This is a genomic window from Pseudomonas sp. Mb7, from assembly GCF_054790525.1.
In genome coordinates, this window is record NZ_CP186501.1 from 5,946,122 (window position 1) to 6,000,208 (window position 54,087).

Here is a 54,087-nt window from a genome sequence, read left to right on the forward strand (position 1 = left end):
CCGCCCAGACCGATGAAGACCTTGGCGCGACCCTCAGCCATTGCGTGGATCGCTTCAACCACGTTGTGGCCGTTGTGGCGCGGCACCTTGAACTGGAAGCGTCGCTCCAGCGAATCGAGGAACGCCACCGGCGGACGCTCGTTGATGCCCATTGTGCGGTCGCCTTGCACGTTACTGTGGCCGCGCACCGGGCACAGGCCGGCGCCCGGTTTGCCGATGTTGCCGCGCAGCAGCATCAGGTTGGCGATTTCCTGAATCGTCGGCACCGAGTGGCGATGCTGAGTGATGCCCATCGCCCAGCACATGATTACGTTCTTGCCCTTGGCGTACATACGCGCGGCTTGCTCGATTTCGACGAGGGTCAGGCCGGATTGCTCGACGATCTGTTCCCACGGCGTATCGTCAACGACACCGAGGTACTCCAGCACATTGGCGCTGTGGGCGTTGAGGAAGTCGTGATCGAACACAGCAGGCTCGCCAGCCTTCTGCGCATCGCGCTCCCACTGCAGAAGGAACTTGGCCATGCCGCGCAGCAGCGCCATGTCGCCACCGAGGGCCGGACGGAAATACGCGGTGTTGGTTGGCTTGTCGCCGTTGGTGAGCATTTCGATCGGGTGTTGCGGGTGCTGGAAGCGCTCCAGGCCACGCTCTTTCAATGGGTTGATGCACACCACTTGCGCGCCGCGTTTCACTGCCTCACGCAAGGGTTCGAGCATGCGCGGGTGGTTGGTGCCCGGGTTCTGGCCCCAAACGAAAATCGCATCGGCGTGTTCGAAGTCATCGAAGGTCACGGTGCCTTTGCCGACGCCGACGCTCTGCGCCAGGGCAACACCGCTGGCCTCGTGGCACATGTTCGAGCAGTCCGGGAAGTTGTTGGTACCGTAAGCGCGCACAAACAGTTGATACAGATACGCCGCTTCGTTGCTGGCGCGACCCGAGGTGTAGAACTCGGCCAGATCCGGACTCGGCAGGCTTTGCAGGTGCTTGGCGATCAGCGTGTAGGCGTCGTCCCAACTGATCGGTTTGTAGCGATCGGTTTCGGCGTCATAAACCATCGGCTCGGTCAGGCGGCCCTGATACTCCAGCCAGTAGTCGCTCTGCTCCAGCAACGAAGTAACGCTGTGTTTGGCGAAGAACTTGGCATCCACGCGACGCTTGGTCGCTTCCCAGTTCACCGCTTTCGCGCCGTTTTCGCAGAACTTGACCATGCCGCTTTCCGGCGAGTCGCCCCAGGCGCAACCGGGGCAGTCGAAGCCGCCGTTCTGGTTGGTCTTGAGCATCATGCGCAGGTTTTTCAGGGCGTTGTCGCTGGTCAACCAGGCCTGGGCCACACTGATCAGGGCACCCCAGCCACCGGCGGCACCTTTGTAAGGCTTGTAGCGCGGGACAGGTTTCTGGTCGGCTTGATGATGTTGGCTCACGCTTGATTCTCCATCGCGGGGCTGTACACCCGCGGCGCACTTTTCTGCGGCAGGTGGATGAGATTGAGGTTGTGTCGACGGGCCCATTGCACGGCAAGGCCGGTGGGTGCGGAAAGGCTGACCAGGGTCTGGATGCCGGCGCGCAAAACTTTCTGGATCAATTCGAGACTGCAACGGCTGGTAACAATCGCCAGTCCGCCATCTGTGGATATCTTCTGGCGGATCAGTCCGCCGATCAGCTTGTCGAGGGCGTTGTGCCGGCCGATGTCTTCGCGCCCGAGCAACAATTCGCCGCTGGCGTTCATGAACACCGCCGCATGCACCGCGCCGCAGTGCTGACCGAGCGGTTGAAACGCGCCGATGCGCTGACGCAGACCGTCGAGCCATTCGCTCGGTGGCAGCGGCGCGCCGGACAACACCTTGAGGTCGGGCAATGCCTGCTCCACCGCTTCAACACCGCACAACCCGCAACCGCTGGTGCCCGCCATTTGCCGGCGCTGTTGCTTGAGATTCCAGAACGCACGGTTGGCGATGGTCACTTGCGCGTATTGCGCAGACCCGGCGCCGGTCAGTTGCAGGTCATAGATGTCGGTGGCGTCCTCGATGATGCCGCTGCCGAGGCTAAAGCCGACGATGAAGTCTTCCAGGTCGGTCGGTGTCACCAGCATCACCGCCTGACTGATGCCGTTGTAGGCGATCGCCAACGCGACTTCCTCAGCCAGCGCAGTGCTGGCCGATTCCTCACGGGGTAAATCGCTGTAACTGTAGGTCTGGCTGGCGGCAGGCGCGGGCGTTTCAAGTGCAGGCGCCGCGCAGGCAGGGCGCTTGGCGTTCATGGCATCACCGACGGTTTGATCAACGTTAAGACTAGGCGCGGCAAGTTGTCGCGTCTAATCGCTAGTGTCGATCTATCGATAGAGGCCGTCGATCAAGGCACCGTTGGCGATTTCTGATACAGCGCGAAACAGGCCTCGGCTAACGCTGAACGCGGGGCGCCACGGCGCATGATCAGGCCCAGCGGGGCGAGGGTTTGAGCGTTTTCGATGGGTTGCAGGCGCAGGTGGTCGGTGAGTTTTTCCAGGCCGCCGTCGAGCGGCATGATCGCGCAGCAAAAGCCGCCGTGTACTGCTTGTAACAATTGATGCACGGCGTCGGTTTGCAGCAACGGTTGCGGAGTCAGGCCGCGGCTGTGGAAGTTGTGGTCGATGGACTGGCGAAAATGCATGCCGCTGGTGAGCATGCCCAGCGGCAGTTCGATCAGCGATTCCCAGCTCAGCGGAGCTTCACCGAAGGTAAAAGTGCGCTGGTCGTACAGCAGGCCCATGCGGGTTTCGTCGAATGCCAGTGATTCGAAACGTTCGTGATCCAGGCGGTCGAGATAAGAAACACCGATGTCGATTCGGTTGTTCGCCAGATGCTCGAGGATCTGCTCAGAACTCAGTGCCGACATTTCAAAGCGCAGATTCGGGTGGGCGCTGTGCAGGCGTTGCATCAACGGCAGCGGATCAAAACTCGACAGCGGCACCACGCCCAGCCTCAGCGTGCCGATCAGATTGCCGCGACACGCCGCCGCTTCCGCGTGCAAACCGTCATAAGCCGCCATCACCGAGCGCGCCCACGCCAGCACGCGCTCGCCCGGCGCGGTGAAACCTTCGAAACGCTGGCCACGGTTGACCAGTGGCAGGTCGAGTTCTTCTTCAAGACTGCGCAGGCGCATCGACAGCGTTGGCTGGGTGATATGGCAACGCGCGGCGGCCTGGCCGAAATGGCGGGTTTCGTCGAGGGCGATGAGGAATTTCAGCTGCTTGATGTCCATCTTCGCTCCAGGCGCTGGCAGGGGTGGCAGATTCTACCGCTTGCGCGGTGGCAGGGTCATTGGTCGGCTTGGAACCGGGTTTGTCTGCGGTGGTCTAGGCTTGGACGACTGAACCTTTATTCCATGGAGAGAACCACGATGAGCCTTTTTAGTTTTGTTAAAGAAGCCGGTGAGAAGTTGATCGATCTGCTGACCCCGGGCAACGCCAATGCCAGTGAGCAGTTGAAGGAACACATCAGCAAGGTCGGCCTGGGCAATCCGAATGTGCAGGCGACGGTGGACGGCGACAAAGTGACCGTCACCGGTGAAGTCGCGAGTCAGGAAGAGAAAGAGAAGATTCTGTTGGCGGTGGGTAACATTGCCGGGGTTGGCAGTGTTGATGATCAGATCACCGTGACTGGCCCAGTTGTCACTGCTGCACAATTTGTCGTGGTCAAGTCGGGTGACACCCTCAGCGCGATTTCTCTGCGTGTGTACGGGGATGCCAACAAGTATCAGAAAATTTTCGATGCCAACAAACCGATGCTCAAGGATGTGAACAAAATCTATCCGGGGCAGACACTGCGTATTCCTGAGTAAAACAACACCTTTGTAGGAGCAGCCGAAGGCTGCGATCTTTTGATTTTGATTTTTCCAAACAAGATCAAAAGATCGCAGCCTTCGGCAGCTCCTACAAAGATCAAAGTCCTGTAATCAAACTGCGATAATCCTCAACCGCCGCAAACTCCGCCGTGTCCTTCGGCCCCTTGCGGCTGTCCGGCTCTTTCACCGCCAACAAATGCACCACACCAAAATCCCGCGCACTGCGCAGAATCGGCAAGGTATCGTCGATGAACAGACTGCGCGCCGGATCAAAGCCGATGTCCGCCTGCAAGGCATCCCAGAACTGCGGATTCTCCTTGGGGAAACCGTAATCGTGGGAGCTGATCAACCGCTCGAAATACGGTGCCAATTCAATCCGCTCCAGCTTCAGCGACAGTGAATCGCGGTGCGCGTTGGTGATCATGATCACCCGCTTACCGGCGCGTTTGATCGCTTCCAGAAAGGTATCGGCATCTGGCCGCAAGGCAATCAGGTGCGCAGTTTCCAGCTTCAGTTCACGCACCGATAACTTCAGTTCGGTACTCCAGAAATCCAGGCAATACCACTGCAACTGGCCGGCATGGCGTTCGAACAGCGGCTGCAATTCCATTTCGGCCATGGCCCGGCTGACCCCGTGCAGTTCGGCGTAACGCTGGGGCAGGTGTTCCAGCCAGAAGTGATTGTCGAAGTGCAGATCCAGCAGCGTGCCGTCCATGTCCAGCAGAACGGTATCGATGTCGGACCACGGTAATGAAGGCATGGCAACGTCTCGAACGGTAGAAAGATATCCGACATAAACAATCGGGAAAGCCGCGTTATAGTAGCGCGTTCACGCCAAGGAGCTTTGCATGCGCCAGAAACCCACCGTACTTGCCCGCGAGATCGTCGCCACCAGCCGTCTGTTTTGCGTCGAAGAACTCAAGCTGCGCTTTTCCAACGGCGTGGAACGCACTTACGAACGTCTGGTTGGTAAAGGTGCGGGCTACGGCGCGGTGATGATCGTGGCGATGCTGGATGCCGAGCACGCGGTGTTGGTCGAAGAGTATTGTGGCGGCACCGACGAATACGAATTGTCCTTGCCCAAAGGTCTGATCGAACCGGGCGAGGATGTGTTGGCCGCAGCCGAGCGTGAGCTCAAGGAAGAGGCCGGTTTTGGCGCGCGGCAACTGGAACATCTGACCGAGCTGTCGCTGTCGCCCGGTTACATGAGCCAGAAGATTCAGGTGGTCCTGGCGACTGATTTGTACGAGGAACGTCTCGAAGGCGACGAGCCTGAGCCGATGCGTGTCGACAAAGTGAACCTGCGCGAACTGTCGTCGTTGGCGCTCAACCCTCAGTTTTCCGAAGGCCGTGCGTTGGCTGCACTGTATCTGACCCGCGATCTGCTGACCGAGCGCGGGTTCTTTCCAGCATGAGTGAGATATCGATGACGTTTCCCCACCCGTTGATGGCGCCGGTCGTTGAGCTGGCATTGCAGGCCGGCCAGGCGATTTTGCCATTCTGGCGCGCCGGCGTTGAGGTCACGGCCAAGTCCGATGACTCGCCCGTGACGGCGGCGGATCTGGCCGCGCATCACCTGATCCTCGCCGGGCTGACGGCGCTGGACCCGAGCATTCCAGTGTTGTCGGAAGAAGACGCCAACATCCCTCAGAGCGTGCGCGCCGGCTGGCAGCGCTGGTGGTTGGTCGACCCGTTGGACGGCACCAAGGAATTTATCAGCGGCAGCGAAGAGTTCACCGTCAACATTGCGCTGATCGAAAACGGCCGCGTGGTGTTCGGCGTGGTGTCGATGCCGACCAATGGTCGTTTCTACGTTGGCGGCGCAGGCCTCGGTGCCTGGCGTTGCGACAAGGGCGGCACGCCGGTTGCGATTCAGGTGCGCGATGTACCGGGGCCGGGCGAGGCGTTTACCGTGGTCGCCAGCCGTCGCCATTCGAGTCCCGAGCAGGAACGTTTGCTCGCCGGCTTGAGTGCGAGTCTGGGCGAGTTGCAACTGGCCAATATTGGCAGCTCGCTGAAATTCTGCCTGTTGGCTGAAGGCGCGGCGGATTGCTATCCGCGACTGGCGCCGACTTCGCAGTGGGACACGGCGGCGGCTCAAGGTGTGCTGGAAGGTGCAGGCGGTGAGGTGTTGGATCTGCGCGGGGAGGCGTTCTGTTACCCGGCGCGGGAATCGCTACTCAATGAGTTCTTTTTGGCATTGCCGGCCAAGGCGGCCTGGCGTTCCAGATTGTTGGAGTTGGCTCGCGGTTAAGTGGGCTGATCCGAAATCTCCCTCACCCCAGCCCTCTCCCCCAGGAGAGGGAGCTGATCGCGGGATATTTGAGAGTAGCGCCGACCTGGTCGAGCTTTGCTGAATCCACAATCGCTGCGGTCTTTCAGGTCGATGTATAACGCAAGACACCTCGGTCAGTTCCCTCTCCCTCGGGGAGAGGGTTAGGGTGAGGGGCTCTTGATCTTTACCGGTGCAAAACGTACTGCCCGGTAAATCTCACGGCATCCTCATCGCTACCCGCATTGACGATCCGCGTGTTCAACGTCAACCGCGCCCGCCCATAACGCCGATACATCGCCAGAAACCTCTTCCACTCCTTCGCATCAGGCGCCGGGCAAATCGCCGTAGCGTCCCCGGTGACCGGAAGCGGATAACTGATCTGCCCTTCCTGAATCACAATGTGCCCGTCGGTGATTCCTTCCTCTTTCAGACGCAAATGCAACCAGCCCCAACCGGCCAGCACCGCGCCGCAGTAAAGACTGCCGCCGAACATCGTGCTCTTGTGGTTGACGTTCGGGTCGAGTGGCAGATGCAGGCTCAGTTGCTGTTCATGCCAGTCGAGCACCTTAAGGCCCATGTCTCGGGTCAGCGGGATATCGTGATGCAGGACCGATTCCAGATAGCGACTGTCTGTACTCATTCGTTCTCGTCCCCATGGCTGCTATCGCCAAAGTTGAGGCCATGCTTGCGCAATTTGTCATGCAGGGTCTTGCGCGGAATGCCCAAGGCTTCGGCGAGGCTGCGCACCGAACTGTGGGAGCGCGCCAGTTCAGCAGCGATCAGCGATTTCTCGAAATTTTCCACCTGCTCGCTGAGCCCCCCATTGATGACTTCGACCGTGGTGCTGCCACCGCCCTCGACGTCAGCGTTATCCAGCGCCAGTTCCAGGCCGAGGGCGAAACGTTCGGCGGCATTCTGCAGTTCGCGTACGTTGCCCGGCCAGGTGTGGCGCAGCAGCAAGGCGCGTTGCGCCGGTTGCAGTTCATGGGGCGGCAAACCGTGGCGGGCGCTGGCTTCATCGGCGTAATGCTGGAACAGCACCAGCGCATCTTCACCGCGCTCACGCAGTGGCGGAATGCGCAGTGGCGCGACGTTGAGGCGGTAATACAAGTCGGCGCGGAAACGGCCCTGGTCAGCGGCCTGACGCAGGTCTTCCTTGGTCGCGGCGATGACGCGGATGTCCAGCGGGATCAGTTGATTGCCACCCAGACGCTCGACCACGCGCTCTTGCAGCATGCGCAGCAACTTCACCTGCACATCCATGCTCATGCTCTCGATTTCATCGAGAAACAATGTGCCGCCATTGGCGAATTCGAATTTGCCGATCCGCCGTTTTTGCGCGCCGGTAAACGCGCCGGGTTCGTGACCGAACAGTTCACTTTCCACCACCGACTCGGCAAGGGCGCCGGCGTTGATCGCGACGAACGGGCCGTTTCGGCGGCTGGATAAATCGTGCAAGGCGCGGGCGACCACTTCTTTACCGGCGCCGGTTTCGCCGAGGATCAGCACGTCAGCCTTGGTCGCGGCCAGCGCGCCGATCTGCTCGCGCAGGCGCAGCATTGGGGTCGAATGGCCGACCAGCCGCGCGCTCAGTTCATTGCGATCGCTGAGGGCCAGCCGCAGGCTACGGTTGTCCAGCACCAGTCGGCGCAAGGCCAGGGCGCGGCGCACGCTGTCGAGCAGCGCATCGCTGGCGAAAGGTTTTTCAAGAAAGTCATAAGCGCCGGCACGCATGGCCTGCACTGCCAGCGGCACATCGCCGTGGCCGGTGATCAGCAACACCGGTAGTTCGGGATCCTGCGCGTGCAGTTCGCTGAGCAATTCGAGACCGTCCATGCCCGGCATGCGGATATCGCTGACCACCACACCCGGCCAGTCACGCTCAAGCTGTGCGGCCAGGCCTTTGGCTTCGGACAGCGGCAGAATTTTCAGGCCGGCCAGATCCAGGGTTTGGCCGAGGGCCTGACGCAGGTGCGGATCGTCGTCGATCAACACCACCTGAATGCGATTGTCGATGGTCATGCACTTCGATCCTCGGACGGTTGCAGGCTGACCCCGGGCGCACCGGCGCGCAGCCGCAGGGTAATCAAGGCGCCACCTTGCTTGTGGTTGGCGAACGACAGTTCACCGCCGAAGGCGCGCATCAGCGTTTCACAAATGGCCAGCCCTAGGCCAAGGCCTTGAGTGCGGGTCTTGGTGGTGTAAAAGGGCTCGCTGGCGCGGCCGAGGGCTTCCATGCAAAAGCCCGGGCCGTTGTCGCGAATGTACAGATTGACGCCTTCGGCGGTGGATTCGGCACTCAGCCAGAGTTTGCGCGGCGGACCTTTCTCGGTGAGGGCGTCGAGGGCGTTGGCCAGCAGGTTGCCAAGCACCTGACGCAGGCGCGTTTCCCCTGCCTCGACCCACAGAGTCGCGGCTGGCAGATCGCGAATCAGTTCGACTTCCATGCTCCGCCGCCGTTTGGCCAGCAGCGCCAAGGCATCGTCGAGTGCCGGTTGCAGGGCAACGCTTTCCGGCGCGTGGCGATCGCGGCGGGCAAACGCGCGCAGGTGGGCGATGATCGAAGCCATGCGCCCGGTCAGTTCGCTGATCAGTTTGAGGTTGCCGCGCGCATCGTCGGTGCGCTGATGATCGAGCAGCACTTCGGCGTTTTCCGCGTAGCTGCGGATCGCTGCCAACGGCTGATTGAGTTCGTGGCTGATGCTCGCTGACATCGTCCCGAGCGCCGACAGCTTGCCGGCCTGGACCAGGTCATCCTGGGCACGCACCAGTTCCTGTTGGGCTTGTTCACGCTCCAGCACTTCCTCCTTCAAACGCCGGTTGAGGCCTTCGAGGTCGCTGGTACGTTCCGCCACGCGGCCTTCCAGTTCACGGCGTGCCTTGGCCTCGAACGCGATGCGTTCCAGATAATGCCGACGGCGCTGCATCATCAGACCGAGCAACAGCATCAGCACCAGGAGCGTGGCGCCGCCGATGGCAACCACGGTGCGCACTGGACGGTCGATCAGCGTGCGCGGGGCGAGGATGCTGACGCTCCAGCCGGTTTCGGCGATGTCGTGGGTCTGGATCAGCCACGCAGTCGGGCTGAGGTTCAGGGGGCGCGGCTCGCGGGTCGGGTAAGGCTGGATGGCGGTGATCGCCGAGCGTTCGCTGTCGCTCAAGTTACGGGTCGAACGGAAGCGCCATTCCGGGCGCGAGGTGAGGATGACCACGCCGTTATGGTCGGTCACCAGCAGTTGTTCCGGAGTTTTGCCCCACAGGCTTTCGGTGTGGTCGAGGTCGACCTTGATCACCAGCACGCCGATGATTTTTTCGCCGTTGCGCACGGCGGCAGCGAAGAAGTAGCCGCGTTTGGCCGAGGTCGTGCCGAGACCGAAAAAGCGTCCGAGGCGTCCGGCCATGGCTTCACTGAAGTACGGACGGAACGAGAAATTGCGGCCGACGAAACTATCGTGTTTGTCCCAGTTCGACGCCGCCAGCGTCTGCCCGCTGGTGTCCATCAGGTACATGACTTCGGCACCGGTCTGTGCAGCGATGTTCTTCAGCAGGCGATTGGCGTTGCCTTGGCTGACGCCGTCGTCTGGCGCGCCGAGTACCGCGCGCAAGGCCGGCAGGTCGCCGAGAATTTGCGGCAACACTTCATAGCGGTGCAGGGTGCCCAGCAGGTTGGCGACGTACAGATCGAGGGTCTGGCGGTTCTGTCCGGCCAGTTCGCTGCGGTAATAGCGCTCGGCGAGATGTTCCAGCGGCCACAGCAGCGGCGCCAGACACAGGGCCAGCAGCGCGAGACTGCGCCAGCGGGGTCTGCGGGGGAGGGTTGGTTTCATGAGCCGGATGCGCCTGAGATGTCAGGCGCATTATGCCTAGGCTCAGGCGAAGACGTCAGCGTCCTTGAGCAGCACTGCGGCTTGATCCTTGGCGGACAGCTTCGGCGCTTCGTCCAGCTGCCAGTCGATGCCCAGCGCGGGGTCATCCCAGCGAATGCTGCGCTCGGACGCTGGGTCGTAGTAGTCAGTGGTCTTGTAGAGGAATTCAGCGAACTCGCTCAGTACCACGAAACCATGGGCGAAACCTTCCGGCACCCACAGTTGACGATGGTTTTCGGCCGACAAGCGCACAGCCACCGATTTTCCGAAGTGCGGCGAGCTGCGGCGAATGTCCACGGCGACATCCAGTACTTCACCGACAGTTACGCGGACCAGTTTGCCCTGAGTGTTTTGCAGCTGGTAATGCAGGCCACGCAGTACGCCTTTTTGCGAGCGCGAGTGGTTGTCCTGAACGAATTGCGTGTCCAGACCGGTGGCATCCTGGAACGCCTTGGCGTTGAAACTCTCGTAGAAAAAGCCGCGCTCGTCACCGAACACCTTCGGTTCGATGATCAGGACACCGGGCAGGTCGGTGGTGATTACATTCATGGGGCGTTCCATAGGCAGGTGTGAATGGCGAACATTCTTGCGCGAAGTGCCGGAGGGTGCGAGTGCTGCAAGACAAATAGCCCGTATACCTTTGCGCGGTTGGGGGTTGCGGATCCCGTCCAGCAATGGCGATATAGGCGCCTAATAACATTTAAGGGGTCGTTTCATGCCGCTCGCCACGTTGATTCATCGCGCCAGTTTGCCCAGCCCGCAGGTTTCTGCCGAGCAGGCCCGGCAATGGCTGGCGGAGCATTACGGGCTCAGCGGCACGTTGCAGGCTCTTGGCAGTCAGCAGGATCTCAATTACCGCGTCGACAGCCCGCGTGGGCGGTTCGTGCTGAAAATCTGCCGTGGCGATTACGCTCTGGTGGAGCTGCAAGCCCAGCATGCCGGGCTCGAGTATCTGGCCGAGCACTCGGCGGTGACGGTGCCGCGGGTGATCGCGGCTAATAACGGCGAGGATCTGCTGTCACTCGAGGTCGGCGGCGAGGCCGTCCATGTGCGGCTGCTGGATTACATCGAGGGCCAGCCGCTCACGCATCTCGAACACTTGGGGCGCGACGTGGTGGCGGGGTTTGGCCGGCTCTGCGGTGAGATGGATCTGGCGCTGGCCGGGTTCGATCACCCGGGCCTTGAGCGCACGTTGCAGTGGGATGCCCGTCACGCCAGTGCCCTGATCAGCCATCTGCTGCCGGTGATCAAGGATGAGCAGCAACGCTCAGTGATTGCCGATGCGGCCGAACAAGCCGAGCGCCGCTTGCAGCCGTTGCAGGCCAAGCTACCGGTGCAGGCGATTCACATGGACATCACCGACGACAACGCCGTCTGGGCGCGCGATGCCCTGCGTCACTGGCAGTTGCAGGGCGTGATCGACTTTGGCGATCTGGTGCGCACCTGGCGCATCACCGATCTGTCGGTGACCTGTGCGGCGTTGCTGCATCACGCCGGTGGCGATCCGTTTGTCATCTTGCCGGCCGTGCAGGCCTACCACGCGGTCAACCCGCTGCAACATGAAGAGCTGCAGGCGCTGTGGCCATTGATCGTCGCGCGCGCGGCGGTGTTGGTACTCAGTGGCGAGCAACAGGTCAGCATCGACCCCGCGAATACCTACAGCCGTGACAACCTAAGCCATGAGTGGGAAATCTTCCGCGTAGCGACATCGGTTCCACAGGCACTGATGGAAGCGGCGATCCTCACTGCCGTCGGTCACGCATTGCCGGCGATCGACAGCGAAGGGTTTGCGCCCTTGCTGCCCGGTCTGGTCGGGCGCGAGTTTGCGCTGATTGATCTCGGTGTACTGAGTCCGCATTTCGAGGCCGGCAACTGGGAGCAGGCCGGCATCGATCAGCACCTGTTGAACGAAGCGGCGGCGGCCCATGGTTTGGCGGCGAGCCGTTATGGCCAGTACCGTTTGTCGCGCACTCATCCCGATAGTGCCGTTGAGCCGGATACCTTCCCGCTGCACGTGGAATTGCGCGTGCCCGATGGTACCGCCGTGGAAGCGCCGTTCGCTGGCGTCGTGCATCAGGCAGCAGACGGTGTGCTGCAACTGGATGGCCCGCAACTCAGCGTGCGCCTGTGGGGCGTGACACCTTCGCTGCACAGCGGCGCGGCGCTGGTCAAAGGCCAGGTGCTGGGCGCAGTCAGCGGCCCATTACAGGTGCAGTTGTGCCGGGGCGCGCAGCTCAATGCGCCGTTGTTTTGCACCCCTGCGCATGCAGCAGCGTGGCAGGCCCTGTGCCCGTCGCCAGCGGCGTTGTTAGGACTGGCCTGCGATGCCGAGCCGGAGCTGGACGCGAAAACCCTGCTCGAACGCCGAGACGCCAGTTTCGCCCGCACGCAGAAACACTACTACGTTGATCCGCCGCGCATTGAACGCGGCTGGCGCAATCACCTGATCGACATGCAGGGTCGCTCCTATCTGGACATGCTCAACAACGTGGCGGTGCTCGGTCATGGTCACCCGCGCATGGCCGCGGTCGCCGCTCGGCAGTGGTCGCTGCTCAACACCAACTCGCGATTCAACTATGCGGCGGTGGCGGAGTTTTCCGAGCGCTTGCTGAAATTGACGCCGGAAGGCATGGATCGAGTGTTTCTGGTCAACAGCGGCAGCGAGGCCAATGACCTGGCGATTCGTCTGGCCTGGGCCTACAGCGGCGGGCGCGACATGATCAGCGTGCTTGAGGCCTATCACGGCTGGACGGTCGGCGCCGATGCGGTATCGACGTCAATCGCCGACAACCCGAAAGCCCTGGAAAGCCGCCCGGACTGGGTGCATCCGGTGCCTGCGCCAAACACTTATCGCGGGGAGTTCCGCGGTCTCGACTCGGCGCCGGATTACGTGCGCAGCGTTGAGCATCACCTGGAAAAACTCGCCGAGCAGAAGCGCCAATTGGCCGGGTTTATCTGCGAGCCGGTGTATGGCAATGCCGGCGGTATCTCGCTGCCGCCGGGATATCTCCAGCAGGTATACGCGCTGGTGCGCGCGCAGGGCGGCGTGTGCATCGCCGACGAAGTGCAGGTCGGTTACGGGCGCATGGGCCACTTCTTCTGGGGCTTTGAAGAGCAGGGTGTGGTGCCGGATATCATCTGCATGGCCAAGGGCATGGGCAACGGTCAACCGCTGGGCGCGGTGATCACGCGACGGGAAATTGCCGAGGCGCTGGAGGCCGAGGGCTATTTCTTCTCGTCGGCGGGCGGCAGTCCGGTCAGTTGCCAGATCGGCATGGCGGTGCTCGATGTCATGGCAGAAGAAAAGCTCTGGGAGAACGCGCAGGTGGTCGGTGGCCACTTCAAGGCGCGTCTGGAAGCGTTGATCGATAAACATCCATTGGTGGGCGCGGTGCACGGTTCCGGGTTCTATCTGGGACTTGAGCTGATCCGCAATCGCGAGACGCTGGAGCCGGCGACCGAGGAGACGGTGTTGCTGTGTGATCGCTTGCGTGAGTTGGGGATTTTCATGCAGCCGACCGGGGATGATCTGAACATTCTCAAGATCAAACCGCCGATGGTGACGTCGCGCCAGAGTGTGGATTTCTTTGTCGACATGCTCGACCGAGTCCTCACCGAGGGCCTATAACGCTGATCCCGTGTAGGAGCTGCCGAAGGCTCGGGCCGCGTTCGGACGATCTCTGATTCTGCTTTTTAAAATCAAGATCAAAAGATCGTCCGAACGCGGCCCGAGCCTTCGGCAGCTCCTACAGGAAGTGCGACAATAGTTCGATTTGTATCGGCTTTTATTGAATCTATTTAGACGAAAGGCATTTAACAAGCTTCTAAAGCCGATATTTATCGGCTATAAAGTGGCCATTGCTCCGGCTTGGTGATCTCATGTCCGGTGCGCGCGTTTTCTTTTCGGTCGAATTGTCGACCGTCAAAGCACTTGCCCGGAGATGATTCATGAGCCGTATCGTTACCGTTGCCGCCACTCAGATGGCCTGTTCCTGGGATCTGGAAGCCAACCTCGAAATCGCTGAAAGGCTGGTGCGTGAAGCCGCCGCTAAAGGCGCGCAGATCATCCTGATTCAGGAGCTGTTCGAGGCGCCGTACTTCTGCCAGAAGCCGAACCCGGACTATCTGCAACTGGCGACGACGGTGGAAGAAAACGTCGCGATCAAACATTTCCAGAAAGTCGCCAAAGAGCTGCAAGTGGTGCTGCCGATCAGCTTCTATGAGCTGGCCGGCCGTGCGCGCTTTAACAGCATCGCGATCATCGACGCCGACGGCAGCAACCTCGGGATTTATCGTAAAAGCCATATTCCTGACGGCCCGGGCTACCACGAGAAGTATTACTTCAACCCCGGCGACACCGGTTTCAAAGTGTGGAACACCCGCTACGCAAAAATCGGCGTGGGCATTTGCTGGGATCAGTGGTTCCCGGAAGCCGCACGCAGCATGGCGTTGCAAGGCGCGGAGATTCTGTTTTACCCAACCGCGATCGGCAGCGAGCCGCACGACAAGACCATTTCGTCGCGCGATCACTGGCAGCGCGTGCAACAGGGTCATGCCGGCGCCAACCTGATGCCGCTGATCGCCAGCAACCGCATCGGCAACGAAGAACAGGACGGCTACGACATCACGTTCTACGGCTCTTCGTTCATCGCCAACCAGTTCGGCGAAAAAGTGCAGGAGCTGAATAAAACCGAAGAAGGTATTCTTGTGCACACTTTTAACCTCGACGAGCTCGAACACATTCGCAGCGCGTGGGGTTCATTCCGTGACCGCCGTCCGAACCTGTACGGCGCGTTGAAAACCCTCGACGGTTCCCTGGAGTCCTGATCCCGATGACAACTTTGAAAAGTACCCCGCGCGCCGACGGCTTTCACATGCCGGCCGAGTGGGCGCCGCAAACGCAGACCTGGATGATCTGGCCCGAGCGCCCGGACAACTGGCGTCTGGGCGGCAAACCGGCGCAAGCTGCACATGCTGCGGTGGCCAAGGCTATCGCGCGTTTTGAACCGGTCACCGTGGCCGTGTCCGCCGGCCAGTATGAAAACGCCCGCGCGCGCCTCGACGTGCCGAATATCCGCGTGGTCGAGATGTCCAGCGATGACGCTTGGGTACGCGACAGCGGCCCGACTTTCGTCATCAACAATAGCGGCGAAGTGCGCGGTGTGAACTGGGACTTCAACGCTTGGGGCGGCTTCGACGGCGGCCTGTACTCGCCGTGGAATCGCGATTCGCAGGTCGGCGGCAAGATCCTCGAGATCGAGCGCAGCCCGCGTTACCGCACTGAAGGTTTCGTGCTTGAAGGCGGCTCGATTCACGTCGACGGCGAAGGCACGCTGATCACCACCGAAGAGTGCCTGCTCAACCGCAATCGCAACCCGCACCTGGGCCGCGAAGAGATTGAAGCGGTACTGAGCGCCAATCTGGCTGTGGATAAAATCATCTGGCTGCCGGACGGTCTGTTCAACGACGAAACCGACGGCCATGTGGATAACTTCTGCTGCTACGTGCGTCCGGGCGAAGTGCTGCTGGCGTGGACCGACGATCCGCAGGATCCGAACTACCCGCGCTGCCAGGCTGCGTTGAAAGTTCTGCAAAGCAGCACTGACGCCAAGGGTCGCCCGTTCACGGTGCACAAAATGCCGATTCCGGGGCCGCTTTACGCGACTGAAGAAGAGTGCGCCGGTGTCGACCCGGTGGACGGCACGCAGGAACGCAATCCGTCTGTGCGCCTGGCTGGTTCCTACGTGAACTTCCTGATCGTCAACGGCGGCATCATCGCGCCGAGCTTCGACGATCCAATGGACGCGCCGGCCAAGGAAATCCTGCAGAAGCTGTTCCCGCAGCACGAAGTGGTGATGGTGCCGGGTCGCGAACTGTTACTGGGTGGCGGCAATATCCATTGCCTTACCCAACAGCAACCCGCGCCGCACAAAGAGTGAGTTGAGTCGTAACACCTTGAGTTGATTAACAAATCAGCCGGGTAATGATTAGCTCGCTATGCATCAACTGAGGCCCGCAGCCCGACAGGACCGCGGGCTTCTTTGTATCCGCTTGTCGACAACTAAGAAACATTGGCATAGCTCTTGTATTCATCACCCGTGCACTAGGGAGGGGGGAGAACTTCAACAGTTCTGTCATAAACCTTGGATAACGTAGCCGCTCACGAACGGGGAGAGAGCGCTGAAATGAACGCCGAAGTGAACGTAGTCAGCGAGCGGACGTTGCATCCCGTGGCCGTTAACGGCGAATCGCTCCAGATTGTCGCGCACTGGTTGAAGTCCAATGGAACGCGTCAGATCAGGGAACCTGATCCGCGCCGGATGATGATCGAGCGTTACCCCGCTGGCCTGTTCAGCGAGGCCGAACTGGAAGCATTGTGGGCTGTGATGGAAGGATAAGAAGCACAACAGGGATTGGTAAAAGCGCTGCCGGGATGGCGGCGCTTTTTTATGCACGGCTATTTTGTACACACCCAATCAATGTGGGAGCGAGCCTGCTCGCGAAAGCGGTGGATCAGTTAACGAAGATGCCGACTGATCCGACGCTTTCGCGAGCAGGCTCGCTTCCACAGGATTGGTGTGAAATCAGAAGCTGTAGGTGCCGGTCATTACGACGCTACGTGGCGCACCCGGTTGAATCTGATACTGGCTGGTCGCCGACGCGTAGTACTCACGATCGGTGATGTTGTTCAGCGCCGCGCGTAAATCCCAATCCTTGAAGCGGTAACCGACCAGGGCATCCCAGCGGCCGTAACCCGGCAACACGGTGGTGTTGGCGTTATCGGCATAGCGTTGGCCAACCAGGGTCAGGCCGGTTTCGCCGTACCAGCCCATTTCCGGTTTCCAGGTCAGGAACAGGCTGCCGTTATGCTTGGCAACGTTGTTGATGCGTTTGCCTTCCAGGCCGTTGTTGTCCTTCTCGATCTTCGCATCCTGCAGACCGACGCCACCGCGCATGTACCAATTGCCGACGAGATTGCCGGTGGCCGTCAATTCGATCCCGCGCGAGCGCTGCAGACCGGACATCACCGTCAGGGTCGGATCGTTTGGATCAGTGGTGCGGCGGTTGTAGAGTTCCAGATCGTAGATCGCCAGCGTGGTGCTCAAGCGGTCATCGAACCAGTCGCTTTTCACGCCGATTTCTTTCTGCTTGGTCAGCTCGGGACTGAGGTCGTTGGTGTTGCCGGCCGCACCCGGAGTGATGCCGATCAAGCCACCGCCCACCGGCGAAAACGTCTTCGACCACGAGGCGTAGAACGAATGGTTTTGTAGCGGCGTCCAGACCAGGCCGACGCGCGGGCTGGTGCTGTGGCTGTCGCGGTCTTCGGAGATGTTGCGCAGTTTGTTGGTCGACTCGATATCGAAAGTGTCGTAACGCAGACCGGCGAGCACTTGCCATTGATCGTTCAAGCGCAGTTGATCTTGCACATATACCGCACGGCTTTCGACTTCGGTGTGGCTGCTGCTGGAGACCTGCATGCTGCCGGTATGGCGCAGATCACGGTTCGGGTTGTACAGGTCGAGCGACGGTACGGGCTGCGCGCCCGGGGTTCTGCCAGAGGCCGCGTTGTACAGCGTCGGGTCGCGGCGCTGGCTGCCGATCTCGATGCCAGTGAGCAGGCGATGCTCAAGGCCCAAGGTATCGAATCCGCCCTCAAGTTCAACGTTGTTATAGACGTTGCGAGTGGTCAGATCCTGCTGCCAGTGCTGGCGCGTGACCTTGTTGGTCGCCGGCGTGTAACCGGTGAGGTAGGTGTTGTCGAAATCACTGTCGAGCTTGAACACGCCGAGGGTCTGGCGCAGTTGCCAGTTGTCATTGATTTCATAAGTGAGTTTCGAGCGCAGCGATTGCGACTTGTCGTCGATGAAATCGTGATCGTTGCCGTAGGTCGTATCGCGCCCGACATCGGCCGGGCGCCCGTTGATGCCGGGGATGCCGCGATCCGGGGTGCGGTTGTAGCGGCTGTATTCGTACTGCACCAGCCAGTTCAGGTCCGGCGTCAGTTGCCAGCTCATCGACGGCGCGAACAACTGGCGATTGCCACTGACACCGTCGCGGAAGCTGTTTTCATCCATGTTGCCCATGTTCAGGCGCAGGCTGATGTTTTCGCTCGGGTCGCTGCTGAGGTCGGCGTAAAGACTGCGCAAATCTTCGCTGCCAGCCTGGGCTTCGATAGTCGAGCGCCGGCCGAACTCGGGCATTTTGCTCACGCGGTTGACGATCCCGCCCTGACTGCCACGGCCATACAGTACGGCGGCCGGGCCTTTGAGCACTTCGACGCGTTCAATATTGTGCAAGTCGCGCTTGTATTGGCTGTCGTCGCGGATGCCATCCAGATAGAAATCGTTGCTCGCGTCGAAGCCGCGGATGCGCAGGCTGTCGAAACGGGTGTCGGCGCTGCTGCTGACGTTAGGCATGCCGCTCAACGCGTCGCCGATGTCATTGGTGCCGTAGCTGGCGACGTTCGAGGTCTTGATCGAATCGATCGCCTGCGGCACATAACGTACGGGCGTCGAGGTCCGAGTCGCGGTGCTGCTGAGCTTCACCCGAGGGTCATCGGCTTGCGCTTCGGCGCTGATTGCGGTGGCGGGTAACTCGGTCGCGGAGTAGGCAAAACCGCTGGACAGAAAAGCAGAAAGCCCAAGGGTGGCGGGCGTAAGACGGAACGGGGCAGGCATTGAACAGCGCATCCGAAAGGGTGGAAGAATTCGATCGCGCGAATGGTAATGCTTTGCATTTACTTCCGTTAATTATTCCTTATAAGTTCCCTTGGCCGATTGTTTCAATTTGTGTCCTGATCGACACAATCTGGCTGAACGAATCATTCGACCGATTCATGAAACAGACTGAAAGCCATTCCGGCGTTTTTCCGCAAGAGTGCGAGGACTAATCTGCCGCCATCGATTTTCCTGACTTTCTCCCGGAGTTTTTCCATGATTCTTCACTACATCTACGATCCGCTGTGTGGCTGGTGTTACGGCGCCAAGCCGCTGGTGGAAGCGGCACAGTCAGTGTTGCCGGTGAATGCCCATGCCGGCGGAATGATGAGTGGTGCCAATCGCCAGCGTGTTTCCCCGCAATTGCGCAATTACGTCATGCCCCATGACCGACGCATTGCCGAGTACACCGGCCAGCCTTTTGGTGAGGCCTATTTCGAAGGTTTGCTGCGTGATCACTCAGCGGTGTTCGATTCGACGCCAGCGATTGCTGCGGTCATGGCGGCTGAAGCCATCGACGGCGGCGGTTTGCGCCTGCTGGGGCGGTTGCAGACGGCGCACTATGTGGAAGGGCGACGCATTGCCGATTCAGCCGTGCTGTTGGAATTGGCGATGCAGATGGGCTATGCACAGGCAGATTTCCACGTTGCGCTGGAGTCCGTTGACAGCGAGAGCCATATAAAAGCCAGTCGCCGGTTTCTGGCGCAATTGGGCGGTCAGGGTTTTCCGACCATGGCTCTGGAGCAGGACGGCACATTCCAGTTGGTCGACATCAGTCCCTGGCTGGGCAAGCCGCAGGCTTTTGCCGATTGGTTGAGACAAGCCATCGTGCTCGATGAGCCAGGTAAAGCCTCTGCGTTTTGTTCTATCGACGGCTGTGCGTGATACGCACGGGATTCACTGGTTGCGTGCATTTCCCAGCAAGGACTCAGCGCAAAATTTACGTTTCTTAGACGTTTTTCGCCTATTTAAAGACGATTCTTGAAATTGACACATTGTTCAGGGCACGGCTACGATTCGGCCCAACGCCTGTGGCCAACCGCCATGACTCAAAATAAGGAGCAGGCCCGCCATCACATTATCGTGGGCGGGCCTTTTTGTTTCGGGGTGAATAAAAGAGTGCAAAAGCGCCGTTTCCGCCGTTCGACACAGCGCGTTTCAACCCGTAATAAGGAAAACAAAATGTTGAACAAGCGAATCAGTCTGATCGCACTGGGGATGTTGAGTGCCACTCAGGCCATGGCTAACGACCAGGCCGAGTCCAAGGGGTTTGTTGAAGACAGCAGCCTCAAAGTGCTGCTGCGCAATGCCTACATCAATCGTGATTACAAAAACGGTAACGACGACAAGGCCGAATGGGGCCAAGCGGCCATCGGTACGTTCTCGTCCGGTTTCACTCAAGGCACCATCGGTGTCGGCGTCGACGCTTTCGGTCTGTACGCCCTGCGTCTGGACGGCGGCAAGGGCCGTAGCGGCGCCGGTGGTATCGACTTCTTCAAGCAAGAAAACAGCTATCAGGAAGGCCACAACGGCAGTGCGGCCAACGACCTGGCCAAGGCCGGCGCGGCGGTGAAGTTTCGCTTCTCCAACACCGTGCTGACCTACGGCGACCAGATGCCGGCCCTGCCGGTGCTGAACTACGACAACTCGCGCCTGCTGCCGGAAAGTTACACCGGTACCCTGATCACTTCCAAAGAGATCAAAGGCCTGGAACTGAACGCCGGTCGTTTCACCGCTGAATCGCGCAAAAGCGATGAAGGCCGTGACAGCGGTGGTCTGAAGTCGATCAACGTATTGGGCGGTAGCTACCAGTTCACTGAAAACTTCAAAGGCGCGCTCTACGCTTCCGACGTCGAAGACGTATTGAAGAAACAATACGTGAACGCCAACTACGTGTTGCCGTTCAACAAGGATCAGTCGCTGACCCTGGACTTCAACGGCTATCGCACCAAGCTGGACAGCTCCTACGTGCGCGAAAACACCGTGCCTGGCAAAAGCATCGTCACCGGTCAGGACAACAAGATCTGGAGCCTGGCAGCCACCTTCGCCACCGGCCCGCACTCGTTCACCGTGGCGCACCAGCGCTCCACTGGCGACAGCAACCTGGGCTACGCCTACGGCGGCTACCAGAAAGATCAGCAGCGTGTCGGCGATGGCGGCAACACCATCTACCTGGCCAACTCCTACTGGTCGGACTTCAACGCTGAAGACGAGCGCAGCTGGCAGTTGGGCTACGGCCTCGACTTCGGCGCATTCGGCGTACCGGGCCTGAGCTACAACTTCGCTTATGTGCGTGGCGACAACATCACCACGTCCACCAGCGAAGGCGGCACCGAGCGTGAGATCTTCAACCAGTTCAAATACGTCGTGCAGTCTGGCCCGGCCAAAGACCTGAGCGTGAAACTGCGCAGCTCGATCCTGCGTGTTTCGCAGAAATCCAGCGAGTACAACGTCAGCGGTAACGAACTGCGCGTTTTCGTGGATTACCCGATCAACATCTTCTGATGCCTGATCCAGTGTAAGAAACATGAGAAAAACCCCGACTGGTTCGGGGTTTTTTTTCGACGGTTATTCGATGAAAACCGGAAAAAACCCGAGTTTTTGTCATGTAAAAATTGTTTTTAAGCGCCTGCAAACGCCGTTTCAAACAGTGCTTTAAATGCCTGAAATTCTTTCTCATGGACGCAAATTCTCCACCTAATAGATTAGGCCGTTCAACGCAGCGGAGAATTTGGTAATGATCGTTTTGAACAGAGAAGTGGGCGAATCGCTACGGCGCGACAAATATGTCAACGTCCAGGGTGGTGACTTCAATCTCTACGGTCATTTTGCCGACTTCGTCAGACTGACCAAAAGTTGGGAAAACATGGAGCCTGACAGCTACTACGGTCAGGCCGAAGCCGGCATGCGTTACCGTCGTTACAGCGACTTTGAGTACAACCCGAAAACCCGCGAGCTCAAGCAACTCGAGCATCGCGCCTACGTGCAGTCGAAAGAGAACAACGCCTATGTTGGCGGCCTGGTACGACACTTTCAGGACTTCTCCGATGAAGTAATTACTTCACCGGTGATGCGCAGCCTGATCGACACCGATTTCGAAGTGTACAAAAGCGTACTGCCGGAAGAGCTGCACGATGAAATCTGGCAGTGCCAGATCCATCAGATCCGCATCGAAATCAAACCCGGCAAGCAACTGGAAATCACCCCCGAAGGCATTCACTGCGACGGCTATCCGTTCAGCGGTGTGCACTTCTGGGGCCGCAATAATGTCGAGGGCGCGGAGAGTCGTTTGTACGACATCCACGAGCATCAACTGGCGTCGACCACTTACCAGGAAATTCTCGACACCACCTACTTCCTCGATCGCGACATGCGCCACTACGTGACCCCGGCCCGCAACACGCACACCCATGCGATGGCGTACCGGCAGATTCTGGCGATCTCCTTCTCGCGGCCCGGGACCGCTTTCGACATTGTTCGCTAATCAGATCACCCCAATCGACGGCGTCGAGTGCTCGACGCCGGTGGTGCTGCGACGCGCCACGGCCAAGGATGCGCAGCGCATGGAGCGCTTCTTCCGCCAGTTCGACGAAGTGTCCTTCTGCGAGTGGCAGGACGCCAAGTGCCTGCGTGGCGTGCTGATCCAGAAAACCACCACGGCCTATCTCGCCTTTGACGTGGCGGGCGAGATCGTCGGCGCGGTACTCGGTGGCATGCTCGGCAGTCGCGGCACCATCAATCATCTGGCGGTCAGCCCGCGCTATCGCAGCCAGGGCGTGGGTCAACGACTGGTTGAAGCGGCGTCGTCCGATATGAAACGGGTCGGCGTGTTACGGATGTTTCTGTTCGTCGACGATGCTAACCTCGCGGGCAAGCGATTCTGGACTGCCCAGGGTTTTTGCGAGCCCCACGGCGAGCGGACATTTGAGAGGGATCTATGAATGAAACGTCCGGCAGTGCGCCGCTGATGGCCGCCCATCAGCCGTCGCGCACGTTTGCCGAAGCCAGCCCGGTCGTCGCTGGCTACTTCACGGTGTCATTCGTGTTCGGGCTGATGGCCGTCAACGCTGGGCTGCCGATGTGGCTGCCAGTGGCGATGTGTTTGTTCGTATATGCCGGCGCTTCGCAATTCGCCGCGCTGGCGCTGATCTCCAGCGGCGCCTCGCTGACCACCATCGTACTGACCACTTTCCTGATCAATGCGCGGCACATGCTGATGTCGGTGTACATGGCCAAGGCCCTGCGGGCGCTGGGGCTCAGCCGCATGGAACGCTGGGCTTATGCCGGTGGCCTGACCGATGAATCCTTCGCGTTCCACAGCGTCAAACTCGGCACCGGCGCGCCGGTCAACGTGCGTTATCTGATTGGCTTCAACCTGTTCTGCCACACCTCGTGGGTGCTCGGCGGTTTGCTTGGCGCCGTCTGTGCGCAGTACGCGGCGCACCTGATCAAATATCAGCTCGACTACGCCCTGACGGCGATGATGCTCTACGTGCTGGTGTCGCTGTGCAACACCCGCAACAAACTCATCGCCGCTGCGGCCGCTGTGCTGTGCATGGGCGCGTTGAGTCTGGTCGGCAGTTCGCCGTTCAATGTGTTTATCGCCACGTTTGTGGGCTGCGGAGTGGGTGTATGCCTGACCAAACGTTCCTGATTCTGGTGGTTGCGCTGATGATGGCCGTGACTTTCCTGCCACGCGCGCTGCCACTGCAAGTCAACACCGAGCACTGGCCGCCGTTTATTGCGCGGGCGCTGGAATACTTGCCAGTGGCGATCGTCGCTGCGATCAGCCTGACACCCTTGTTGATCAAGGATCAGCACATACAGCTCGATCGCCCGGAATTCTATGCCGCGATTCCGACGTTGTTATGTGCGTATTTCAGCAAAAACCTCTTTCTCAGTGTGGCGGTTGGGACGGCTGCGTACATTGCGCTCGGCTCGTTCATGTAGCGGCAAGTCGACGACATCGTTGAGTGCCTGGTTCGACAACTCCGGATTGTTCACCGCCAGACGCACTTCGAGAAAATCCTCGAACCCGGGGAAAATCGTCAGGCCGTTCTTCTGCGCAGCTTCACGCGAGACCATGCCGACCGCATCCATCTGCGTGATCAGCGACAGCGTCAACGTTTCACTGCACGAATAGACCATGCGCTGGCCGTTCTCGTGATTGCCCAGCCCAGCGTCGAGAAAACGCAAAAAGCTGTGGGAATACGGACAATCTTCTGCAGGACGTACCTGAAACTTGTTGCCCAGCAACGTCAGTGGATCGTTTTCCTGCCCGCAATGCGCGCCGACCACTTGCACCTGCACATCCGGCAGGACGATGCTCGGTAAGCCCGGTCGTTGTGGGCCGATCAGCACCGCAAGGTCGAAGTCTTCGTTCTTCAGCTTGCTGAGATTTTCCATCGACTCGGCGTAGCTGAATTCCATCTGATAATCGGGAAACACCTCGATCAGGCGCCCGATCATTCGCCGGTTGAAGTCAGCCGCCAAGGTGTTGTTCAACGCAACCTTCAACGTGCGCTGGCCCGGCACTTTCAGTGCCTCGACCTTCTCTTCCATCTGTCGCGTGGCAATTAGCACTTTGTCCATATAGGGCGTCAGCTCAGTGCCTTGCGGCGTTAGCGTCAGCCCTTTGTTGGAACGTCGAAACAAGCGGAAACCGAACTGCTCTTCGACCTTGTTCAACTGCGCGGCCAACGCCTGCACAGTCAGGCACGAATGCTCGGCTGCGGCCGACAACGAGCCGGTCTGCACGATGCGCATGAGGTTGCGTAAGGTTCTGCTATCCATGGGTAATGCCCTCTAAAGTGGGCTGGGTATTGTTGTTTACGAGACTGCCGGTCAGGCGCCATATGCTGGCTATATTCCTGTACCTGAGCATAGTTGTCGCGGGTTTAGTAGCGAATTGATGTCCTCGCCGATGGCTGGAGGCTGACACAGGATCGGGGTTTTTGGTGATGTGGGGGTGATGGGGGTCAAAAAAAGTGCGTGGTTTTGGTGCGTGGGGGTGATTTTTCACGGGGAAATGGCTGACAACGTTAGTGGTTTTGGCCTGCGAAATACGTGGATGCGTCTTAGGCGAACTTGCGATCGAGCTGATAGCGGCGACTCGTCAAAGCAGATGAAGTAGCAGTGGGAAGGCATCAAGCCTATGTGGCTACAGATCTGTGTGAGGTAAGCGAAGTGATTGCATCAAAAGAAGCGGCCGATATGGAGTGCCAAGTTGGCAACAGGCTTCATCACGTTATTGAAATTCAGGAGCAGCCGTCCATTGCACGAATTCCTACGGACAAGACTGCCCAAGCCATGTTGGAAGCACGAACTATTCGGCAGCGGTTCGATTCGGTCGACGAAATGCTCAAATCCGGTCATATCCGAATCCCAATCAATGGGGAATGTGGTAACCAGTAATACGCTTACGGAGCTTTTTTATCGATTTATTCGTATATGTACTAGTATCAAAGCAAGACAAATCTGGAGAGGCTCAATGACTACCTCATCCCCAGCCCTCACCCCACGCGAACAACTAGACGCCCCCGAAGCCGGCCGCGTCGCGCTGAAGTTCTTCTTCAACCTCATGGAGCGCTGGGGCTGCAGCGCCGAGCAGCAACGCACACTACTCGGCGGCGTTGGCAACACCACGTTCTATAAATACAAACACCTGCCGAACATACGTCTGCCTAACGACACCCTTGAGCGCATCTCCTACCTGATGGGCATTCACAAGGCGTTGAGCATCATCTTCAGCAACAGCCGTGAGCGTGCCTACACGTGGGTCAGTAGTCCGAACACGGCAGCGCCATTCAATGGCCAAACGGCGCTGGATTACATGCTGGCGGGTCGAGTGGTCGATATCGCCGATGTGCGTCGCTACCTCGACGGGGTGCGCGGTTGAAAGTGCCCGATTTGGTTGATGTGCAATGGCCGCGAGCCTATCGGATCGTCAACAGCAGCTTTCCGCCGATTGCGCTGTTCGAAGACGTGCTCGATCCCGAAGACCTTGAAGTTGCCTACGCAATTGAAGCGCTGACCAATGATCGGCTGATCGAACAGGCAGGTGTTCTCGCCCGAGTGCGTCCCGAAGATCGACTCTCCGGCCCCGGCTCGACTCCGGTGATGGCTGCGTTTACCCACATCGGCAAACGCAGTCGTTTCTGCGACGGCACCTTCGGCGTTTACTACGCTGCGAGCAGCCAGGCTGCTGCCATCGCTGAGACCTGTTATCACCAGGAGCGATTTCTCGCGGCGACTCAGGAAGCGGATCTTGAGTTGACCATGCGGACTTACGTCAATCGGGTGGTTAAAGCGTTACACGACATTCGTCACGATCACCCCGAGCTGCACAATCCGGATCCGGAGGCTTACGGGCCGTCTCAGCTATTCGCCCGGCAACTGCGCGAAACCGAGTCGTGGGGGCTGCTTTACAACAGCGTTCGCCTGCCGGGCCATGAATGTGTCGCCGCGTTTCGACCTCCAGCGGTATCGATTCCGAAGCAGGGCAAGCATTTGCGGTATGTGTGGAGTGCGAGTCAGCAGAAGATTTCGTTTGTGCTTGAGATCAGTCAGGTCTGAAACGCAAAAGCCCTCGTATCAGCGAGGGCCTTAAAGCGTTGTTTACAGCAACGGCTTGTCCGACGGCGCATCCATCACTTTCACGACATCATCGATCAAGGTCGTTCCTCAGAAACGTCGTTTTGCCTGTGCGGCGCAGGCCAAACAGAAAGAGCCCTGAACGCAGACTTTCATCGAGTACATCTGGATTGAGAAGCTGGCGTGCCATTGATTCAGCCAATACAGGGCGCTGTAAAATGCGGCTCATACGATTACACCTCTTTATGCCCACACAATAATTATCGCCAGCTCATAATTTGGCATAAAGACTGAAGTGTGAACTTATGAGGCAAAGCGATGCTTTCGGGGTTTGTAAGCGGAAGTGTGGCGAGTACGGGGAAGAAGGGAGCAATTTCTACTGAAGCAGAAACACTGCCAAAAATATGACCACCCCACAAACAACAAAGCCCCTGCATTTCTGCAGGGGCTTCGTTTTGTATGGTGCCGGCACCAGGAGTCGAACCCGGGACCTACTGATTACAAGTCAGTTAAACATTCCTTTAAAAACAATGACTTGCAGATAATTTGTTACGTGTCCATGTAGCTGAGGGCCAACGATTCTGCGCCATACATCCTCCTTGTTACGTAGGCTTGGTCAAGCCCACCGGTAGAGACAACGCAAGCGTCGAATGGAACGCTTCAGCGCTCTACTAATAGTCTAGGCATCCAGTGATGGAATACCCAGGATCAGAAGGGTAGCCCGGAAATTTTTGAGAACTTCGGATTCGAGGGAGTAATTCTTAAAAACTTATTATCACCCACCTCTACGGTTAAACCTGCTGAATCGCATTCAACAAGCTTACCCAGTTTTTTACCGTCGAGCCATACGACTTCTCCGGTACTTATGGTCTCACCATTTATCTGAAAAGACTGCGGTTCTAAATCGACGACTGGAAAACTTGATGTAACGTTCAGATATGGATTAGGTCGGCGCTTGGGTTGGGAGTTAGTGGCGATTGTCTCGATATCTGCCAATCTAGAAGATATGTTCTTTAGCGATTGAAGGATTACGCTTGCGTCGTTTGATAATTCAACTCGCGCCGGTAGTGCTGCGGGGCTTACACCGAGTAGTTGAATCATAGAATTGAAATCGTTTGGTTTTTCCGCGGTTTCAATCACAGCGTTGCGAATGGTTTCCTGTTCTTTTTGAACTTCGTCGATTCTGAGCGAATGTCTGTAGTCGGCGCACCTTAGGCCCTGAATATCAAAAATTCTAGGCGTTATCTGATCTTTGATGAGGACGGTGGGTAGGTTAAAAGCTTGGCGAACGCCCAGCTCATAAAGAACGTTAGGATTTCGTCCACTGAGATCACATATCACTAAATCGCTTTCGACAATTTTTCTCAAAATGTCAATTATTATGTAGTTGCTCGCGGCAACCATATCTGCGCGATCTGCTATATACCCGGCCTTGAGGCAGGCAGGTTTTATTAAATGCTCATAAACTCTCGTGAAGTGTCCAGGCTCGTAGCCATCCATATCTGCTATTGGCATTATAACAAAGCAAGTTTTTAACTTGTTGTTTTGGTTTTCATGGTTCTCGTCAGTCTCATGGTTTTTCGTTGACGAACCCTTATCTTTTTGAGTCATGCTGAATCCATTCTGTAGCTTTCTACACTGTGGTTGGGTTTATTGCTTCCCCCTGATGAATAGTCTAAAGGGGTAAAGAAAGAATAGTCTCTTAAATATGGCTTTAAGTCACTGAAGGGTCAACAGTTGGAACGCTGTGATCGTAAACGTCCATCATTTTTGAATCTCGGTGGCCGCTCGCCTCTTGTTTTTCAGCTCGCGTTCCTGCTGTGTCAGTAATGCCCCGCCTTTTCAGGTCGTGCAGGGCAAAGCGGTCTCCCGGATCGATGTTTCCGTCAGCGATCGCCAAAGTGATAAAGCGTTGCCAGGCGGTGTCGAGGCTCGTTTTTCGAAGCGGGCCACCGTGGCTGGCCACGATGATAAAGCGCTTTGACGCCGCGATCGGAATAGGTGTTTTACGGCGTTCCCATACCCTTGCGCGCAGAGCTTTCGCACCTTCCCACACTGTTCGCAGTCGAGGCGTCCATCGGACAATGTTGTCCCGGCTACCCTTGCGTCGATTGGTCAGAATCCCTTCCTGCAGCTCGTTCGCGTCCGTAAGCGTCACAACTTCGATGCCACGCAGTCGGCATAGGTAGGCCAGCTCCATCACGCTGGCCAGGTACTCGGGACAACCGCCTGGCTCATTACGTGCCAGACGTCCACGGGCTGTGGCGCGATCGATCAGGACGTCCATAACGTTCAACCGGGGTAAGCGGCGTTGTTTACGTTCTATCGGCGCTTCGATGCCCAGGGCCGGATTCACCTCAATGAAACCCCGATTGCGTCCCCACTGCAGCACGCGGCGCAGATAACGCAGTGCGTGCGCCGCTTTTGAGGGCGTGCCCTCGTCTGCGATTCGATCGACAATGCGTTGCACCAGGGCCGCGGTGAATTTCTTCACGGCGAGATCGCCCAGCGGCTTGCCCAATTTGGTGGGGATGTTCAGCAGAACATCGCGGGAGTAGCAGTAATCATCGTGGGTTTTGGGAGCGAGTTTTTTATAACGGTCGCTCAGGTGGAATTGTTCGCACACGTAGCGGAGCGTTCCTCGATCGACGTTGGACGCCTCGTCCATGATTTGGTGAAGTTCTGCCAGCGACACGTCTGCGGGCGCCACGTTTTTGCGGCGCTGCTTTCCGGTCTCGTCCCGATGAAGGGTGTACCAGACACCACTGTCGCGATGGTCGAAATAAACGGCCGCCGGGAGGGCGGCCTGATCGACATGGGCAGGGATATGGGGGTTGTGCTTACGCTTCCTCGCTCGCCTCATAATATGTCGGTGTCGTACCTTTCAGCGCTGGCCGACGTGACGCCGCCCGCGTGATTAATCAGGTCAAGCGTTGTCCACGGGCCAGTTCGGCCACGGAACAAGCGCACACCCTGGGCGATCAGCGAGCGCTCAACATCGGATCGACGTTGATAACCGGTGATGTGCTGCAGGTCTTGAAAGGTCAAAACACCTGTTGTTGCTTGGCTCACGGTACAACCCTCGAACCTGTGTGTTCCCGCGCCTGATGACAGACCAGTGTAAAGGCGGTTTCAGCTGAAAGCGTAGTAGAAACCACTCGGTTTGATTCTGGTGCTGCTTGCTCACGGCGTTTAAACATAACGGCGTTCCTTTGCTTTTATGATTGCAGCCTTTTCGGCCATTACAGCGGCCCATTCCTCAGTCTTTCGATGCTGGCGAATACGGCTGCACTTTTGATGTTTACGGGCAGATCGGGCGTTGCCGCAGATGTCGCAAATGCTCGGCAGATCCAATCGTTTACTGGCCATCGCTGGCCGCTCACGAATTGTTTTGCCATCGCTCATATGCTGGCCCCCGGTGAAGCGTTGCTGGCCAGTAGATGGGCCACAATGGCGGCTTCGGCCGCATCAATATCGCCCTGTTGTTTGGCGAAGGTAGCCAAGCACTCAAGGCGGATCCGCGCTTCGTCAGTCTTGGTTACCTGGTAGTCGAACAAAGCTGTGCCGACTATCCGGATCGCCATTAGGTGCCGGGCGGATTGAGTGTCGACGTCGCCCTGTGTGTTAGCCTTTGAATCGCTACCGTTGTAGTGCTGTGCTTTCATCGTGTTGCCCTCAGTGGTGGTCGGTGTCGGGGGGCTGCAACCCCTCGACGCCACTTCGTTAAGCGCTCTGGAAAATCCAGCAGCGCACGGTTTTTGGTTTGTCTGCCGCATCCAACTCCCAGGCAGAGCAAACCGTTCTGTTTGTCTCCACGAACTTGGGGCACTTGCTGGTTTTCAGGTGGCGTTTCAGCTCGGTCATGTCCGGGACTTTCTGGCGTTTCTCTGCGGCTTCTTTGGCAAAGTCGTTGAGGTTCACCGCAATCAAGCTGTCATTGCGTGAATGGTTGAGTCCGCCGGCAGCGCTGTTTAGGTATTCGTACAGTTCCCAAAACTCGACGACGACCGGGTGATCAGCATTGATGGCCAGCTGTCGATCCTTGGCCATGTTCTGAATCTCGGCGTGTGTGGCTTCCAGCTGGTGTTTTTTCAGAGGCACGACGTGCACCAGTGCGTCTACGAGCGCGTGCAGCTGTGCATGATTCTTTGCGATCCGGACGGTGCGAATCTCAGGCAGGGCCAGAAGCGTCTGTTCGTAGGTCGGAACCTTCGCGCGAATGGTCTCCATCACGGAGGACTCCGACGTGGTGGCCTTGAGCAGAAACCCGCTCACGCGGTCGACGGGCATACGCTCAAGCTTTTCAACCAACAGCTTGGTTTGCGGGGTCTGCCCGTCCTTCGTCATGGCGATGTGCACCAGGCGCTGCAGGATCGGTTCAGAGGCGTTCACCGCGTGGTTCTGACCGATGACCACGGCGCCACGGAAGGGCGGTTCGCGGGTGTCGTTACCGTTGTTCTTTACACCGGTTGAGCGAACGCTGCGGCCGTTGTAGGCGGTCTTCAGTTCGTCCCAGTCGTATTGGCGGGTTTGGCTTCCATCTGATTTTTCGCGCTCAGATTCAATCAACACCACCGGCAGATTTCCGACTTGGGCAAAGTTTCGTGCTCGAGCTACGGGGGTGCCTTTAGTCGGATCGAAACCTTCGTAATCGAGACGCCCGCACAGCTTCCAGAGGAATTCGATCAAGGTGGACTTACCCGCGCCTGGTTCGCCGATGATCTCCATGAAGGGATAGCTTTTTTGGTGCTGTCGGATCTGCTCGGCGAACAATGAGCCGAACCAGAAGGCGAGGGCGACCAGCCCTTTGGCACCGAAGCATTGCCAAATGATGTCGAGCCATTCGGTGTCGAACCTCTCTAGGTCAGTGTTCAGGTTCAAGGTCACGGACTGGCTGAGCGTTTTAATGCTCAATCGATCCATGTCGAAGAAGTCTTCTTCGTTCAGCTTGAAGATTTTCCCGTCACGTACCGCCACATCGCCATATACGTAAGCGCCGTGTTCGCGGGTGTAGCCCGTGAAGTCGATGGTCTGAACGGTCTTGAGGGCGTCGGTTTGTTCCTCAATAAAGGCGTCCAGTTGTTGAGTTGTGCCCGTGAACATTCCGCCCGGAGCAATGCCTAGCAGACGCTTTTTGAACTCCGCCGATGAGGCGATCTGAGCGCTGGTGAACGTGTTTTTAATCGGTGCAGCGTCGTGTGCGAACGTGATCCGGAAGTAATACCAAGACTCGTCGGTAAGTTTGTTTTCCTGGTAGTACAGGGCTTTCGGATTGCAGGTAGCGATGCGCTGCAGCGCGCCGCACTGCTGCATGGCTTTCGCTCGCATCTGTTTATTGTTCAGTTGCTGATCGTCGTGATGCTCGCTGTCTTCCAGCTCCTGAATGGCCTTGTTGTATTTCTCCAGATCAAGCTTGAACCAATACAGGCGATTGCCGAACTCCAGGTGAAATTCGCTTCGGCGCTTCCAATCGAACATCACCAGGGCTTTTTCGGTAGCGTTCTCGGCGATAAGCAGGGCGCCGTGATGGCGCGCAATGGTCATATCTTTTTCAAACTGGGCGTCGCGCTTCTCGCCTTCGTCCAGAAACTGCCACCGCTGGTGTAAGTCGTTCCAGTCGACCTTGCGATTGTCCCGCTGCGGGATCTGTGCTGCCTCGCAGGTGAAGCCCAATTCACGGGCCATGCGTACCCAGCGCTTGGTGTAGGCGTGTGCACCTGGTTCATTGTCTAATGCCCAAACCAACTTCGGCAGGTTGCCAGGGCGTGCTGTTACTAACGCCTGCAGCGAGTCAGCCGGAAAGGCGTTAGATGACATGGCGGAAACGGCGGCAATGCCATGGTGCACCAGGGCGATGGCATCAAAGATGCCTTCCACGATCCACACTTCTTTCGCTTCGAGCAGATCCACACAGGGCGGGCACCACCACACGCCCCGGTAGCTGTCACCCGGAGCAAAACGCGCTTTCATCTTTCCGAAGCGTGCCGGCTTGTCGATCAAGCGTTCCCAGTAGCCGCCTTTCTCCAAGGCGAAACGCACTGTCGCGCTGCCAGCGTTATGCTGAGAAGAGTAGTAGGTGTCTTGTGTGAACCAACCAGCAATCAACTGGATGTCGAAGCCTCGGCCGAACTCTAAATAGGCGCGGGCTGTGGCCGTTGGCGCGCTGTCCGTAGCTGGTGCTCGCTTGCTCCAGTCTTCGAAAAGATCGTCGTAGATCTCCTTGACGTGCATGGTGTGGCCGCACTTTTCAGGGCGACCGCAGATAACTAGCCACGGCTTATCGTGACGTGAATACAGCTCTTTCTTCCTGCACTTGGGGCATTCACCACCGCGCATGTAGTCGGTGCCGGTACGGTGTTTTAGGCCGTAGTCATTTTCAAGGCGCTGCAGGACGTCGGAGCGGAGATCGTCTCTCATGGTTTTTTCACTGTTTTGAGGCTTTGAGTCAGGGCGCCGGCGAGGGCGCCGATCAGATGCTTTCGAGCGGCCATCACCGGATCGTTCGTGAGGATCGATCCGTGCCGCAGCCCTTCGGGAATCCAGCGGTAATGGTCGGAGTACCAAAGGTCATTGAGGCTGAGACGGTACTGCTCGCGCAGGTTGGCCAAGAGCGCTTCGGCCTGCTCCGGTGGCAGTTTTGCGTTGATGTTCAGGGCGTTTTCCATCGTCAAACCTCAATTTCGGGCGCAGCTCACCCAAACCCACGGGAATGGGGGATTGGGGATTTTTGGTTAGGTGTTACGGAGTGGTGACGCGGAAACGCCCGTTGTCCGGTGCGTTGAGGATGCGTTCATAAATCAGGCTGACGGGAATGGCCCAAACCTCACCGGTGCCTGTGTCAGTGATAACGGTGTGTGTCGGTGTGCTGGTCATTACATCCAGTCGCTGCCGATCGCTGACAACAGACAAATCGCTGTAGGCCAGGTGAACCATTTTTTCAGCTGTCGGAGTAAGTACGTCGAAGTCCGCGACCAAATGCTGCACAGCTCGTTTGATCAGTTGTTGATCGTCGCTCAGGTGTTCGCACCGGTGCCGTTCAAGAAACACCGACGCCGCAGCTCTGAGCATGTCCTGATATTCCTGTACTGCAGGCAGATTGTTCATTGGGCTTTCCCTGCGCGGTAAAGAGCAATTGCGGCAAGCACTTCGGCGTGCCGTGCAGCAACGTGGAGGTTGTGAGCGTCCAGAATCAGTTCGGCTTCTTCTTCGCTGATTGAACCGTCCTCCAGCGCCTTGGCGATCGCCTGGTCGACGCAACCGCGTTTGGCCGCTACCTGTAGTGATCGAGCGTATAGCTCGACGTTGTCTAGCGTTTCAGGATCAGCCACTGGAACGAACAACCCGCCGTACATTGAGGCGACGTAGTTGGGGAAGTGGTTAGTTCCGCAGTCTTGCTCCAGCATGAAAACCTGAGAGTCACTGAGAGGACTGCAGCCGGCGTTTTCGTAGGCATGGTTGTCGAACTTCTTGAGCTTCAGCCCCAAGCGTGAAGCGGCGGCTTCGCGTCCGCCGGCATAGCTGCGGATGATCTCGCTCATGACTTCTTTGCGAGTGTCTAGGATCGGGCTTTTCATCTTCTACTTTTCCCTGTTGAGCGCTGGCACTACTGTTCAACCACACCTTTTTTAACGCCGAGCAATACTGCGGCGCGGTGTGCCTCCCCACGGCGACATTTGCTTTGTCCACTCAGCACTGCGTAAACGGTACTGGGACTCAGGTTGTGTAAAAGTGCAAAGTCCTTCGCGGATTGTCCGCGCTTCTCCAATGCTTCCCGCGCTCTGTCGCGGGCTTGCTCGCTGATGCTTGTCTTCGGCATAGTGCAAATCCATGCAATTTCATGTGGTGTGAAATGCAGAATGATGCACTTTGATGCATTTGTAAATATTTGGGATGAATGATTTTGCATCTTTCTGAAGATATTGGTTCTCGCCTGCAGGAAGAACGCAAGCGCTGCGGTATGACTCAAGCCGAGCTTGCAGACGCGATTGGCGTAGTGAAAAGAACACAGGCCAATTACGAGGCAGGGACAAGCGATGCGCCTGCGCCCTACCTGAGCAAGGTCGCAGCGAAATTCGGTTTCGACATCCCTTACATCCTGTCCGGGACTCGAACAAACCTGGTTGAAAGTGCTTTGGACGATGTCGAGAACCGAATGATTGTTCAGTTTCGAAGCATCCCGGAAGATGACCAAAAGGCTATTCGCCGCATCCTCGAAGCCATGGCCGACGATGCCGCCCGGCACCGGTCTTAAATCGCAACAAAGCCTTTCATCCATTGGGATGACTCCGATTCCAATGCCGTTTGCTACGCCCCATAAAGCCATTTCAGCAATGCACTTTATGGAGTAGTAAGCATGTTGGATCGCAAGATGAACGATCGCACCGCGTTCGAGAAAACCGAGTTCGATACGTCTGGACTCACAAATATCGAGCGTCGTTTGATCGATCTCTATCGACGGTTGAGCCAGGTGGAGCAGCAGCAAGTCCGCCGAGTTGCCGAGATACTGGCTGTAAACCCAAAGGAGCCAGTAGAGGGCTGAATCTCATTCCTTGAGTGATCCCGATCGCCGACGCTTCCGCGTTGGCGGTTTGCCCTTACGCCACCGCCTGCGATCCCAACTGCTCGAAAAGCTCCCGCTGCTTCGCCCTGGGCATTTCGCGCAAGCGATCGATCAGCATCCGTTCGAACGTCTGCGACGACGGACTGAGCGTGTGCGAGAACGTCAGATTTGCCACCCATGTGTGCCCGCACTTTGCGTCCAGGCACTGGCAGTACAGTTTTACAAAGGCTCTGGTTACCTCTTCCCGCGAGGCAATCCGGCCCTTGTGTCCGCAATTGCATACAACTCTCATTGTGTCCCTCCCCAGGGGCAGCTGATCGCCACCATTTTGCCATAATATTTAGTGGCATTCTCTGTGGTATCCACGTCATGTAGTGGTATCCACTGCATCTGGCGTAGGTTTCCAGCTAAAGCGCCTGTCTTCGCGAAGCGTGTCATTTAGTTGGTTGAACAACTGGCAGATCGGCCTGATCTCGTTGCTGGTGTACACACGATCTATCTTTTCGATGTCCCCGAAACCACCGGTGTTTTCCGGAATGATGCCGGCCAGTGCAGGGTTCATGCGCCAAGCGGCGATAACATCGTTTCGGGTGATGTTCTTCACCTTCTCCAATTCGTCTTTCGCCTGGAAGTCACCCACGGGGATGATCTGGATCGCGTTTTCTTTGCCGTTGGGGATGTTGACGAACATCGAGCGGAAGTTGCCCACGCCCTTGCTGGCACTGATCTGCGCGCGCAGCTCGTCCTCGTCCTCTTCAGTCAGGTCGGGGTCGTTGGTGTAGAAGATGTAACCGGCGTGCGCGCCGTTGCTGTAGTAACGACGACGGAACAAAGTCGCCGCTTCGTTGAGCAACAGCGCCTGCAGTCCACCTAAGTAGTCCGGCACGCCGTAAATGTTCTGTTCGACGTCGTAGTCCATGACGTGGACGATCTCGTCCTGTTCGAACTCCATTTCCTTGTTGTCAGGCAGCAGCATCACGAACCCGCCGCCAACCTTCACCCGCATGTTGATTGCCGGTAGGTGCTCCAGCTCCAAGGTTTGGCCGAATGCGTTGCGATGTTTGAAGCAATACAGCTCACCGAAAACCATATAGTCCAGTCCAGAGCGTCCCATTGTCTCGGTGCTGCAGCCGGCCGAGGGGATGAACTCACGCAGCAGCAGGTTTCGTTTGAACTTGGGAATGGCGCCGTGGTGCGCGTTGGCGCGCAGCAACTTGGCCAGGCCAACCCGGGACACCGGCGGCTTGTAGATCTTGCCGTCGTCGCTGGGGAACACCCCCACGTACTCGCCAATATTGCCGGACAGCACCTGTTCCGGTTCCCCGAACGTAAATGAGCGCATCGGCTGCTGCGGTGGTTGGGCTACGTGTTGCTTTCTGCGTTTGCGGTTGGCCATGGCTGGTCTGGTTACTCGTGACGTAGCGGCTACGACGCCGCTTGTTGGTGTTCAAAGGTTCGTTGGCCAGGGCGTGCATAACCGCCCAGGCAATGTCGGCGTGGCCGGTGGCGTCGGTGCGCGAGGCGCTGTAGGTGATCTGGCCGCTGTTGGTGGCGCCGCGCTTGATGGTCAGGAAGGCCTGCGCGATGTCCGTCCAGCCGGCGTCCCACTCGATGCGACTGCCTTGGATCGTGTCCTGGGCTTTCAGCACCAGGGCGTTTTTCGCCTCAAGGCTGTAGTGAATTGGCGTCGCTTTGGCGTAGAAGTCGCGCACCAGGTCGAACACGCCGTAACCCACTCCGGTGACGTCAATGCCGATGTGCTGGACGTTGAAGCGCTCGGTCAGCTTCTTGACCTGTGCGGCCTGGTAGGTGAACGAGTGGCCCCGCCAGCTGTGCTTCTCCAGAATGCGGAACTTCGCCCCGGGTTCGAGTGGCGGCGCGATGACCACGCAGGTGGCGTCGTCGCGGGTGCGGCTCGGGTCGTAGCCCAGCCAGACCGGACTGTTGCCGAACGGTCGATCCAGATCCGGGTTGTAGTCCTCCCACAACGACAGATCCGAATAGCAACGCTCCAGATCCTTGAGGCTGAATGCGCTTTGCGTGCTGTCGATGAATTTGCAGTAGAACAGCTGCTGAAATTTGTCTTCGTCGTACTCCAGCTGCAGCTGCTCCAGGTCGAACAGATCGCAGCCGCCGGCGATCGCGTCGTCCAGGGTGATCGTCTTTCGCCACTGGCCGTCCGGACACAGCGCGCCCTGCGTGTAGGCCGCTTCGCTGGGCCACACACCGCCGGCCTTCTTGCCGCGTTTGCTGTTGCGGAACTCCTCGCCCGACCAGAATGGGTACGCCTGGTGCGACACGGCGCTGGGCGTCGAGAAATAGGTTTTGCGCCATTTCTTGTGTGTGCCCATGGCGCTGGCCACGGTGCTGAGTTTTTCGAAGTCACGGATCCAGAAATATTCGTCCACGTAGACGTGGCCGTGGTAGCCCTGGGCGGTGCTGCTGTTGGTGCTGAGAAAGCGCAGTTCGGCGCCGTTGCTGAGGGTGATCGGGTTACCCGTAAGCTCGATGCCGAACCACTGCTGTGCAAACTGGATGATGTAGCTGCGGAAAATCTCGGACTGCGATCGGCTGGCAGACAGAAACACCTGGTTGTCACCGCTCAGCACGGCGTCCATGAACGCTTCGCCGGCGAAGTAGTAAGTCAGACCGACCTGACGGCTTTTGAGGATGTTCCGGACGCGGCGTGTCAGCGGGTTCTGTTTCGCCTCGAACAGCTCTTTCTGGTAGCCGTACATCTTCGAGATGAATTTATCGAGGAAGTCCACTTCGGTCAGGCCGCTAACGTCGTTCTTGGCCTTCTTTTCCCGCTTCTTACCGTTGCTTTCGCCTCGTTCACGACGTTGACCAGGCTGGCGTTCGCGATGCTCGTCCGGTGCGTCCGACGGCGATGCCTGTGCAGGCTTGGCCGCAAGTTTTTTCAGCCGCTCAAGCAGGCTCGTCAGCCGCTCCAGTTCGTCCAGTTCGGCTTTCGTCAGCGGATCGATCTTTTCCAGGATCAGGGTGATTCGTCGGTTGACCGCGCTCAACGGTTCTTCATCCGTCAGCATCTCGTCCCAGCCGCCTTGGCGGATCCAGTAATAGACGATTCGGATGTTGGGCAGCTTCAAATGCGCCTGTATTTCCTTCACCGAACAGCGGCGCAGGTAGAGGCGTTTTGCGGCTTCTTTAACTTCGGTCGGGTAGTTCATGGGCCGCAGTCTATGCGGCGAAAACCCCGGAAACGCGGGGTTAAATGCTGCGATCCGCCTATCTCCCGAAAATAGGAGAACCCCGAATTTCAACCGTTTGTTTGGCGGTAAACGGCTCCCTATCGTGGCGGCTCATTCAGCGATTGAGCGCAGTTACCACTCATGCCCCGTTCCCTTGTCTCCTACTGGAAACGTGTTGCCACCAGCGGCCCGACCATTGATGGTCGCGACATCCTTCCCCAGGAACTGCGCGACATCGCCGAGACCTACACCCCGGCCAAATACACCGCTGTGATCTGGTGTGACCACGAGCGCTGGCCTGGCTCCCACGGCACTGTGTTCGCCGTGCGACTGGTGGAAGAGGGCGACGATCTGGAGCCTGGGCAAATTGCTTTGGAAGCCCAGTTGAAGCCAAACGATCGCCTGCTGTACCTCAACGATCAAGGCCAGAAGCTGTTCACCAGCATTGAAATCACCCCGAATTTCGCCGGCACCGGCAAGGCCTATTTGACCGGCCTCGCGGTGACCGACGAGCCGGCCAGCCTCGGCACTCAAGAGCTGTATTTCTCCAAGCGAACCAGCCGCGCCGCGTATTACGCCGCGTCGTTGGAACTCGGCCCTCTGCGCGAAACCGAGCCGCAGGGCGAGATCGCCCGGCTCGTCGCCATGTTCACCCGCTTGTTCAAGCGTTTCGGCATTGAAGACACGCCCACCGAAACCACTCCGCAAACCCCAACCGAGAGCAAACCCCCAATGGATGAAGCTACTGCAACGGCCCTCAAAGCCCTGCTGGCCCAGCTGCTGGTCGTCGCCGCTGGTATTCAGGCCGTGATTGAGCCTGCCGCCGAAGACGCACCAGAACCCGATCAGGCCCCAATCGATGACGTAACTGACGCGGTGAACGACATCGTCACCACTGCAGAAGAAGAGCGCGAGTTCCAGCGTAACGGCGGCGGCAACAAAGCCGTGCTGGCGGCGTTGGCGGGCCTGCAGAAGCAGTTCACCGAATTGAAGAACACTCCTTCAGGTCGCCAATTGCCGCGCTCCACCGGCGCCGCCGACAAATCCAAAGTACGGGTGCTCTGACATGGCTCGTTCCCTGAGCGCCTACGGCGCCAAGATGTACGCCGAAATGCAGCTGGCGATCGCCGAGACCTACGGCGTCCCGCTGTCCAGCAAGATGTTTTCCGTTGAACCGTCGATCACCCAGGAGTTGAACGACGCAATCACGGCAAAAGCGGACTTCCTGCAGCGCATCAACGTCATTCCGGTGACCGAGATCAAGGGCGAGAAGGTGTTTATCGGCGTGTCTGGCCCAGTCACAGGCCGCACCAACACCAAGACTACCGACCGCGAAGCAAAAGATGCATCCGCTCTGGAAAACAGCACCTATGAGCTGTCTTCGACTGAATCCGACGTGGGCCTGCCGTACGCGAAAATCGATGCCTGGGCGAAGTTTCCGGACTTCCACCAGCGCTATTCCGCTGCAGTGCAGAAGCAGATCGCCCTCGATCGCATCATGGTCGGTTTCCACGGTGTGAAAGCGGCTGTGCAGACCGACATCGAAGCCTATCCGATGCTGCAGGACGTGAACAAAGGCTGGCTGCAGCAACTGCGCGAGCAGGCGCCGCAGCAGGTGCTCAAGGAAGGCAAAGCTGCCGGCAAAGTCACCTTGGGGCTGGACGGTGACTACGCCAACCTTGACGCCCTGGTGCATGACACCAAGCAAATGGTGGACGAGCGTCTGCGCGACGGTGGCGACCTGATCGCGGTCATCGGTTCCGATCTGTTGGCGGCCGATAAGGCGAAGTTGTACGCCAAGCAAGGCGACGTGCCGACCGAGAAAGAGCGCATCGAAGATGCCCAGGTGATCGCCACCTACGGCGGTTTGCCAAGCTTCAGCGTGCCGTTCTTCCCGGTCAACGCTGTGCTGGTTACCAGCTGGGACAACCTTTCGATCTACTTCCAGGACTCCAGCTGGCGCAAGCAAACCGTGGACAACCCGAAACGCTCCCGCGTCGAGGATTACAACAGCCGCAATGAAGGCTATGTGATCGAGCAACTGGAGAAAATCGCGCTGACCGAGAACGTGGAGTTGGTGAAGTGAGCCTGGCTCTCGCACACAAGCGCCGCACTTTGGCTCAGGGAACCGCTGCAGTGAATGCTGCTGCAGCGGCACCGGCGGCGTATTCGCCGGCGGAAGCCCTGAGCAGCCCGGCCAACGCGAAAAAGCACCTGCTGCTGATGGAAGCGTCGCTGGATCAGGATCTGCAGCGCCTGAGCGATATCAGGGGGCTCGCCGGGCGTCAGGCGCTCAAGCGCGAGGAACTGCTGCCCAAGTATCAGGACTTCATTCAGCGTTACATGGATTCGGGCCTGGTGATGCCGAACCGTGTCCTGGTGCAGGTGATGGTCTGGCTGTTCGACACCGAGCAGTTCGAAGACGGCCTGGCACTGGCGGACTTTGCGATCGGGCAGGGGCAGGAAATGCCTGAGCGGTTCAAGCGTCGCGACGTGCAAACCTTCGTTGCGGACGCAGTTATCGACTGGGCTTACGCCGAATACAACGCCCAGCGCAGCCCGGAGCCGTACCTGTCCGATCTGCTGCCTCGCGTCGACGGTGAATGGGAGCTGACCGAACAGATTCCGTCCAAGTACCACAAGTTGATCGGCATGCGGGCCATGGAGGCCGAGCAGTGGGAAACCGCGATCAAGCACCTGGAACGATCTACTGAGCTTTACGCGAAAGCAGGCAACGAGACGCGAATCAAGAAGTGTCGTATCGCACTCGCCAAACAAACGCCCGCCGTTACCGGCGCCCAATAACCGACTACCCCCCCAGCGGGGAACTGTGGACGTGTGTCTGCCATTTATGGCCAGCCCCACGAAAAACAGTCTCCCCGCCCTATTTGAGCGGCCAGCAATGAGCTTTTCCGGGAACCCCACCACCTTTGTGGAACAGACGATTGAGAACGACGGCTTTTGGCCGAACCTCTCCGTGTCCGAGTTCCAGAAGGGCTATCGCCTGCCGGCGGAGTTCCTGGGCACGTTGCTGGTCGACGCCCTGAGTATTGCCATAGCCGAGGTCAATACAGACCTGGCCAAGCTCAAAAACCGCTGGCAGCTCCTCGGCATTGCCGACGTCGAAGCGGCCGAACAGTCGACGCCTGAAAGCGCACTGCGGGTTAGCTTGTACAAGCGTGCCGTGTATTGCCGCGCCAAGGCCAGCGCCTTGCCTCAATTTGCGTCAGTTACCCGCCGCGAAAGCGCCGAGAACACTGCCAAGGAAGCGCCCGAGCTTAAAGAAACCTTCTTGGCATTCAGCCAATCCGCCGTTCGTGCCTTGCAAGGCCGTGGCCGCATTACGGCGGCGCTGCTATGACCAAGCTGCAAGGCTTAACCGCCTACTTGCGGGAACGCCGTTTGGTCGAGCCTGAACAGCTCGACAGTTTTACCGAGCAGGTGAAACTCATACTGGTCTGGAAACCGGACGTGGGCGGTATGCATCTGGGCAACATGCACTATCGCGCCGTGATCGTCCTGGAGCGCTTCGCCGACCATCCGGCGCGTCTGATGGCGTTGGTGGGCAGTTGGCTGGAAAACCACGACGCCAACCGTGACCGCCACGAACTGCCGGCGCCGGAGTTCCTTGTGGAGCCTCTGGATAACGATCTGTTCGACGTGGAAATCACGCTGGAATTTGTCGAGCCGCAGTATCTGGCCGAAGACTCTGCCGGCGAGATCGCAGCCTTCGGCAAGACCTGGGCCTTTGTCCCGTTTGATCTGTGGATTGCAGAGCGCGGCGAGGTGGCCACCGATGGCCGGGCGTAGCACGTTCGAACTCGACATTCGTGGTCGCTTGGGCGTACGCGAACAACTGGCGTTGCTGAGCCTGCCGCCGCAATTGCGCCGCCGCTTGCTGAACCAGGTCACCAAACGCGTGCGGACGATGAGCCGCAAGCGAGTGCGTGAGCAGAAGAACCTGGACGGCACACCCTTCGCCCCACGCAAGGGCGACACCAAGGGCAAAAAGAAGATGGAAGCCGGCCTGGCCAAGTTGATGGTGGTCACCCGGGTGTCTGCTGATGAAGCGGAATTGGGCTGGAAAAACGCCCTGACCCGATGGGTCGCCGCGCAGCAGCACAACGGCGTCAGTGAGCGCCGCACCGCCCAACAGATGCGCCGATGGAACAAGACCCCACCGGGTTTGGCAGCAACCGACAAGCAAGCCAAGCGCTTGCGCCGGTTGGGCTTCCGTGTGCGCCAAGCAGGCAAAAAGACGCTGACCCGGCCGTCTGTGGCGTGGATTCAGGAGCATGTGAACTACGCCAAAGCCGGTTTGCTGATCCGGATCCTGGACGACCAGCGCAGCGAAAGCACCGGCGCGCAGAGCTGGGAAATTACGCTGCCGAAACGCCAGTTCATCGGCGCCGAAACAGAACGCGAAACCAATCTCCTGATTAACCAGGTGTTGCAACAAATCCTAACTTCACCCCGCTAACGAGGCACTGCATGGCACTCGGTCAAGTCACCGTCGACAATCTCAATCTAGGCCAGGGCGCCGTGACAGAGGTTGAGCGTTACTTTCTTTTCATCGGCCCCGCAGCCAAAAACGTCGGCCAGATCATTCCGCTGAACACCGACAGCGATCTGGACGCCGCCTTGGGCGTCCCGGCGAGCGATCTGAAAACCCAAATCACCGCCGCACGTTTGAACGGTGGCCAGCGCTGGGCCTGCATGGCGGCCCCGATCGGCCCCGAAGGCGACTGGGCCACCGCTCTGGAGAAAACCCAGCAACAAGGGGTGTCGGTGGAAGGGGTAATTGTCACCAAACCCGTGACAAAGGGTGAGGAACTGTTGGCCATGCATGACGCGGCCGTCGCCCTGAACAACACCTACGGTCGCCGGGTTTTCTTTCTGGCGAGCAGTGCCGGCATCGCCGTCGACCAGACCTGGGCGCAGTACCTCACCGAGCAAAAAGCGTTGGTAGCGGGTCTGGCAGCGCCGCGCGTTTCGCCGGTACCGCAACTGCACGGCAATGACCTCGGCGTGCTGGCTGGCCGTTTGGCCAACTCGGCTGTGAGCATTGCTGATAGCCCGATGCGCGTGGCCACCGGCCCGGTGTTGGGGCTTGGCGACGTGCCTATTGATAGCGAGCTGATTCCGCTGCCGTCCGCTGTGCGCAGTGAACTGGATCGGGCGCGGTTTTCTGTCACCCAGACCTACCCCGACTATCCGGGCGTGTACTGGGGTGACTGCAACATGCTGGACACCCCAGGCAGCGACTTTCAAGTCGTGGAATACCTGCGCATCACCGACAAAGCCGCTCGCCTGATTCGCCCGCTGCTGATCCGCCGTGTAGCCGATCGCCGCTTGAACAGTACCCCCAACAGCATGGCGGTGAACACCAACCAATTGATGGCGCCGCTGCGTGCCATGGCCAAGTCCATCAAGTTCAACGGCGAGGTGTTCCCCGGTGACATCGAGCCGCCGAAAGACGGTGACCTGGTGCTGGAATGGCTCAGCAAAACCAAGGTTGCGGCCTACATCAAGCTCAAACCCCTCAACTGCCCGAAAGACCTCACGGCGAACATCGCTCTGGATCTTTCCACTGACAAAACGGAGTAACGCCCCATGGCAAAAATTGGCGGCAAGAACTTCGACGTGAGCCTGGGCGATCTGTCGCTGCACGTCGAGAGCTGCACCCTGGACATTACCGACAACTCGGCTGTGGCCCAAACCCGGGGCGTGCCTGACGGCTACGTGGAGGGTGACGTGGCCGCTGCCGGCGAACTGGAACTGGACAGCTCCAACTTTCAGTTGCTGATCGATGCGGCGCGATCGGCGGGCAGCTTCCGCAAGCTCAAGCCGTTCGACGCAGTGTTCTTCGCCAAGGCCGGCGAAGACGAGGAACTGCGCGTGGAGGCGTTCGGCTGCAAGGTGAAGATCTCCAGCTTGTTGTCGATCGATCCAAAAGGCGGCGAGAAGACCAAGCACAAAGTGCCGTTTGACGTTACTAGCCCCGACTTTATCCACATCAACGGCGTTCCGTACCTCGACGCTACCGAGATCGAGGGGATCCGTTAATGGTGGACTGGTTCGACCGCGCCCAGGAGCTGGAGCAACGCCAACGTGACCAGGCGATCAAGGCCCAGCTGCTGACGCCTGTGCCGGTCGGGCCAAGCCTGACCCATTGCCAGGACTGCGATAACGAGATCCCGCCGGCGCGGCAGGCACTGGGCGGTAAAACGCGGTGCGTCCCGTGCCAATCGGGCTTTGAGCAGAGTAGACGCTGATGACCACTGACGCCGTGCGCCTCGGAGCGCTGGAACAAAAATTCGCTGTCTTCGAACACCGGCTGGGCGAGCTGGAAGACCGCCACGAAACCGTGCCTACACGCGTGACCAAACTGGAGCAGGGGTTTGAACACATGGCCGGGCAACTGTCGGAACTGAACGCTGGTCAGCAGACCCTGACGGTCGCGGTAAACGATATCGGCGCCAAGGTCGGACGTTTGCTGACCATTCTCACGGTGGTCGCTTCCGTGCTGCAAATGGTTGTGCCGGCACTGTTGCGAGTGTGGTTCCCATGAGCCTGCGCGGCACGATTCAGGCCGGTGTGATCGCGCTGGCCAGCGCTCCGTTGGTGATCTTCCTGGGCACTTGGGAAGGCCGTGGCCAGAACACCGTTTATGCGGACAAGCTCGCCGGTGGACTGCCCACGGTTTGCAAGGGCATCACCCGGTTTACCAGCCCTTACCCGGTCGTTGTCGGCGACTACTGGTCACCCGCCAAGTGCGCCGAGGTGGAGCAACTGGTGATCCGCAAAACGCAGCTGCAGCTCGCCGAGTGCATCACCTACCCGAACGCCAGCCAGAACACGTTCGACGCACTCACCAGTCACGGCCACAACTTCGGTGTGACCAGCACCTGCGCCAGTCGAGCGGTCGCGCTTATCAACGCCGGCCGCATCGCCGAGGGCTGCAAAGCTCTGGCATGGGCGCCGGACGGCAAGACGCCGGTATGGGCCTTTGTGACTGACGCCAAGGGCCAGAAGCGCTTTGTGCCGGGCCTGCACAACCGCCGGCTGGCCGAATCCCGGCTGTGTGCGGAGGGCTTGTGATGCTGCGCCAAGCCTTGTTCCTGGTCGTATTGTGCCTGGTCGCCTGGATCGGTTTTGACTCGCTCGAAGGCCAGCGCGACGAAGCCAGACGCGAGCGTGATAGCGCGAAATGGGAGGCCAGCGGCCTGCGGGAAGCGGCACGCATCAGCGGCGAAATGCTCGCCGAGCGGGACGCGATCGACCAACGAAACACAAAGGTATTGACCGATGCACTCACTGAAAACGAGCACCTGCGCCGCGCTGTTGGCGATGGCACAGGCCGGTTGCTCGTCCGCGCCACCTGTCCCGCCACCGGATCTGTGCCCCCCACCGCCGGCACCGCCCGCGTGGCTGATGCAGGACGCGCCGAACTCGCAGCAGACGCTCGACCGGATTATTTCACCCTCCGGAATCAGCTCGCCCTAAGCCGGCAAATGATTTTCGGACTGCAGCAATACGTCCGTGGCGTGTGCCGGCGATCGCCAGCGCACCAGGACACCACTTTTTCCAACCTCAACAAGAGATCAACCCCATGAGCCAACAGAACAACACCGAAATCACCCTGGAAGTCGGCGAACAGGAATTCACCTTCAACCTGACCCCGGCCGACGTCACCAAGTACTTCAACGCCCTGACCCAAACCAACAAGGTCGCCCCAGGCAACAACTTGTTGATGACCACTGTACTGCAGGAACAAAAAACTGTGCTGAAACCGCTGCTGGGCAACCCGGTGATGGTGATGCAGCTCGCCGGCGCGCTGCTGGAAGAGTACGGCCCGAAGGTTGAGGTGCTCGTAAAAAAGCACTCGGCCACGCTGAGCGCTTAAGCGAAAACGGCTTGGGCCAGTTGGTGGCCCTGACGAACCGCTGGCTTCCTGGTGCCGAACCCACGCCCGAGGCGATGGGGACGGCCAAGTGGCTGGAGGACGAACACTGGAGACGCATGGAGTTTGCCGTGGCTAACGGCATCGCCCTTGCGCTGAACGGGTAACGACTTTGGCAGACCGTAGCGCCAGCCTGGCTTTCATCCTGAGCCTGACCGACAAGGTCACCGCGCCCCTGGGCAAGGTGAAAATGGGCTTTTCCGAGCTTGCGGATCAGAGCGAAAAGCACATCAAGACGATCGGCTTGGGCATGGCCGGCGTGACGGCAGCAGTGGTCGGGATTCGCGAGTCCATGGAACCGGCGCTGGAGGTCAATCGCGCCCTGGGCGACGTCCGATCGTTGGGCGTGGCCGAGGATGCGTTGTCTGCGCTCAATGCCAAGTCGCTGGAATTTGCGGTGAGCTACGGCGAGAAAGCCAAGGATTTTGTGGCCTCGGCTTACCTGATCGAGGGAGCAATCAAGGGGCTTGCCGGCAACCAGCTCGCCACGTTCACCAACACCAGCAACTTGCTGGCGAAGGCCACCAAGTCCGACGCCGAAACCATGGGCGAATACGTCGGCACGCTCTACAACCTGCAGAAGTCCCAAGCGGATGCGATGGGGAAGGGCGCGTGGGTGGAAAAACTCGGCGGGCAAACCGCGCTGGCCGTGCAGTTGTTCCGCACCAGCGGCGCCGCGATGAAAGACGCCTTCAAGGAGGCCGGCGCGATCGCCACCACATCTGGCGTCGACCTTGCCGAACAGATGGCGGTGATCGGCACGCTCAGCAGCACCATGGAGGGCGGCGACGCCGGCGGGCGCTATAAGGCGTTCTTCGAAAACATCGGTGCGGCGTCGGAAAAACTTGGCATGAAGTTCACCGATCAGCAGGGCAAAGTCCTACCGATGATGGCGATTCTGGACAAGCTGCAGGGCAAGTTCGGGGATCTGACCAGCGCGTCGGCCGGGGCCAAGTTAATGGAGGCCTTCGGCGGCGAAGGTGCCCAGGTGATCGGCGCGCTGGCCAAGGACACCGATCGACTGCGCAACGGCATCGAGCAACTGGGCAAGGTGCGCGGTTTGGAAAATGCCGAGCAGATGGCCAGGGCCATGGTCGATCCCTGGCAACAGTGGGCGTCCCTGGTCGAGGTCATGCGTGTGGTGTTTGGCCAGGTGCTAATCCCGGTACTGACACCGTTTATGAACAAGATGGTCGACATCGGGAAAACCCTGGTGCGCTGGTCGCAGCTGTTTCCCAACATCACCCGGGTGATAGGCATCACCGCGCTGACGATCATGGCGATCATTGGCGCCATGTCGTTGTTGACCGTCGTTGTCGGCGTTGCTCGGATGACCTGGCTGGGCCTGTTATCGGTGTGGAAGGTTGTTCAGCTGCTGAACCTGCGCACGGTCGCCGGCTTCGTCCTGCAGAAACTGGCGATCCTGGCGTACATGGCCGTGATCTACACGCTCAGCGCCGGCCTCGCCCTGGTGCGCGGCGCCATGCTGCTGTGGCAGGGCGCGATCTGGCTGGTCAACGCGGCGCTGCTGGCCAACCCGATGGTGTGGATCGTGGTCGGTGTTCTCGCGCTGGTGGCGGTCATTGTCGCGGCGGTTCACTACTGGGACGAATGGACGTCCTCCCTGATGAACACGGCCGCGTTCCAGTTCGTCGCTGACAAGCTCCAGAAACTGTCCGACTGGTTCAACTCCATGGGCGGTTGGTCAGGCATGGCCAAGGCCGCATGGGACAGCATCGTCGGCATTTTCACCAAGGCCGTAAACGGCGTGATCGAGCTGCTGAACAGCATCCCGGGTGTGAACATCGAAGCGCGTTTCGGCGGCATGCCTGAAGTGCCCGGCGTCGATGCCGCGACCAATGCCGCTGACACCGCCAACGCCGCGCAGAAAGCCCAGCAAACCATCAACGCAGCAATCCCCAGCCTTTCGCCGGCGCGCCCTTCGGCGGTGCCGCCCGGCGGCTTGCTGACCAGCATCCAGAACAACAACAGCAGCCAGAACAAGGGCACGCATGTGGAGAACGTGAACATTCACACCGCCAAACCGATGAACCCACTGGAAGTGGAAAACATGGTCGCAATGGCGGTCGGCGGATGAGCGAGTACGTAGACCTGTTGATCGCGAACAACGACCTGGCACTGGATCCGTCACACCAGCCGTTGCTCATCGATGACCGCGCCTGCATCGCCCAGGACATAGCCCACATGATCCGTGATAGCGGGCTGCTGGTGACGCTGGTGGCCGAGCGCGATCGGTTGCGACAGCGCGACTGTATCCAGCAGCTGGAGCTGTTGGTGGAAGACGATCAGCGCCTGGTGCCTGGTACGGCACGCATCACCCAGCAGGAACCAGGTGTGTACCTGGTCACTGCGAAAACCATGAAATTCGGTTCGATTGAGGTAAGTCTGTGAGCCAGGTCGATTTTAAAAAGGTGATCGCCGACGCCGGCATTCCGACCACGGAGGCCGGCTTGAAGGCAGCGTGGGAAAAGGAGGTCGAAGCCCAAGGCGCCAAGGTGGCCAACACCAGCAGTTATTCGCCGTTCTGGCGGGTGATGACGGCGCTGGTGACCAAACCGGTGTTGTGGCTGTTGGATTTTCTGTGTCTGACGGTGCTGCCGAACTTCTTTGTGAAAACCGCGGTGGACGCCTGGCTGGACATGCTCGCCTGGGCGGTGAACGTCGAGCGTAAAGGCGCGACCAAGGCCCGCGGTAAATTGCTGTTTACCAGGGCGCTGCCGGACGGCGTTCTGGAGCTGGAAAAAGGCATTGTGGTGCAGTCCGCCGCCATCAACGGCAACGTGTACCAATTGATTACCACGGCGCCGGCGACGTTCATCGCGGGCCAGCTGCAGCTGGAAGTACCGGTGGAGGCGATCGAATCCGGTAGCGGCTTCAATCTTGCCCCGGGTTACTACGCCATCCTGCCAGTTCCGGTACCGGGCATTGTCCAGGTGGTGAACAAGGACGGTTGGCTGGATTCGCCAGGTGCGGATCCGGAGCCGAACGACCAACTGCGTTTGCGTGTGCGCAACCAGTTCTCGGCGGTAAACCAGTGGCACACCGACGCGGTGTATCGCGCCATGATCTCGGCCTTCCCGGGCGTTCGTCCGGACGGCGTTTACTTTGAACACGGTGCACCGCGTGGGCCGGGCAGTGCAAATGCCTACGTGCTGTTCGACGCTGGTGTGCCAGCGGTGACCTACCTGGAGCAAATCAATTCGCACATCCGCGACTTGGGCAATCACGGCCACGGTGATGATCTGTTGGCCATGGTCATGCCGGAAGTGCCAGTGGGTGTCGTGATGAGCCTCTGGCCGCAACCGAATTTGAGCGCCGAGCAAATCGACTCGCTGAAGGGTGAGATCGAGCTATTCATCCGGGCAGCGTTCAGAGAAAGCACGCCCCGCGACTATCAACCGACGCTCACTTATCCCCAGTCGCGCTTCAGCTTCAGTCGACTCGCGGAGGAACTGCACCAGCAGTTTGCCGATATCGCCTCACTGCGGTTTGCCCCCGGCGTCGACGTCGTCAGTGGTCTGAACATCCCCCGCCTGACGTCGGTAAAGGTGAACCTGCAATGATCAAAATCAAACTGCCGTTCTGGCTCGGTGGCACTGAGCTGTCGAAGCTGGTGGCTGCTGCACAGGCGTGGTGGGAAACCGTCAGCGGCTGGCTGCGCTGGCCTTATTCGCAGATTGATCCTGACACCTGCCACATGAGCATTCTTGAACTGTGGGCCTGGCAACGCGACGTGACGCGCTTTCAAGGCGAACCGGAATCCCTGTTCCGGCTGCGGGTGAAATACGCCTTTATCAACTCCGTCGACGCCGGCAGCACCGCCGGCCTGAAGCGCATTTTTATGCGTCTTGGCGTGGGTTATGTCGAGATCGAGGAGCGCCAGCCCGACCGCGATTGGGACGTCGTGCTGCTCAAATTCAGCAACGCTCAGTTGTCTTTGAACCCTGAACTGTTGCGTGTGCTGATCCAACAGTACGGCCGCACCTGCCGCCGTTATGACTTCGTGACCATCACCCCCGTAGGGCTGCAAATCGCCCTGATCGACTTCAACGACGACCAGCAAACGCTGGTTGCCAGCCTGTAGGAGCGCACTGTGAGCGCCAGTATTACTTTGGCCGGCGAAAGCCAAATCGCCCTGAAACAAGGTCAACAAAAGCCGCTGACCATCACGCGGTTTATCTTCGCCAACGTGCCCGACCTGAATCCTGAAACCCCGGTCGACCGCGCTGCCGGCAAACCGCCGGCGGCGCAGATTGTCCAGGTCTACGACATCCCCAAAGAAAACGCCGGATTCGTGAATCCCAACCAGGTCGTGTACAGCGCCCAGTTGGGGTCGGATATCGGCGACTGGGACTTTAACTGGGTCGGCCTTGAGGATGCGGACGGCCTTCTGTTCGCCGTGTCCTACGTGCCGCTGCAGCAGAAGCGCAAGAACATCCCACCGCAGCAGATCGGCAACAACGTCACCCGAAACTTTCTGGTGGCCTATGACGGTGCCATGCAACTGACCGGCATCACGATTGATGCCAGCACCTGGCAGCATGACTTTACGGTGCGTCTTGCCGGCATCGATGAGCGTGAGCGGCTGAGCAATCGCGATCTGTACGGACGCGCCTGCTTTTTCGGTAACTCGCTGGCATTCGGCAAAGGCGAAAGCGGCTTCCAATTGGGTGCGGGTACGGCTTATATCGAAGGTATCCGGGTTTCACTGGCGAAGGCGCTGCCAATCACCGGCGCTATCCCAGCAGGAAAAATCACCCTCGACGTCTGCCTGGAACGGCAGTTAAGCAATCGGGTAGCGACGTGGAAAGTCGTCTATGGCGAACAGGCCGACTACACCGACGCCGCCGGCGCGCGCCATTACTGCGTGCCGATCGCCCATTACACGTCGCCGACCGCGTTCTGGGATGAGCGCCAGCCGGAGCCAATTGCCGGGCCACTCGTTCAACACTTCGCGGCGCGTGAGGGTGATTACGCAAATCTCCGCGCCCGGGCGACGACCAAAGAAGACGTCGGACTCGGCAACCTGCCCAACGCAAAGAGCGACGACCCAACCACCAACAGTAGCGAGATTCTGGCGACGACCGCCGCGCTGAACAAATTGCAGAAGCAAGTCGGCGACTCGATGACCGGCATGGTTGCCGGCTTCAGCATGTATTCGGCGCCGGCGGGCTGGCTTGCATGCAACGGCGCCGCTATCTCGCGTACTGCATTCGCTGGCCTGTTCGCACGCATCGGCACGCACTACGGGGCAGGTGACGGAACAACCACGTTCAACGTGCCGGACATGCGCGGTCTGTTCCCCCGTGCGTTTGATGACGGTCGCGGCGTCGATCCCGGCCGGGCTTTCGGATCGTTTCAGGACATGGCTCTGCATTTGCACGCTCACACAGCCTCGGCCGCTGCAGTAGGTGATCACTTGCACACCGCTTGGACAGATGCGCAAGGCAACCACGTCCACAGCGCTTGGACTGATGCCCAGGGTAACCATGAACACGGGTTCCGAACTGTCGACAACGGCGCCGGCGTCAACGTTGGTTACCCAGCAGGCGGCAGTGTCTGGACGGAGCTTGAGATCGGCGGCGGGAAGAATGCCGACGGGCGACCGATGCGAACCGACTACCAGGGAAACCACGCACACAACGTCGGCATCGGTGCCGCTGGCCAGCATGCGCACAACGTTGGTGTCAGTGGCGGCGGTGCCCACACCCACGCCGTGACCGTCGCCGCCAATGGTGGTACCGAAACCCGGCCGAAGAACATGGCCCTTTATTACTGCATCAAGTATTGAGATCGAGAATGACTGAAAAACTCGTTTATCAGACCGACTATCTCGGCATCTTTATTGGTGCCGTGAAGGCTGAGGAATCACCGCTGGAAGAGGGCGTGTATCTGATCCCCGGTGGCTGCGTGGAAGCTGCACCACCAGCGGTTCCGGAACACAAAGCCGCGTGGTGGAACGGCAAAGCCTGGCAGCTTGTGGATTACTTCGGCGGCGTCGTGGTGTACAGCACCGACACCGGCGAGCCGCGAACATTGGAAGGTTTCGAAGTGATGCCGGCGGGTTTCACCATGAAGAAGCCCGGGCCTAATCAGGTCTGGAAGAATGGCGAATGGGTAGATGACATCGACGCTGTGCTCGCTGCTCTGCGTGAAAAGAAACTGCAAGCAATCGCTACTGACTGCGCGGCTTACATCGCCGGCGGCTTCAATTCCAGCGCGTTAGGTGAGCCATATCACTACAGCAGCGCGATCGATGACCAGGTGAATTTGAACGGCCAGGTATTGCTGGGCCTGGACGATGTTTACCCATGCTATGACGCTCATCAGGTAATGACTTTCCGGCCGCACACCATCGAACAATTGCAGAAAGTCAGCCTTGACCTGGTGCGCTTCCGGCAGGCGGCGCAGCAGCACGCGGAAACACTGCGCCAGGCTGTGGCAAAGGCGCAGAAAGACAAAAATCTGAAGGCAATGAAAGCCATTACCTGGACGCCGCCGGCATGACCTGGGCACCGGTGACGATGCGCTGGCCGGAGCAGGCCACGCAGTGGATGGTTGGGCTGTCAGCGGCAAAGGATCTGGCAGGTGGCGAACTGGCCAGCACCGCCCAGCGTCTGGCTGGACTGAGCGGCCTGGTCAGCACCAACCCGGGGCCAGTCGGTGACGCCGCCCAAAGTGCGATAGCGTCCGGACGTGCAGCGCTTGCCGAGCAGATGGGTCAGGTTCCGGCGTGCCTGGTGGTGACGCCATTTCAAAGCGGCGTTGGCCAGGGCGCGGGCTATCAGCGCTTTCTGTCAGCGCCCAACGCGCTGGAGCATCTCGCCAAGAAACTGGAAGACGCCAGCGACAGCGGGCGCCCGACCGGGCCGCAATACGCGCTGTCGATCCTGTTCCTGGGCACGCGCCTGGAACAGCTGGCCAGCGGCTTGGCGCGATTCAATGCACTGCTGCCCATCCCTGACCTGGTGCGCACCGAGCGCCGGGCGCAACACCTGCTGAAATTGGAGAGCGAAAAGTGGGAGATCCCCGGCGCCGGACCGTTGCCGCGCTGGCAAGGTTTGCCGCTGGAACGTTGCACCGTGGTCAAAGCCTCCAAACAGTCGATGGCGGGGCAAATAGCCGTGCTGGAAGGCTACGCCGCCGACAGCTCGCCGTTGGCCGATCTTGCAGCGCTGGCAGCGCGCAAGAGCGCCCAGCAGCAGGGACGGGATAAGCAATTGGCTGATCTGAAAGAGTTGCTGGCTGGGGGAAACCCTGACGTCAGCATGCGCGCGCGGTTGATCGGCCCGGGCACTGCCGGCGAACTACGCCGCGAACTGTTGGCCGGCGACGCCCCGGGTCACGAATGGATTCAGTGCGCCGGTCTGCTGTTGGTCGGCAGCAAAGAAGGGCTGAGTTTCGTCCAGGAACTGGTGGGCCTATGACGCTGCTACTCGACGGGCAAAAAGTCCAAGGCAAGAACCTCAAAGTCACGGCCAACCTGCGAATCGAAAGCGGCGATATGTCCGGCCAGACCAGCAACACTGACAAGGCTCACAAAGGCTTCAAGCCTAAGACGCTGGCCGTCTCACTGATGATTCCCTTTGTGGATAAAACCCAGATGACGGATCTGTTGCGCATGGCTGAAGCCACCGCCGGCGGCGGTCAGTTGCATCTGTATCGGATCGTGAACGACACGGCCGAAACCTTCGGCGTGCGTCAGGTTGAGTTCTCCGACGGCGTCAGTGCGCGGGAAGCCGACACCCTGAAAGCCTGGCTTGTGCAATTCACGCTGAGCGAACGCGAATCGAACCCGGAGAGAGTCGAAGGCCGGCGCGCTGGCAACAAGGTAGACGCTCAAGGCGCCCCGGGCAGTACGGTCGGCGAAGGCGGCGCCGGCGACGCAACCAGTGACAACCCCGCGCTGAGCGGCTTTGAAAAAGTGCTGGGACGTGTGGATAAGTGGCTGGGCGGGAGTGAGCAGACGTGAAACTGCACAAGATACTTTCCATCAACGGCGCCCCGATCGCTCTCATCAAGGAGGACGTCAGGCTGGACGCTACCAGCCCCGGCCGAGCG

General features: G+C 59.1%; 61 protein-coding genes and 1 pseudogene (2 of these 62 only partly in view). 38 read left to right on the top strand and 24 right to left on the bottom strand.

Annotated features, from left to right (window positions below):
- From ACOYXH_RS26870 to ACOYXH_RS26880, 3 genes are all read right to left on the bottom strand, one after another.
- Positions 1-1,421: the 5' portion of an FdhF/YdeP family oxidoreductase gene (locus ACOYXH_RS26870; protein WP_095047119.1), read on the bottom strand. It extends 928 nt beyond the left edge of the window; only the first 1,421 of its 2,349 coding nucleotides appear in the window; it begins with the start codon at positions 1,419-1,421; its stop codon lies beyond the left edge, outside the window.
- Complete coding sequence (gene fdhD, locus ACOYXH_RS26875; RefSeq protein WP_095047120.1) at positions 1,418-2,257, bottom strand: formate dehydrogenase accessory sulfurtransferase FdhD; 840 nt, start codon at positions 2,255-2,257, stop codon at positions 1,418-1,420. The genes ACOYXH_RS26870 and fdhD overlap by 4 nt, the downstream gene beginning before the upstream one ends.
- Positions 2,258-2,349: 92 nt before the next feature.
- A complete protein-coding gene (locus ACOYXH_RS26880) occupies positions 2,350-3,237 on the bottom strand; it encodes a LysR family transcriptional regulator (protein WP_095047121.1) in 888 nt (295 codons plus the stop codon).
- Positions 3,238-3,375: 138 nt separating this feature from the next.
- Here ACOYXH_RS26880 and lysM point away from each other — a divergent pair, with 138 nt between their 5' ends.
- On the top strand, positions 3,376-3,816 hold the full coding sequence (lysM, locus tag ACOYXH_RS26885) for a peptidoglycan-binding protein LysM (protein ID WP_095047122.1): 441 nt from the start codon (positions 3,376-3,378) through the stop codon (positions 3,814-3,816).
- 100 nt (positions 3,817-3,916) lie between these two features.
- Here lysM and yrfG read toward each other — a convergent pair whose 3' ends face one another.
- Positions 3,917-4,579: a GMP/IMP nucleotidase gene (gene yrfG, locus ACOYXH_RS26890; RefSeq protein WP_258709092.1), complete on the bottom strand. Its 663-nt coding sequence runs from the start codon at positions 4,577-4,579 to the stop codon at positions 3,917-3,919.
- An 88-nt stretch (positions 4,580-4,667) separates the two neighbouring features.
- Here yrfG and nudE point away from each other — a divergent pair, with 88 nt between their 5' ends.
- Both nudE and cysQ read left to right on the top strand, forming a co-directional pair.
- The gene (gene nudE, locus ACOYXH_RS26895; RefSeq protein WP_034151897.1) at positions 4,668-5,234 is read left to right on the top strand and encodes an ADP compounds hydrolase NudE; all 567 of its coding nucleotides are present in this window, start codon (positions 4,668-4,670) and stop codon (positions 5,232-5,234) included.
- An 11-nt stretch (positions 5,235-5,245) separates the two neighbouring features.
- Positions 5,246-6,073, top strand: coding sequence for a 3'(2'),5'-bisphosphate nucleotidase CysQ (gene cysQ, locus ACOYXH_RS26900; RefSeq protein WP_220557332.1), 828 nt, complete (start codon positions 5,246-5,248; stop codon positions 6,071-6,073).
- A 205-nt stretch (positions 6,074-6,278) separates the two neighbouring features.
- Here the strand turns inward: cysQ and ACOYXH_RS26905 are convergent, their stop codons facing one another.
- Genes ACOYXH_RS26905 through rfbC form a run of 4 tightly spaced genes read right to left on the bottom strand, consistent with a single transcriptional unit; the run spans position 6,279 to position 10,509 of the window.
- Complete coding sequence (locus ACOYXH_RS26905) at positions 6,279-6,734, bottom strand: YiiD C-terminal domain-containing protein (RefSeq protein ID WP_095047125.1); 456 nt, start codon at positions 6,732-6,734, stop codon at positions 6,279-6,281.
- The gene (locus tag ACOYXH_RS26910) at positions 6,731-8,116 is read right to left on the bottom strand and encodes a sigma-54-dependent transcriptional regulator (RefSeq protein ID WP_095047126.1); all 1,386 of its coding nucleotides are present in this window, start codon (positions 8,114-8,116) and stop codon (positions 6,731-6,733) included. Before ACOYXH_RS26910 ends, ACOYXH_RS26905 begins: the two co-directional genes overlap by 4 nt.
- Positions 8,113-9,921 (bottom strand): sensor histidine kinase, encoded by a 1,809-nt coding sequence (locus ACOYXH_RS26915; protein ID WP_095047127.1) that lies wholly within the window; start codon positions 9,919-9,921, stop codon positions 8,113-8,115. The genes ACOYXH_RS26910 and ACOYXH_RS26915 overlap by 4 nt, the downstream gene beginning before the upstream one ends.
- Positions 9,922-9,963: 42 nt before the next feature.
- Positions 9,964-10,509, bottom strand: coding sequence for a dTDP-4-dehydrorhamnose 3,5-epimerase (gene rfbC / locus ACOYXH_RS26920; protein ID WP_095047128.1), 546 nt, complete (start codon positions 10,507-10,509; stop codon positions 9,964-9,966).
- 166 nt (positions 10,510-10,675) lie between these two features.
- On the opposite strand from rfbC, the gene ACOYXH_RS26925 reads away from it, so the two are divergent.
- From ACOYXH_RS26925 to ACOYXH_RS26940, 4 genes are all read left to right on the top strand, one after another.
- The gene (locus ACOYXH_RS26925) at positions 10,676-13,588 is read left to right on the top strand and encodes an aminotransferase (protein WP_460411513.1); all 2,913 of its coding nucleotides are present in this window, start codon (positions 10,676-10,678) and stop codon (positions 13,586-13,588) included.
- 320 nt (positions 13,589-13,908) lie between these two features.
- Positions 13,909-14,787: an N-carbamoylputrescine amidase gene (aguB, locus tag ACOYXH_RS26930; RefSeq protein ID WP_095125287.1), complete on the top strand. Its 879-nt coding sequence runs from the start codon at positions 13,909-13,911 to the stop codon at positions 14,785-14,787.
- A gap of 5 nt (positions 14,788-14,792) precedes the next feature.
- The gene (gene aguA, locus ACOYXH_RS26935) at positions 14,793-15,899 is read left to right on the top strand and encodes an agmatine deiminase (RefSeq protein WP_095125288.1); all 1,107 of its coding nucleotides are present in this window, start codon (positions 14,793-14,795) and stop codon (positions 15,897-15,899) included.
- Between the two features lie 246 nt (positions 15,900-16,145).
- Positions 16,146-16,358, top strand: a complete 213-nt coding sequence (locus ACOYXH_RS26940) for a hypothetical protein (RefSeq protein ID WP_095047131.1) — start codon at positions 16,146-16,148, stop codon at positions 16,356-16,358.
- 186 nt (positions 16,359-16,544) lie between these two features.
- On the opposite strand, the gene ACOYXH_RS26945 is transcribed toward ACOYXH_RS26940, so the two are convergent.
- The gene (locus ACOYXH_RS26945) at positions 16,545-18,638 is read right to left on the bottom strand and encodes a TonB-dependent receptor (protein WP_320413754.1); all 2,094 of its coding nucleotides are present in this window, start codon (positions 18,636-18,638) and stop codon (positions 16,545-16,547) included.
- Positions 18,639-18,893: 255 nt separating this feature from the next.
- Between ACOYXH_RS26945 and ACOYXH_RS26950 the strand changes: the two genes are divergently transcribed.
- The 6 genes from ACOYXH_RS26950 to ACOYXH_RS26975 all read left to right on the top strand — a co-directional run bounded on the left by ACOYXH_RS26950 (position 18,894) and on the right by ACOYXH_RS26975 (position 23,627).
- Complete coding sequence (locus tag ACOYXH_RS26950; RefSeq protein ID WP_258709095.1) at positions 18,894-19,562, top strand: DsbA family protein; 669 nt, start codon at positions 18,894-18,896, stop codon at positions 19,560-19,562.
- Positions 19,563-19,859: 297 nt separating this feature from the next.
- A complete protein-coding gene (locus ACOYXH_RS26955) occupies positions 19,860-21,182 on the top strand; it encodes an OprD family porin (RefSeq protein ID WP_220557336.1) in 1,323 nt (440 codons plus the stop codon).
- 232 nt (positions 21,183-21,414) lie between these two features.
- On the top strand, positions 21,415-22,161 hold the full coding sequence (locus tag ACOYXH_RS26960; protein ID WP_034151909.1) for a 2OG-Fe dioxygenase family protein: 747 nt from the start codon (positions 21,415-21,417) through the stop codon (positions 22,159-22,161).
- Between the two features lie 79 nt (positions 22,162-22,240).
- The gene (locus tag ACOYXH_RS26965; RefSeq protein ID WP_008080517.1) at positions 22,241-22,618 is read left to right on the top strand and encodes a GNAT family N-acetyltransferase; all 378 of its coding nucleotides are present in this window, start codon (positions 22,241-22,243) and stop codon (positions 22,616-22,618) included.
- A complete protein-coding gene (locus ACOYXH_RS26970) occupies positions 22,615-23,331 on the top strand; it encodes an AzlC family ABC transporter permease (protein WP_007909125.1) in 717 nt (238 codons plus the stop codon). Before ACOYXH_RS26965 ends, ACOYXH_RS26970 begins: the two co-directional genes overlap by 4 nt.
- Positions 23,310-23,627, top strand: coding sequence for an AzlD domain-containing protein (locus ACOYXH_RS26975; protein WP_007909127.1), 318 nt, complete (start codon positions 23,310-23,312; stop codon positions 23,625-23,627). The genes ACOYXH_RS26970 and ACOYXH_RS26975 overlap by 22 nt, the downstream gene beginning before the upstream one ends.
- Here the strand turns inward: ACOYXH_RS26975 and ACOYXH_RS26980 are convergent.
- Entirely contained in the window at positions 23,544-24,470 is a 927-nt protein-coding gene (locus tag ACOYXH_RS26980; RefSeq protein WP_093430009.1) for a LysR family transcriptional regulator, read from the bottom strand. The genes ACOYXH_RS26975 and ACOYXH_RS26980 overlap by 84 nt on opposite strands.
- 697 nt (positions 24,471-25,167) lie before the next feature.
- On the opposite strand from ACOYXH_RS26980, the gene ACOYXH_RS26985 reads away from it, so the two are divergent.
- Both ACOYXH_RS26985 and ACOYXH_RS26990 read left to right on the top strand, forming a co-directional pair.
- Positions 25,168-25,575 carry an MbcA/ParS/Xre antitoxin family protein gene (locus ACOYXH_RS26985; protein WP_016986313.1) on the top strand — a complete coding sequence of 136 codons (408 nt, stop codon included), beginning with the start codon at positions 25,168-25,170 and terminating at the stop codon, positions 25,573-25,575.
- An 11-nt stretch (positions 25,576-25,586) separates the two neighbouring features.
- Complete coding sequence (locus ACOYXH_RS26990) at positions 25,587-26,252, top strand: RES family NAD+ phosphorylase (RefSeq protein ID WP_460410888.1); 666 nt, start codon at positions 25,587-25,589, stop codon at positions 26,250-26,252.
- Between the two features lie 97 nt (positions 26,253-26,349).
- Here ACOYXH_RS26990 and ACOYXH_RS26995 read toward each other — a convergent pair.
- From ACOYXH_RS26995 to ACOYXH_RS27060, 14 genes and pseudogenes are all read right to left on the bottom strand, one after another.
- Positions 26,350-26,499 (bottom strand): annotated as a pseudogene (locus ACOYXH_RS26995) (ATP-binding protein); the annotation flags it as partial.
- Between the two features lie 479 nt (positions 26,500-26,978).
- Positions 26,979-27,881 (bottom strand): hypothetical protein, encoded by a 903-nt coding sequence (locus tag ACOYXH_RS27000; protein ID WP_460410067.1) that lies wholly within the window; start codon positions 27,879-27,881, stop codon positions 26,979-26,981.
- 103 nt (positions 27,882-27,984) lie between these two features.
- Positions 27,985-29,133: a site-specific integrase gene (locus ACOYXH_RS27005; RefSeq protein ID WP_460410068.1), complete on the bottom strand. Its 1,149-nt coding sequence runs from the start codon at positions 29,131-29,133 to the stop codon at positions 27,985-27,987.
- Positions 29,130-29,342 (bottom strand): DUF4224 domain-containing protein, encoded by a 213-nt coding sequence (locus ACOYXH_RS27010; protein ID WP_080769328.1) that lies wholly within the window; start codon positions 29,340-29,342, stop codon positions 29,130-29,132. The genes ACOYXH_RS27005 and ACOYXH_RS27010 overlap by 4 nt, the downstream gene beginning before the upstream one ends.
- 120 nt (positions 29,343-29,462) lie before the next feature.
- Positions 29,463-29,675, bottom strand: coding sequence for a hypothetical protein (locus tag ACOYXH_RS27015; protein ID WP_460410069.1), 213 nt, complete (start codon positions 29,673-29,675; stop codon positions 29,463-29,465).
- On the bottom strand, positions 29,672-29,935 hold the full coding sequence (locus tag ACOYXH_RS27020) for a hypothetical protein (protein WP_460410070.1): 264 nt from the start codon (positions 29,933-29,935) through the stop codon (positions 29,672-29,674). Before ACOYXH_RS27020 ends, ACOYXH_RS27015 begins: the two co-directional genes overlap by 4 nt.
- A 58-nt stretch (positions 29,936-29,993) precedes the next feature.
- Positions 29,994-32,687: a toprim domain-containing protein gene (locus ACOYXH_RS27025; protein WP_460410071.1), complete on the bottom strand. Its 2,694-nt coding sequence runs from the start codon at positions 32,685-32,687 to the stop codon at positions 29,994-29,996.
- Complete coding sequence (locus ACOYXH_RS27030; RefSeq protein ID WP_333715901.1) at positions 32,684-32,935, bottom strand: hypothetical protein; 252 nt, start codon at positions 32,933-32,935, stop codon at positions 32,684-32,686. Before ACOYXH_RS27030 ends, ACOYXH_RS27025 begins: the two co-directional genes overlap by 4 nt.
- Before the next feature lie 73 nt (positions 32,936-33,008).
- Positions 33,009-33,374 (bottom strand): hypothetical protein, encoded by a 366-nt coding sequence (locus ACOYXH_RS27035; RefSeq protein WP_460410072.1) that lies wholly within the window; start codon positions 33,372-33,374, stop codon positions 33,009-33,011.
- Positions 33,371-33,844 carry a YmfL family putative regulatory protein gene (locus tag ACOYXH_RS27040; protein WP_460410073.1) on the bottom strand — a complete coding sequence of 158 codons (474 nt, stop codon included), beginning with the start codon at positions 33,842-33,844 and terminating at the stop codon, positions 33,371-33,373. The genes ACOYXH_RS27035 and ACOYXH_RS27040 overlap by 4 nt, the downstream gene beginning before the upstream one ends.
- 29 nt (positions 33,845-33,873) lie before the next feature.
- A complete protein-coding gene (locus ACOYXH_RS27045) occupies positions 33,874-34,086 on the bottom strand; it encodes a helix-turn-helix domain-containing protein (protein ID WP_242209845.1) in 213 nt (70 codons plus the stop codon).
- Between the two features lie 778 nt (positions 34,087-34,864).
- Complete coding sequence (locus ACOYXH_RS27050) at positions 34,865-35,122, bottom strand: ogr/Delta-like zinc finger family protein (protein WP_064392752.1); 258 nt, start codon at positions 35,120-35,122, stop codon at positions 34,865-34,867.
- Positions 35,123-35,197: 75 nt separating this feature from the next.
- Complete coding sequence (locus ACOYXH_RS27055; RefSeq protein ID WP_460410889.1) at positions 35,198-36,067, bottom strand: phage portal protein; 870 nt, start codon at positions 36,065-36,067, stop codon at positions 35,198-35,200.
- Entirely contained in the window at positions 35,979-38,021 is a 2,043-nt protein-coding gene (locus ACOYXH_RS27060) for a terminase large subunit domain-containing protein (protein WP_460410074.1), read from the bottom strand. The genes ACOYXH_RS27055 and ACOYXH_RS27060 overlap by 89 nt, the downstream gene beginning before the upstream one ends.
- A gap of 162 nt (positions 38,022-38,183) precedes the next feature.
- Between ACOYXH_RS27060 and ACOYXH_RS27065 the strand changes: the two genes are divergently transcribed.
- The 23 genes from ACOYXH_RS27065 to ACOYXH_RS27175 form a co-directional block, all read left to right on the top strand.
- Positions 38,184-39,107, top strand: a complete 924-nt coding sequence (locus ACOYXH_RS27065; protein ID WP_460410075.1) for a GPO family capsid scaffolding protein — start codon at positions 38,184-38,186, stop codon at positions 39,105-39,107.
- A 1-nt stretch (position 39,108) separates the two neighbouring features.
- Entirely contained in the window at positions 39,109-40,128 is a 1,020-nt protein-coding gene (locus ACOYXH_RS27070; protein WP_460410076.1) for a phage major capsid protein, P2 family, read from the top strand.
- On the top strand, positions 40,125-40,847 hold the full coding sequence (gene gpM, locus ACOYXH_RS27075) for a phage terminase small subunit (protein ID WP_460410077.1): 723 nt from the start codon (positions 40,125-40,127) through the stop codon (positions 40,845-40,847). The genes ACOYXH_RS27070 and gpM overlap by 4 nt, the downstream gene beginning before the upstream one ends.
- 97 nt (positions 40,848-40,944) lie before the next feature.
- Positions 40,945-41,403, top strand: a complete 459-nt coding sequence (locus ACOYXH_RS27080) for a head completion/stabilization protein (RefSeq protein WP_460410078.1) — start codon at positions 40,945-40,947, stop codon at positions 41,401-41,403.
- Complete coding sequence (locus ACOYXH_RS27085; protein ID WP_460410079.1) at positions 41,400-41,852, top strand: phage tail protein; 453 nt, start codon at positions 41,400-41,402, stop codon at positions 41,850-41,852. Before ACOYXH_RS27080 ends, ACOYXH_RS27085 begins: the two co-directional genes overlap by 4 nt.
- Positions 41,839-42,522: a phage virion morphogenesis protein gene (locus tag ACOYXH_RS27090; protein WP_071173509.1), complete on the top strand. Its 684-nt coding sequence runs from the start codon at positions 41,839-41,841 to the stop codon at positions 42,520-42,522. Before ACOYXH_RS27085 ends, ACOYXH_RS27090 begins: the two co-directional genes overlap by 14 nt.
- A gap of 11 nt (positions 42,523-42,533) precedes the next feature.
- Positions 42,534-43,649, top strand: coding sequence for a DUF2586 domain-containing protein (locus ACOYXH_RS27095; protein WP_460410080.1), 1,116 nt, complete (start codon positions 42,534-42,536; stop codon positions 43,647-43,649).
- Positions 43,650-43,655: 6 nt separating this feature from the next.
- Positions 43,656-44,108 carry a phage protein gene (locus ACOYXH_RS27100; protein ID WP_039756525.1) on the top strand — a complete coding sequence of 151 codons (453 nt, stop codon included), beginning with the start codon at positions 43,656-43,658 and terminating at the stop codon, positions 44,106-44,108.
- Positions 44,108-44,317: a TraR/DksA family transcriptional regulator gene (locus ACOYXH_RS27105; protein WP_460410081.1), complete on the top strand. Its 210-nt coding sequence runs from the start codon at positions 44,108-44,110 to the stop codon at positions 44,315-44,317. The genes ACOYXH_RS27100 and ACOYXH_RS27105 overlap by 1 nt, the downstream gene beginning before the upstream one ends.
- Positions 44,317-44,613, top strand: coding sequence for a hypothetical protein (locus ACOYXH_RS27110; RefSeq protein WP_110645164.1), 297 nt, complete (start codon positions 44,317-44,319; stop codon positions 44,611-44,613). Before ACOYXH_RS27105 ends, ACOYXH_RS27110 begins: the two co-directional genes overlap by 1 nt.
- On the top strand, positions 44,610-45,143 hold the full coding sequence (locus ACOYXH_RS27115) for a lysozyme (RefSeq protein WP_460410890.1): 534 nt from the start codon (positions 44,610-44,612) through the stop codon (positions 45,141-45,143). Before ACOYXH_RS27110 ends, ACOYXH_RS27115 begins: the two co-directional genes overlap by 4 nt.
- Positions 45,143-45,658: a lysis system i-spanin subunit Rz gene (locus ACOYXH_RS27120; protein ID WP_460410082.1), complete on the top strand. Its 516-nt coding sequence runs from the start codon at positions 45,143-45,145 to the stop codon at positions 45,656-45,658. The genes ACOYXH_RS27115 and ACOYXH_RS27120 overlap by 1 nt, the downstream gene beginning before the upstream one ends.
- Positions 45,655-45,948, top strand: coding sequence for a putative phage tail assembly chaperone (locus ACOYXH_RS27125; RefSeq protein ID WP_460410083.1), 294 nt, complete (start codon positions 45,655-45,657; stop codon positions 45,946-45,948). Before ACOYXH_RS27120 ends, ACOYXH_RS27125 begins: the two co-directional genes overlap by 4 nt.
- 20 nt (positions 45,949-45,968) lie before the next feature.
- A complete protein-coding gene (locus tag ACOYXH_RS27130) occupies positions 45,969-46,112 on the top strand; it encodes a DUF6890 family protein (protein WP_460410891.1) in 144 nt (47 codons plus the stop codon).
- A 5-nt stretch (positions 46,113-46,117) separates the two neighbouring features.
- Entirely contained in the window at positions 46,118-48,103 is a 1,986-nt protein-coding gene (locus ACOYXH_RS27135; protein ID WP_460410084.1) for a phage tail tape measure protein, read from the top strand.
- The gene (locus ACOYXH_RS27140; protein WP_116256727.1) at positions 48,100-48,417 is read left to right on the top strand and encodes a DUF2590 family protein; all 318 of its coding nucleotides are present in this window, start codon (positions 48,100-48,102) and stop codon (positions 48,415-48,417) included. Before ACOYXH_RS27135 ends, ACOYXH_RS27140 begins: the two co-directional genes overlap by 4 nt.
- Positions 48,414-49,589 carry a baseplate J/gp47 family protein gene (locus ACOYXH_RS27145; RefSeq protein ID WP_460410085.1) on the top strand — a complete coding sequence of 392 codons (1,176 nt, stop codon included), beginning with the start codon at positions 48,414-48,416 and terminating at the stop codon, positions 49,587-49,589. Before ACOYXH_RS27140 ends, ACOYXH_RS27145 begins: the two co-directional genes overlap by 4 nt.
- Positions 49,586-50,110: a phage tail protein gene (locus ACOYXH_RS27150; RefSeq protein ID WP_141127504.1), complete on the top strand. Its 525-nt coding sequence runs from the start codon at positions 49,586-49,588 to the stop codon at positions 50,108-50,110. Before ACOYXH_RS27145 ends, ACOYXH_RS27150 begins: the two co-directional genes overlap by 4 nt.
- 9 nt (positions 50,111-50,119) lie before the next feature.
- The gene (locus tag ACOYXH_RS27155) at positions 50,120-51,817 is read left to right on the top strand and encodes a phage tail-collar fiber domain-containing protein (RefSeq protein ID WP_460410086.1); all 1,698 of its coding nucleotides are present in this window, start codon (positions 50,120-50,122) and stop codon (positions 51,815-51,817) included.
- Positions 51,818-51,825: 8 nt separating this feature from the next.
- Positions 51,826-52,533 carry a DUF4376 domain-containing protein gene (locus tag ACOYXH_RS27160; protein WP_460410087.1) on the top strand — a complete coding sequence of 236 codons (708 nt, stop codon included), beginning with the start codon at positions 51,826-51,828 and terminating at the stop codon, positions 52,531-52,533.
- Complete coding sequence (locus ACOYXH_RS27165) at positions 52,530-53,453, top strand: hypothetical protein (protein WP_460410088.1); 924 nt, start codon at positions 52,530-52,532, stop codon at positions 53,451-53,453. Before ACOYXH_RS27160 ends, ACOYXH_RS27165 begins: the two co-directional genes overlap by 4 nt.
- A complete protein-coding gene (locus tag ACOYXH_RS27170) occupies positions 53,450-53,998 on the top strand; it encodes a baseplate complex protein (protein WP_460410089.1) in 549 nt (182 codons plus the stop codon). Before ACOYXH_RS27165 ends, ACOYXH_RS27170 begins: the two co-directional genes overlap by 4 nt.
- A protein-coding gene (locus ACOYXH_RS27175) for a hypothetical protein (RefSeq protein WP_460410090.1) crosses the window boundary here: on the top strand, positions 53,995-54,087 show its 5' portion. The gene runs 612 nt beyond the window's last position; only the first 93 of its 705 coding nucleotides appear in the window; it begins with the start codon at positions 53,995-53,997; the stop codon falls past the right edge of the window. The genes ACOYXH_RS27170 and ACOYXH_RS27175 overlap by 4 nt, the downstream gene beginning before the upstream one ends.

Coding starts and splice junctions, on each gene's coding strand:
- ACOYXH_RS27025 (WP_460410071.1), bottom strand. CDS start 32,687: ATGAGAGACGATCTCCGCTCCGACGTCCTGCAGCGCCTTGAAAATGAC.
- ACOYXH_RS26940 (WP_095047131.1), top strand. CDS start 16,146: ATGAACGCCGAAGTGAACGTAGTCAGCGAGCGGACGTTGCATCCCGTG.
- ACOYXH_RS26965 (WP_008080517.1), top strand. CDS start 22,241: ATGGAGCGCTTCTTCCGCCAGTTCGACGAAGTGTCCTTCTGCGAGTGG.
- ACOYXH_RS27110 (WP_110645164.1), top strand. CDS start 44,317: ATGACCACTGACGCCGTGCGCCTCGGAGCGCTGGAACAAAAATTCGCT.
- ACOYXH_RS26910 (WP_095047126.1), bottom strand. CDS start 8,116: ATGACCATCGACAATCGCATTCAGGTGGTGTTGATCGACGACGATCCG.
- ACOYXH_RS27040 (WP_460410073.1), bottom strand. CDS start 33,844: ATGAAAAGCCCGATCCTAGACACTCGCAAAGAAGTCATGAGCGAGATC.
- ACOYXH_RS27120 (WP_460410082.1), top strand. CDS start 45,143: ATGCTGCGCCAAGCCTTGTTCCTGGTCGTATTGTGCCTGGTCGCCTGG.
- ACOYXH_RS27070 (WP_460410076.1), top strand. CDS start 39,109: ATGGCTCGTTCCCTGAGCGCCTACGGCGCCAAGATGTACGCCGAAATG.
- lysM (WP_095047122.1), top strand. CDS start 3,376: ATGAGCCTTTTTAGTTTTGTTAAAGAAGCCGGTGAGAAGTTGATCGAT.
- ACOYXH_RS26905 (WP_095047125.1), bottom strand. CDS start 6,734: ATGAGTACAGACAGTCGCTATCTGGAATCGGTCCTGCATCACGATATC.
- ACOYXH_RS27035 (WP_460410072.1), bottom strand. CDS start 33,374: ATGAACAATCTGCCTGCAGTACAGGAATATCAGGACATGCTCAGAGCT.
- aguB (WP_095125287.1), top strand. CDS start 13,909: ATGAGCCGTATCGTTACCGTTGCCGCCACTCAGATGGCCTGTTCCTGG.
- ACOYXH_RS26880 (WP_095047121.1), bottom strand. CDS start 3,237: ATGGACATCAAGCAGCTGAAATTCCTCATCGCCCTCGACGAAACCCGC.
- nudE (WP_034151897.1), top strand. CDS start 4,668: ATGCGCCAGAAACCCACCGTACTTGCCCGCGAGATCGTCGCCACCAGC.
- ACOYXH_RS26945 (WP_320413754.1), bottom strand. CDS start 18,638: ATGCCTGCCCCGTTCCGTCTTACGCCCGCCACCCTTGGGCTTTCTGCT.
- ACOYXH_RS27095 (WP_460410080.1), top strand. CDS start 42,534: ATGGCACTCGGTCAAGTCACCGTCGACAATCTCAATCTAGGCCAGGGC.
- ACOYXH_RS27015 (WP_460410069.1), bottom strand. CDS start 29,675: ATGAGCGATGGCAAAACAATTCGTGAGCGGCCAGCGATGGCCAGTAAA.
- ACOYXH_RS26975 (WP_007909127.1), top strand. CDS start 23,310: ATGCCTGACCAAACGTTCCTGATTCTGGTGGTTGCGCTGATGATGGCC.
- ACOYXH_RS26970 (WP_007909125.1), top strand. CDS start 22,615: ATGAATGAAACGTCCGGCAGTGCGCCGCTGATGGCCGCCCATCAGCCG.
- ACOYXH_RS27060 (WP_460410074.1), bottom strand. CDS start 38,021: ATGAACTACCCGACCGAAGTTAAAGAAGCCGCAAAACGCCTCTACCTG.
- ACOYXH_RS26950 (WP_258709095.1), top strand. CDS start 18,894: ATGATTCTTCACTACATCTACGATCCGCTGTGTGGCTGGTGTTACGGC.
- cysQ (WP_220557332.1), top strand. CDS start 5,246: ATGACGTTTCCCCACCCGTTGATGGCGCCGGTCGTTGAGCTGGCATTG.
- ACOYXH_RS27020 (WP_460410070.1), bottom strand. CDS start 29,935: ATGAAAGCACAGCACTACAACGGTAGCGATTCAAAGGCTAACACACAG.
- ACOYXH_RS26960 (WP_034151909.1), top strand. CDS start 21,415: ATGATCGTTTTGAACAGAGAAGTGGGCGAATCGCTACGGCGCGACAAA.
- ACOYXH_RS27050 (WP_064392752.1), bottom strand. CDS start 35,122: ATGAGAGTTGTATGCAATTGCGGACACAAGGGCCGGATTGCCTCGCGG.
- ACOYXH_RS27100 (WP_039756525.1), top strand. CDS start 43,656: ATGGCAAAAATTGGCGGCAAGAACTTCGACGTGAGCCTGGGCGATCTG.
- ACOYXH_RS26925 (WP_460411513.1), top strand. CDS start 10,676: ATGCCGCTCGCCACGTTGATTCATCGCGCCAGTTTGCCCAGCCCGCAG.
- ACOYXH_RS27125 (WP_460410083.1), top strand. CDS start 45,655: ATGAGCCAACAGAACAACACCGAAATCACCCTGGAAGTCGGCGAACAG.
- ACOYXH_RS26985 (WP_016986313.1), top strand. CDS start 25,168: ATGACTACCTCATCCCCAGCCCTCACCCCACGCGAACAACTAGACGCC.
- ACOYXH_RS26955 (WP_220557336.1), top strand. CDS start 19,860: ATGTTGAACAAGCGAATCAGTCTGATCGCACTGGGGATGTTGAGTGCC.
- ACOYXH_RS27150 (WP_141127504.1), top strand. CDS start 49,586: ATGATCAAAATCAAACTGCCGTTCTGGCTCGGTGGCACTGAGCTGTCG.
- ACOYXH_RS27005 (WP_460410068.1), bottom strand. CDS start 29,133: ATGAGGCGAGCGAGGAAGCGTAAGCACAACCCCCATATCCCTGCCCAT.
- ACOYXH_RS27030 (WP_333715901.1), bottom strand. CDS start 32,935: ATGGAAAACGCCCTGAACATCAACGCAAAACTGCCACCGGAGCAGGCC.
- ACOYXH_RS27085 (WP_460410079.1), top strand. CDS start 41,400: ATGACCAAGCTGCAAGGCTTAACCGCCTACTTGCGGGAACGCCGTTTG.
- ACOYXH_RS27115 (WP_460410890.1), top strand. CDS start 44,610: ATGAGCCTGCGCGGCACGATTCAGGCCGGTGTGATCGCGCTGGCCAGC.
- ACOYXH_RS27080 (WP_460410078.1), top strand. CDS start 40,945: ATGAGCTTTTCCGGGAACCCCACCACCTTTGTGGAACAGACGATTGAG.
- ACOYXH_RS27000 (WP_460410067.1), bottom strand. CDS start 27,881: ATGACTCAAAAAGATAAGGGTTCGTCAACGAAAAACCATGAGACTGAC.
- ACOYXH_RS27160 (WP_460410087.1), top strand. CDS start 51,826: ATGACTGAAAAACTCGTTTATCAGACCGACTATCTCGGCATCTTTATT.
- ACOYXH_RS27045 (WP_242209845.1), bottom strand. CDS start 34,086: ATGCCGAAGACAAGCATCAGCGAGCAAGCCCGCGACAGAGCGCGGGAA.
- ACOYXH_RS27090 (WP_071173509.1), top strand. CDS start 41,839: ATGGCCGGGCGTAGCACGTTCGAACTCGACATTCGTGGTCGCTTGGGC.
- fdhD (WP_095047120.1), bottom strand. CDS start 2,257: ATGAACGCCAAGCGCCCTGCCTGCGCGGCGCCTGCACTTGAAACGCCC.
- ACOYXH_RS27105 (WP_460410081.1), top strand. CDS start 44,108: ATGGTGGACTGGTTCGACCGCGCCCAGGAGCTGGAGCAACGCCAACGT.
- yrfG (WP_258709092.1), bottom strand. CDS start 4,579: ATGCCTTCATTACCGTGGTCCGACATCGATACCGTTCTGCTGGACATG.
- ACOYXH_RS26980 (WP_093430009.1), bottom strand. CDS start 24,470: ATGGATAGCAGAACCTTACGCAACCTCATGCGCATCGTGCAGACCGGC.
- ACOYXH_RS27170 (WP_460410089.1), top strand. CDS start 53,450: ATGACGCTGCTACTCGACGGGCAAAAAGTCCAAGGCAAGAACCTCAAA.
- ACOYXH_RS27065 (WP_460410075.1), top strand. CDS start 38,184: ATGCCCCGTTCCCTTGTCTCCTACTGGAAACGTGTTGCCACCAGCGGC.
- aguA (WP_095125288.1), top strand. CDS start 14,793: ATGACAACTTTGAAAAGTACCCCGCGCGCCGACGGCTTTCACATGCCG.
- ACOYXH_RS26915 (WP_095047127.1), bottom strand. CDS start 9,921: ATGAAACCAACCCTCCCCCGCAGACCCCGCTGGCGCAGTCTCGCGCTG.
- rfbC (WP_095047128.1), bottom strand. CDS start 10,509: ATGAATGTAATCACCACCGACCTGCCCGGTGTCCTGATCATCGAACCG.
- ACOYXH_RS27140 (WP_116256727.1), top strand. CDS start 48,100: ATGAGCGAGTACGTAGACCTGTTGATCGCGAACAACGACCTGGCACTG.
- ACOYXH_RS27165 (WP_460410088.1), top strand. CDS start 52,530: ATGACCTGGGCACCGGTGACGATGCGCTGGCCGGAGCAGGCCACGCAG.